Genomic DNA, 57,671 nt, shown 5'->3' on the forward strand with positions numbered 1-57,671 from the left:
CCCGATCCTCTACCCCGGTTGAACTAGCCCCGCGGGTAGTGGCGCTCTGTCTCACCGGTGTAGACCTGGCGCGGCCGCCCAATCTTGGTTTCTGGGTCCCCCATCAGCTCCCGCCACTGGGCAATCCAGCCGGGTAGCCGCCCCAGAGCAAACAGCACGGTAAACATCTTCTCGGGGAAACCCATCGCCTTATAGATAAGACCGGTGTAGAAATCAACGTTGGGGTACAGTTTGCGCTCAATAAAGTAGTCGTCGGCCAGGGCCTTCTCCTCAAGCCCGCGGGCAATATCCAGCAGCTCATCGCTACCACCCAGCCTCTCCAGCACCTCGTCGGCGGTTTTCTTAATAATCCGGGCCCGGGGATCATAGTTTTTATAGACCCGGTGGCCAAAGCCCATCAACCGTACACCGTCTTCTTTATTTTTGACCTTCTCCATAAAATCTTCGGGAGACAGCGACTCAGCCTGAATACGGCGGAGCATGTTCAGCACCGCCTCGTTGGCCCCACCGTGGAGCGGGCCGTACAGGGCGTTAATACCCGCAGAGACGGAGGCAAACATGTTAGCCTGAGCCGAACCCACCAGACGCACGGTCGAGGTGGAGCAGTTCTGCTCGTGATCGGCGTGAAGTAGCAGCAGGGTATCCAGCGCCTTAGCGATCATGGGATCAGCCTCATAGTCTTCGGTGGGGAACCCGAAACACATCTGCAAAAAATTCTCCGCATAGTTAAGCTTGTTCTTCGGGTACATGAGCGGCTCACCCCTGGACTTTTTGAAGGCGTAAGCTGCCAGCGTGGGCACCTTGCACAGCAGCCTAAAAGTAGAAACCTCCACCTGTACGGGGTCAAAGGGATCCAGTGAATCCTGGTAGAAGGTAGACATAGCCGAGACCGATGAGGCCAAGACCGCCATGGGGTGGGCATTAGACGGGAAACCCGAAAAGAACACTTTCATGTCCTCGTGAACCATGGTGTGCCTGCGGACCATGCCCTCAAACTCGACATATTGCTGGGGGGTGGGAAGCTCACCGTAGATCAGTAGATAGGCAGTTTCCAAAAAATTTGACTTTTCGGCCAGTTCCTCGATGGGGTAACCGCGGTAGCGCAGAATACCGCTGTCACCGTCGATATAGGTGATAGCCGATTTTGCGGTGGCGGTATTCATAAAGCCGGGATCGTAGGCAACATGCCCGGTTTCTTTTAAGAGACCGGCGGTGGAGAAGGCGCCATTGCCTACGGTTGAGTCAACGTGTTTCAGGGTGAGACGGGTGTCGTGGTGGGTCAGTACAGCATGAGTATTCTCAGACATTATTTCCTCCGTGTATATGGCAGCCCCGGCACTCTGCCCCGCACCTCGGCGCTCGGGCGATCCTACCCGGGGTTACCCTTACCACGATACCCCTAGTCATGCTCTCGGTCACATCGCTGTGCACGGTGTACAGCATATTAAGGGTATTTTTGACCTCTACGGGACCAAACGGTCGCAGACAGCGGCGATTTCGGTATCGCTACCTGTCAGCGATACCCGGATATGTTTCTTCCCCGCGTCCCCATAAAAAGCACCGGGGCCAACCAGGATTCCGCGGTCAGCAAATCTCTGCACGGTAACCCAGCAGTCTTCACCGGCGGTCGCCCACAGGTAAAGACCGGCCTCCGAGTGCTCCACGGTCAGGCCAAACTCTTTGAGAGCGGGAATAAGGCGGGCGCGACGGGCACGGTAGCGGTCCTTCTGCTCCTCCACGTGAGCGCTGTCGGTGAGTGCGGCAACCATTGCCGCCTGCACGGGAGCCGGCACAATCATGCCCGCCTGCTTCCGCGAATTGAGCAGGTTGGCCATAATCTCCGGGTCACCGGCCAGGAAAGCCGCCCGGTAGCCGGCCAGGTTCGACTGTTTGGACAGCGAATAGGTGGTCAGCAAAAGATCCTGCGAACCGCCACTTACCCGCGGGTCCAGCAGAGAGGGTACCGGCTCTCCCCCGCGCTGCCGATCCCATGCACCCCAGCCCAGCTCCGCGTAGCACTCGTCAGAGGCAACCACGGCTCCGATATCCCGGGCGCCGTCAACAAGTTTCTTCAGCTGATCCACCGACCGCACTATACCGGTGGGGTTGGCCGGCGAATTGACCCAGATAAGTTTTACCCGTGCCAGCGTATCGCTCTCAAGCCCCTCCAGGGTGTCAGCGGCACGGTGGTCAGCACCGGCTAGGATCGCCCCCATATCGTAGGTGGGGTAGGCGGCGGTAGGCCGTAACACAAGGTCGCCCTCCCCCAGCCCCAGCAGGAAAGGAAGCCAAGCCACCAGCTCTTTAGAACCCACGGTGGGCATTACCTGGGAGGGTGAAAGACCCGGTACCCCTCGGCGGCGAGCAAACCAGTCAACGATCGCCTCCCGCACCTGCCCGGTACCGGCCGTCGTGGGGTAACCGGGCGCATTCGCCGCCTTGATCAGCGCAGCCTGCACAGGCTGCGGGGTGGGGTCAACCGGAGTCCCAATCGAAAGATCCACGAGGCCGCCGGGATACTCCCGAGCAATCGCACGATAGGGGGTCAGCTGCTCCCAGGGGTACTCGGCCAGGCTAAGCCCAAACTGTGCCATACGTTTCCTCTTCCATCCTCACTTGAAGCAGACACCTCACCTACGGATGTAGGGAGGCCCCAGCACCTCAGAAAAATCTCAGATCAATAGCCGGCCCACATCTATTCCCCGTTTTGCGGGGGTAACTGCGCAATCCACGGCACATCTTTACCTGTGGGGCCCAGCCGGGCGGCACCACCGGGAGAACCCAAATCGTCAAAGAAATCGACGTTTGCCTGGGTGTATTCTTCCCACTCCTCGGGTACATCGTCCTCATAGTAGATAGCCTCAACGGGACACACAGGCTCGCATGCACCGCAGTCCACGCACTCATCGGGGTGAATGTAGAGTGTTCGCTCACCCTCATAAATGCAATCAACAGGGCATTCTTCAACGCATGCGCGGTCTTTGACATCAACGCAGGGCTGAGCAATAACGTAGGTCATGCAGGGAGACCTTTCTGCAACATAATTGACGGGTGCACCGCTGTCAGCGCGGTTTTCTAAAGTCTTCAACTATGGTAGTCCCCCGGCAGGCCCAGGGAAGACTTTAGTGGTGCAATTGACAGCGCACACCAATGTTCCGCCTCATTATTTTTCTCGACAGCAATGAGGACACACGGTCACGAATGTCGGCCAAGGTAGCGGTTCACGGTCACGTTGGAGACCACGGTTACCGCGAGAATTCCCAGAACCCAGATAGTTCCGGCAACACCGACAGGAACCTGAGGGTTAATCAGTACCAGCACCGAGCCGTCCCGGGCGAAGGCGAAGAAAAGAACCAGCAGAAAAGCAAGGCCGCCCGTCAGAGTCCCGGCCCAGTTTTTACCGGCCCGCAGCGAAACCCAGGTGGTAGCCACGTACATGAGAAGCAGCGCAAGCAGGGCGCCGACCGGTAGGTAGAAATCGGCCTGAAGGTACCAGATGTAGGCGTGGTACATGGTTCCGGCGAAACCGGCCAACAGGCCCACGCACACCGCGGTGATAGCGGAGTTGACGCTCCCCGGGTATTCTTCCGGCCGCTTATTCGCCGGCTGCACCGACTGATTCATGGGTTTTTTCTCCCCTGTCCGTGTACTGTGCCGTTTTCCCGCTCATCCGCCCAGAGCAGGCGGTAGGTTTCCCGCGCAGATATTTTTTGGGTTACCCGATTCGAGAACTGATAGGTGCTGTCAGAGGTGATGACCACCTGGGTGCGGTGGGCGGCCATGGCCGCCCGTTTGCGACTCAAAGAACCGTCGATCACCGCCTGCTGCCTCGTGTCCCCCCTATCAATATCGCCCTCAAGCCCCCAGAGCAGCGACGGCCTATAGGGTTTCGGGGGAGCTTCCACGTCCAGCGGGGGGCGTTCTTTTCCCCCGGCCACCAGCTGCACCGCCCGCAGGGTCACCCGGTGGGTGCGCACATGGTCGGGGTGTCCGTAACCGCCACCGCGATCGTAGGTAACCACCACCTGCGGCTGCCAGTGCCACAGCAGCCGGGCAACACTTCGAGCCTGAATCTCGCTGTCTGTTGCCGTCAAGCAGTCACCGGCAGCCTGCGGTGCGGCGATAGCGCGCCCATCGGCCCCCCAGGCCATACCCGAATCACGGTAACGGTCAGCGGCGCCGGTCACCGTCGCCGGTTGCTGACCCAAAAACAGGTGCCTGTTCACCCCGAGTTCGGTGATAGCCGTCTCAAGCTCCAGGGCCCGCAGCTCGCCCAGAGCCAGGCCCCCATCACCCTTTCGATCTGCCTCCAAATGCCTCAGATCGGCGGGTATAACCTCCCCCATTTCCCCGCGGGTGAGGGTCAGCAGCTGCACCTGCGCCCCACGTTCGGCATAGAACCCCATCGTGGCCCCGGTGACCGTTGATTCATCGTCGGGGTGGGCATGAACAAACAGGATCCTGGCCCGAGCCGGGTCAAGCCCCGCGGGAAGCAGGTCACCGGTAGCGGTAGCCGCCACAAACTCGCCCTGCCGCGGATAGTGGGGTGAAGACTCCCGACTCATGCTCGCTCCACAACCTAGTTCCGCTGCCGGCGGCGGAACTCTCGCACCCGCTCATTGGAATCGAGAATCACCTTGCGGATCCGGATAGCCTCGGGGGTGACCTCAACGCACTCGTCGTCGCGGGCCCACTCCAGAGACTCCTCAAGGGTCAGCTTCTTGGGAGGGGTCATATTCTCAAAATTATCCGCGGTTGACGAGCGCATATTGGTGAGCTTCTTTTCCTTCGTGATATTCACTTCCATGTCGTCTGCTCGCGCGTTCTCCCCCACAATCATGCCCTCGTACACCTCTGAGGTGGGCTCCACAAAGATGGTGCCCCTCTCCTGGAGGTTGATGATCGCGTAGGGGGTCACCACACCCGCCCGGTCAGAGATCATCGAACCGTTGGTGCGGTAGTCAATCTCCCCCGCCCAGAGTTCGTAGCCGGTGGCGTAGGAAGATGAAATGCCGGCGCCGCGGGTCTCGGTGAGAAACTGGGTGCGGAATCCGATCAGGCCGCGGGCCGGGATAGAAAATTCCATACGAACCCAGCCGGTACCGTGGTTAGCCATATTCTCCATACGGCCCTTGCGGGCCGCCATCAGCTGGGTGACCGCACCCAAGAATTCTTCGGGCACATCGATGATCATATGCTCCATCGGCTCGTGCAGTTTTCCGTCGATAGTCTTGGTCACCACCTGGGGTTTACCCACGGTCAGCTCGAATCCCTCACGGCGCATCTGCTCCACCAAAATAGCCAGGGCCAGCTCTCCGCGCCCCTGCACCTCCCAGGCATCGGGGCGCTCCGTGGGAAGAACCTTCAGTGAGACGTTACCGATGAGCTCCTTATCCAGGCGGTCTTTGACCTGCCGGGCGGTGACCTTTGCCCCCTTCACCTTCCCCGCAAGCGGCGAGGTGTTAATACCGATGGTCATGGAGATAGCGGGGGCATCCACAGTGATGAGCGGAAGAGGCTTTGGGTTTTCGGGGTCGGTGAGGGTCTCACCGATAGTGATGTCCTCGATACCGGCAACCGCCACAATCTCACCGGGGCCGGCAGACTCCGCCGGTACCCGCTCCAGTGCCTTGGTGGCCAGAAGCTCGGATATCCGCACGTTCTTGGTGCTGCCGTCCTGGCGGGCCCAGGCGACGGTTTGCCCCTTTTTGAGGGTGCCGTTGAAGATGCGCAGCAGTGCTAGACGACCCAGAAACGGCGACGAGTCGAGGTTGGTCACGTGCGCCTGCAAGACCTCGTGGGGATCATAGGTGGGTGCCGGGACGTGCTCTAAGATGGTGGCAAAAAGCGGCTCGAGGTCATCGTTATTGGGCAGGGAGCCGTCCGCCGGCTGCTCCAGTGATGCCGCCCCAGCCTTGCCCGATGCGTAGACCACCGGAACGTCGAGCAGGGCATCGACATCGAGGTCGGGCACCTCGTCGGCCAGGTCTGAGGCCAGACCCAGCAAAAGGTCCATGCTTTCGGAGACCACCTCGTCGATTCGGGCATCGGGACGGTCTACCTTGTTCACCACAAGGATCACCGGGAGTTTGGCGGCCAGCGCCTTACGGAGTACAAACCTGGTCTGCGGTAGGGGCCCCTCGGAGGCATCTACCAGTAGCACCACGCCGTCAACCATGGACAGTCCACGCTCGACCTCGCCGCCAAAGTCGGCGTGGCCGGGGGTGTCGATCACGTTAATGGTGACGGTTTCACCGTGGGCGGCCGGCCCCCGGTAGAACACGGTGGTGTTTTTAGCCAGGATGGTGATACCTTTTTCTTTTTCAAGGTCACCGGAGTCCATGACTCGGTCTTCAACGTTAGCGTGTGCCGAGAAGGCGTGGGTCTGTTTCAGCATTGCGTCAACAATGGTGGTTTTTCCGTGGTCAACATGGGCCACGATTGCCACGTTGCGCAGGTCGCTACGTGAAGCGGTGTTTTCAGACATGCGTATAGATCTCGCTTTAATCCTAGGAAATAGTGCCTACCCTCCTGTACCCGCAAAGAGAGAACCGGTGAGAGGCGGGGCGGACTTGCGCGGGCGGAGGCTCATGGTAATCATACCCGCCTATCCCGCAGGTGCCGGGAGTCTGGGTCCACAACCGCCGCAAAAATTCGGCGTGAAATGGTGCACTTAAAAGGTGGGTGCCGCCGGACTCAGCATGAGCCCGACGGCACCCTGTACCGTACGGGGTGTGAGGAGTTAGTCGGCTAATTCTCTTCGTAAACCAGCCGGCTGCCCCTAGTTATCTTTAACCTCCCAGGGTATGTCTCCCCCGCTCTGCCGGGGTTTCTCCCGGGCGGTGTTTTTAGACTGCCGGTCAGCCTCCACCTGTTCGGCGCTGACAGTTTGGATCCCCTGGGTGTCACTTATCTTCCGGATAGCCGCGGTGTTCGCCTCGACCTGCAAGGTAACATCGTCAACCGCGACTGCCACAGCCTCTTCGACGCGGGCCTCGACCGCTTCCCCGACTGCCTCGTCTACCGCGGCTTCGACGCGGGCGTCCACAGCCTCACCGACAGCCTGATCAACCGCATGGTCCACGGCAATGGCCAGGCGGCTGTCCACCCCGCTTGCCACGATGGTGTCAACTCGTTCGTCGATACGCTCATGCAGCTCTTCGGCGATTTCCTCGCGGGCGTTGCGACGCTGGGCGCGCACAAAGAGACGGTGCTCGTAGCTGAGCGCTTTATAGAGGGACACGCACATGAGGATAATGACCACCGAGAAGGGGACCGCCGTCAAGATCGCGACCGTCTGTATGGCTGACAGCGAATTCTCGCCCCCCACCCAGATCAGGGCGATAGCGGTGAGCGCGGCGACAACAACCCAAAAGACACGAACCCAGGTTTTAGGCTCGGGTGAACCGTTGGTGGAGATCATACCCAGCACCAGAGCACCCGAGTCTGCCGAGGTCACAAAGAAGATGGTCACCAAAAGTAGGGCACCAACGGTGAGCAGGGTCCCGGCGGGCAGGTTGTCAAACATCTGGAACAGGACGTCATTCGTTGAGACCGTGGCTTCTCCGTCTTCACCTATCTGGATAAGCTGGCGGCCCTCAAAAAGCTGCTGGTGCAGGGCTGTACCGCCGAGTACAGAGAACCAGAAGAAGGAGGTGAGGGCGGGGACCAGCAGCACGCCGATCACGAATTCGCGTACCGAACGCCCCTTCGAGACCCGGGCAATAAACATGCCGACGAAGGGCGACCAGGAGATCCACCAGCCCCAGTAGAAGGTGGTCCAGGCTGCCTGAAACTGTTCGCCCTCAACACCGTAGAGTGCCAGGGTTTCAAAGGTCATCTGAATAACGTTCTGCAGGTAGTTACCGATCGATCCCACAAAGTCGCGCAGCAGGAAGAGGGTGGGGCCGGCAATCAGCACAAAGACACAGACGATCGCGGCCAGAATGAGGTTGCCGTTAGAAAGCCACTTCATTCCCTTTTCAAGGCCGGTCACCACAGAAAACAGGGTGACACCCATGAGCACGACAATGAGCCCGGTCAGCCACCAGTTACCCGTGGCCGGGATATCCAGGTAGCCCAGGCCGGCGGCGATCTGCATAACGCCCAGGCCCAGCGAGGTGGTTACGCCGAAGAGCGTGCCCACCAGGGCAACAACGTCGATGGTGTCACCCCAGGCCCCTTTGATACGGTCACCGAGAAGGGGCTTGAGGGAATAGCGCATAGACAGCGGAAGCTTAAGACGGTGGGCGGAGTAGGCAATAGCCAGGCCAACAACCACGTAGAGTGCCCAGGGGTGAAGCCCCCAGTGCAGGAAGGACTGGCTCATGGCGGCCTGCGCCACTTCCTGCTCGGACCCGGAGACACCCGGGCGCGGGTCAGCGAAGTGGGTGAGCGGCTCGGTTGCCCCGTAAAAGACCAGCCCGATACCCATACCGGCGGCAAAGAGGAAGGCGAACCAGGTGCCGAAGGAGTAGGCCGGTTCGTCGTTGTCGTCGCCGAGCTTTACGTCTCCCATGCGGGAGAAGCCCAGGTAGAGGGCGAAGACTACCACCAGGGCGATGATTGCAACGTAGTACCATCCGAAGTAGGTGATGACGTCTGACTGCCAGGCGTCGATAATCTCTTTTACCTCGGTGGGGAAGGCCATGGTGAAGCCGATAAAGACAGCCATGATTACTGCCGCGGGCCAGAAAACGCGGGGGGCGATATTGCCCTCACGCATATTTTCTTTAGCCGATGTGCTGATGTCGCCCTTGCGAAGGTCGGGAGCGTCCTCGGGCAGGGCTTCTTGAGTTTCTCGCATAAAAATACCTGTATCTTCTAGCTTATAACCGCGTATCATCTAAGGTTTCTCGGTATATGTATACGCGGTGCGCCCGGTTTTCGCTGTGAAATAACCGGGAAAGCACCTCATAACCGTACCGAAAATCAGCCGTCTTATCAAGCGGAATTATAACCGTACTGATGATCTGCGGGTATCGTATTCCCCTCTCGGCTCCGTCCACCCCGCACGTGCTACCGGTCACTCCGGGATAAATATGTGGCCCAAAGACTGGTATCGACACCCCGCGGGGTGGACAATGAGAGGCATGGCTAAAAATAAGACTGTTGATCCCACACAGACCCGTGCATGGGCAGAACTTGCCCAGCTCAGCAAAGATTTCACCCCCAACCTGCGCGCATGGTTTAGCGAAGACCCGCAGCGGGCCGAAAAGCTCACCTTCACCGCCGCCGACCTCTACGCCGACCTCTCCAAGAACCTCGTGACCGACCCGGTGCTTGAAGCACTCAAAAAACTCGCCGCCGAGGTTCACCTGCATGAGCGGCGCGATGCCATGTTTGCCGGCGAGCACATCAACGTCACCGAAGACCGCGCCGTACTCCACACCGCCCTGCGGCGGCCTCGCGGTCTTGAACCGGAACTGGTGGTGGACGGCCAGAACGTTGACGCCGACGTTCACCGGGTTCTCGACAGGATCTACGCCTTTGCCGACCGGGTGCGCTCGGGCCAGTGGCGGGGCATAAGCGGGAAAAAGATTGAGACCGTAGTCAATATCGGTATTGGCGGCTCCGACCTGGGTCCGGTCATGGTCTACGAGGCCCTCAAACCCTACGCCCAGGACGGTCTCCAGGCCCGCTTTATCTCCAATATTGACCCCACCGATGCCGCCGAAACCGTGGCCGATCTCGACCCCGAAACCACCCTCTTTATTGTCGCATCAAAGACTTTTGGCACCCTGGAGACCCTCACCAACGCCCGCGTGTGCCGTGACTGGCTGCTCTCCTCCCTACGCAGATCTGGCGCCCTAGAGGGTAAAGAGGAGAAAGAGGCGGTTGCTGCCCACTTTATCGCTGTCTCCACCGCTCTCGATAAGGTCGCAGATTTTGGGATTGATCCCGAAAATGCCTTTGGTTTCTGGAGCTGGGTGGGAGGCCGCTACTCGGTGGACTCCGCTATTGGCACGTCACTAGCTATCGTGCTGGGGCCCCGGGTGTTTGAGGATTTCCTGGCCGGGTTCCACGCCATGGACGAGCATTTTCGCCTCACCCCCCTAGAGAGCAACCTCCCTATGCTGATGGGTCTCATCAACATCTGGAACGTCAATTTTCTGGGGGCTGAAACACATGCGGTACTCCCCTATGACCAATATCTGCACCGCTTTCCCGCCTACCTGCAACAGCTCACCATGGAGTCAAACGGTAAGGGTGTGACCGCTGACGGCAGGCCGGTCATCTACAACACCGGTGAGGTCTTCTGGGGCGAACCGGGCACCAACGGCCAACACGCCTTCTACCAGCTGATCCACCAGGGTACCCGCATTATCCCCGCAGATTTTATCGCCTTCGCCAACCCTGTTCATGCCACCCGTGACGGTGACCAGGATGTGCACGAGCTCTTCTTGGCTAACTTCTTTGCCCAGACCAAGGCGCTCGCCTTCGGTAAAACCGCAGATCAGGTGCGGCAGGAGGGTACCGCCGAGGAGATTGTTCCCGCGCGTATCTTCACCGGCAACCGCCCCACCACCTCTATCATGGCCAAGAGGCTCACCCCGGCCGTGCTGGGGCAGCTGATCGCTCTCTACGAGCACATCACCTTTGTCCAGGGCACCGTGTGGGGTATCGATTCGTTCGACCAGTGGGGTGTTGAGCTGGGTAAACAGCTGGCACTCGAACTGGCGCCCGCTGTTGCCGGTGACCGTCGGGTACTGGACCAGCAGGATTCCTCGACGGCAGCGCTGATTGATTTCTACCTGAAAAACCGCCGTTAGGGACTGGTTGCCGAAAGGCGGGGCGGAAAATCCGGTGATGTTTTTGTTTCCGCCCCGCTGCACACCTTCCAGCTTACAGTGCTGCCCCCCCTTACCCGATGGTTTCGGCCAGAATAAGGGCGAGCGCTTTACACGCGGTCTCCATATCTAGGCGGGGAATATCTGCGGTTTCTCTTCCGCCGGTCTCTGCGAGAGACCCGGGGCGAAAGCTACCGTATTCCGGGGCCTCGTCGGTTTGAAGGTCGACCGCGGGAATGTGGACAAAGCCGGCGGGAATATTCTGTTCCGCCAGAAGATGCATTAAACGGTAGAAAACGTGGTTACACACGTAGGTTCCGGCGCTATACGATATGTCGATAGCAAGGTTTTCTTTCTGTGCCCGCCCCACAATATTCTCCAGGGGAAGACTGCTGACGTAGGTTGCCGGACCGTCCGGCTCAATACTCCGGTTACGGGCGATCACTCCGCTGTTATCGGGAATTGATGCCTCGTTGAGATTGACAGCAATTTTCTCCAGACTGACCCTGCGACGGCCCACTGCCACCCCCGTAGCGACCACGGCATCCGGCCGGACGCGTGACAGCGTCTTTTCCAGGCAGCGGCTCGACTCCGCGTAGGAGACCGGCAGGGTATAAATTACGGGGTCGGCCTCGGGCACCATTTTTGCCAGGCGAAGGCAGGCTCCGTGCGCTACCGGCCCTGTGGGGTTCACGGTGAGTCCGGCAAAGGGTTCAAAGGTGGTCACCAAGAGTTTTTTCTTCACCGTAGGTCCTCAAGTTTGTGTACAGTTGAAACATGCCTGCCGCACCTTTTTCCGGTTCACGTTCACAGCGTCTCCCTGACGACTATACCGCGCCCACCGAAGATACTCCCGAGGCCCTCAACCTAGACGGTGATGACGATGAGGCGCTTGGGGCGGAAAATAGGGTGGCTCGGGCTCTACCGGGAGCCGGGTTTTTTACCGCTGTGCAGCGGTTTTACGGCCAGTACTGGGTATCGCGGGGCACAGCCAGCGGCAGTGAATTTGCCTGGGGCATGCTCTGGGCCCTGGGCAGTACCGGAGCCTGCTGTGCCCTCACCCTCTGGATGGGCGGGGTGGTCACCGGCGGCGGGGACTCGGTGAGTTCCCTCTTTCGAGTGCTCTACATGCTCATGGTGTACCTCTGTCCCGCCTGGCTCATCGTTCACCTGGGGCCCACGTTCTCCCTCATCCGCCGTTTTGTCAACGGTGCGAGGGACAGGGCTCCGGGGCATCCGTGAGTCCCGGCCGCTAGCCTGCGGGGTTGAGAAGCAGGGTATTGTTCCAGGGGTCGTTGACCCGCAGAGACTCCCCGTAGAAGTCGCTCTTGATACCGTGGAAGCGGAGCCGGTCTGCGGCCTCCTCCACCGTCTCGCTGTTGGGCAGCTGCACGTTGACCGTGCTCAGTCCCAGAGTTTTGGTGCGCGGTGCCGCGCCCCGGGAATTCCACACGTTCACGGCCATATGGTGGTGGTAGCCTCCGGCCGACACGAAGAGAGCCTGGGTGCCCACCGACGCGGTCTGGTCAAATCCCAGCGCCCCCACATAGAATTTGTGGGCCGTAGCGGTGTCCCCCACCTGTAGGTGGACGTGCCCCACCCGGGTCGTCAGCGGGTACCTGTTACCGTCAATTGCTGCGTGCACAATTTCTTCGTTGCTGATGTTCTCACGGATAAACTCGGTGGCATCGATGTAGAGGGTATCCATCAGCACCTGCCCGTTCTGCCACGTCCACTGGTCCCTGGGGCGGTCCCAGTAGAGTTCCACACCGTTGCCTTCGGGGTCTGAAAAGTAGAATGCCTGGCTGACCAGGTGGTCGCCGGGGCCCTGGTAACGCTCCTGGTATTTACTGAGAGTACTCACCAGCGAGAGGGCAAGGTCGTGTTTGGTGTCAAAGAGGATAGCAACGTGGAAGAGGCCCGCTTCGGTGCGGGCGGGGTGGCGCAGGTCGGGATCGTGCTCGAGGGTGAGCACGGTACGGCTACCCAGCTCCGCGCCGGCCACGGTTTTGCTGCCTAGCTCGATTTCGCCGGGTTTTTCTGCCAGAACGTCGAGCCCCACACCCTTGGTGTAGAAGTCGAGCATGGACTGCATATCTTTGACACGCAGGCGTACCGCTCCCATGTGAGTGATGGCGGGGAGTCTGGTGTTGCGGTTCCGCGCAGCGGGGCGTAGTTTTGTGCCAAACATTGGATTCTCCGGGGGATGAGATTTTTATTAACCAAGAAAACTTTACGCCCCGCATGTGTGCATGGCAATATTTGCCCTTTTCAGAGCCTTATTTTCTGTGTTTTCCTCCCGTTTGGTCCTCCCCGCGGCCTGTTGCCCTATTCTTTGACCGCGATGATTGATACGCCGGCGAGGTTTTTGCGGTGCCGCCTCAGGGCCTTTCTCATACCCAATATCCGCGTGCGAGCCTCGGGGTTCCTGCACATGTTGGTGAAAAAGGTCAGAGCACCTGCCGGGCCCTCATCGGCAACAATCCGCACGGGGTCAAGAAGTTTCATGGGTGCCAGCCGGTAGGCTTCAACGCGGAATCCCTGCCCTTTGAGCAGGTTACTCCACTCGGTGATGGTCAGCGGCCGCACATTCACCCGAATACTGCGGGCAAGGTCTTGCCGTATGGTGGCCACCTGCTCTTCGGTAATATCTTCGGGGGCATGGGCCATTTCGTGTATGCAGTATCTACCCCCGGGAGCCAGAACCCTGTATGCCTCGGCAATAATCTTTGTCTTGGCCTGCTCACCCTGCATGGTGAGCATGGCTTCACCGATCACGATATCTGCACATTCCCCGTCGAGCCCGGTGTTCTCAGCGGAGGCGTTAATCACCTGAGCCCGACCGGAGTATCCCGACTCAGCAACAACCTTGCCTACCAGATCCACCGCCCGCGGGTCAAGGTCCACCCCGGTGTAGGTACCGGGGTGCTGGGCCAGAATAAGGCGGGCGGTTGTGCCCAGGCCCGGAGCAAATTCAAGCACTCTCCTCCCTCGCAGGTGAGCCCGCTCCAGCATGGACCGGGTGAGGGAGGCCCCTCCGGGGCGCAGCACCTTCTTCCCCATACGAGCAAGCAGCCAGTGCCCCTGAACCTGCTCGACCGGACGATCATTCTCTGGCAGTACCGCGGCCACGGTGAACACCTTTCACTCTGAAGTAAGTCAAACCTAAATTTAGTATATTAAATACCATAATAAAAGGCGGGTACCGCACCGTAACCCCCGGGACCCTAGACGCTTGACGGGTTCGTGATCGACGATTGAGGCAGATGCTCGTGAAGGTAGTCCAGCAGCACCGTCGCGTGATTGTATTCTTTATCTTTTGCCGCATAGAGCAGAGTGATCCGCCAAGGATTCTCCTCCGCTAGCTTCTCGATAAGATCCTGGGCGGCCTGTCGGTGGTCAAGCTCATCGATATAGCGATGCTTGAAAATCTCAAAGTTTTCCGGCCGGTGGCCGAATTCCTTACGCGCCTGAGAGGAGGGAGCCAGGTCTTTGGCCCACAGGTCAATATCGGCTCTCTCCTTGGTAAGACCGCGGGGCCACAACCTATCGACCAGCACCCGCTGACCGTCGTCCGGCGAGCCTTCACTGTAGATCCTCTTTATCCGCAGCTCCACGGGTACCCCTCTCAACTTCAGCCCTCAACGGTAGGTGCGCCGCAGCTGTGTCAGCTTTCGTTCGGACTCACTACCGGCTTTCGAGCTTACCGCATACACCATACAGGTCGGGCACTCTGCGAGGTTAAACCCCTGATAAAAAAGATCAAGTCTCCCCAGCTGCGGGTGGTTGATACGCTTGTTCCCTTCGCGGTGATGGGCAACAGAAAAAGCTCCCACCACCGGCTAAACTGGCCGCTCTGCTCCTTAAGCTCACCAATAATTTCTCGGAGTCTTCTATGCTGGGGGAACTGACCCGTGTAGCTTCGCATCGTGGCTACAACCCCGCGGGCAGCCGCCTCCCAGTCAATGAAAAACTCTCGTGATACAGGGTCAAGGAAGATAAATTTTGCGGTGTTTGCTTCTGCTACCTTGCTGTTCATCACCTCGGAATAAAGGTATTTTCCCGACTCGGTCCCGGCAAGAATATCTAAACAGATATTACGCACAAGAATCGGTGCGGCGGGGTTCTCTTCCAGAAACCTCAGCAGCGTAGCGGGGAGCTCGGCATCGGCCGTCTGCTCGGTAGCCAGCCGATCCTTCTGCCGCCTAAATATGTCTAGCAGGTAGCGGGTCTCCTCCTCGGTAAACAGCAGTGCCCCGGCGATCGAAAGTAAGATATCCTCCGATACATTCTGAAGGGTTCCCCGTTCAATTTTTGCGTAATACTCCCTACTAATATTTGCCAGCTCCGCCACTTCTTCCCGACGTAGCCCGGGCACATGGCGTCGGCCCACAGCCGACAGCCCCACATCTTCGGGCGCAACTCTATTTCTGGCGTTCCGCAGAAAAAGCGATATATCCGTTTCTATCGACACAGCATCTTCCTAGATTTCACGAAAAGATAACCGCAACAGCACCGTCGGGGCGGGGTAATCAAAGATACCCCGCCCCGATATATCCGGTGCAGTCTAGCTATCGGTTCTCAAGCGTAGGTGTTAGAGATTCGCGTTGAAAAATGAGATAACTTTCTCTGCCTCTTCGGTCACGTAGGGCTCTTTCCAGTAGGTCTGAATATGGGTAGCGCCCTCGATCATGTGAAGCTCCTTCTTCTGCGTCCCCGTCGCCCGGTTAAAAACTTCCTCGGTCATATAGAAGGTGTCCGCTTCGCTCCCCGCGATCATCAGCAGAGGCTGGTCAATAAGCTCCACGCGGTCTTCGGCATCAAAATTAGTGAGGTAGGTCAAGCTCATAGCCGTGTAGTAGCTCTGCGCATTCGGGTGGTAGTGGGTATCACCGTAGTACTCGGTACCCTCACGGTAGAGACCCGCTGGAATTGCTTCGAGCTGCTCGGGGGTCAGGTGTACTCTACCTTCAATCCTGTTGCCAACATAGTCAACTTCTCCGGTCTGAATATACGTGGTCCGCGCCTCTGAACCCTGCCGGATACGGTCCTGTACCGTGTCAAGCTGGCTATCCGCAAAGCCGTTACGGCGCACCCTCCCCGAGTTAAACATGCTGATAGTCGCCACCGCTTTAAAACGCTTATCAGTCTTAGCCACATCGATGGTGTAGCCGCCACCGCCACAAATTCCCAGCACACCTAAACGCTGCGGGTCAACGCCGGGAAAGGTCAACAGAAAATCCGCCATCGCCCGGATATCTTCGGTCCGGTAGGCGGGATAATCCGTGTTGCGGGGCTCTCCCCCGCTTGCCCCCTGGTAGGCGGCATCCGCGGCAATAGCAATATAGCCCTGCTCCGCGAGCTTCTGGGCAAACAGACCCGACACCTGTTCCTTCACTCCACCGTTAGGGTGGGCAACAGCTACTGCCGGGTAGTTCTTCTCTGCACTGTAACCGGCAGGGGTGTAGATATTGGCAGCAATCTCAACCCCGTTAGCCGCATAGCTCACCGGCTGAAGGTTCACTTCGCCCTCACGGTTTTCATCAATCGCACCGCGATAGACCAGACCAAACCTGTTTTCACTCATTATCTGTTTTCTTTCATCACGGGGAAACCCCCACATCAGTACTGACTCAACCAGTTTAAACAGGGTGGGCACGGCAAACCACACCCTGTCAATACACACTTTTTACCGCCCCCCGGCATCAATCGATGAGGGAGCACCGCACCCACTCAAGCCCACCACAGGCTGAACATTCTGTGGTAAAGGGCACTTTCACGATATTCTAAAAACAGCATCGTAAGTAATACATGTAATACATGAGGAGAGTCGCCCCATGGCAAAGATCGTTTACACCCACACCGACGAGGCGCCCCTGCTGGCCACCTACTCTTTCAAACCCATTGTTGAGGCTTTTGCCGCGAGCGCCGGTATCGACATTGAAACCCGAGATATCTCGCTATCGGGCAGGATCCTTGCGCAATTTCCCGACTTTCTTACCGAGGAGCAGCGCGTACCCGATGCTCTGGGTCAGTTGGGTGAGCTGGCGCAGAAACCGGAAGCTAACATCATTAAACTGCCCAATATTTCGGCGTCGCTACCGCAGCTGAAAGCGGCTATCGCTGAACTTCAGGCAGCGGGTTTTTCGATTCCCGACTACCCCGAAGAGGCGATCACCGAGGCTGAGAAAGAGATTCGTAACCGCTACGACCGCGTTAAGGGGTCGGCGGTTAACCCGGTTTTGCGTGAGGGAAACTCGGATCGGCGGGCCCCTCTCTCGGTCAAGAACTATGCGCGTCAGAACCCGCACAGTATGGGTGTCTGGGAGGCGACCTCCCGCACCGAGGTTGCCACCATGGCCTCCGGTGATTTTCGCGCCAACGAAAAATCAGTGGTGATCGGGGCAGATGACACCCTCACGATCCGCCATGTGTCCAACGATGGTACCGTGACCGTGCTCAAAGAATCGCTGCCCGTGCTTGCCGGCGAGATTGTTGATGCCACGTTCATGAGTGCTCACACCCTGAACAGGTTCTTGGCGGACCAGATTGACCGTGCCAGGGTTGAGGGCGTGCTTTTCTCCGTGCACCTGAAAGCAACCATGATGAAGGTGTCCGACCCCATTATTTTTGGCCATGTGGTGCGTGCTTTCTTTTCCGATCTCTTTGAGAGATACGGTCGGGAGCTTTCTGCTGCCGGGCTGGATGGGAGCAATGGGCTGGGGGCTATCCTCTCCGGTCTCGATGCTCTGCCCGCCGATATTGCCGAGGGCGCCCGCAGAGAGATTGAGCACGGATTTGAGAAGGGCCCCGAGCTGGCGATGGTCAATTCTGACCGGGGTATCACCAACCTGCACGTGCCCTCGGATGTGATTGTTGATGCCTCAATGCCCGCCATGATTCGCGCCTCCGGGCATATGTGGAATAGGTACGGCAAAGAGCAGGATACCCTGGCGGTTATCCCCGACTCCTCCTATGCCGGGGTGTATCGGGCCGTTATCGCCGATTGCAAGAAGCACGGTGCCTTTGACCCCACCCGTATGGGCAGTGTGTCCAATGTCGGCCTGATGGCGCAGAAAGCCGAGGAGTACGGCTCCCACGATAAAACATTTGAGATCCCCGCCGACGGTAAGGTCCAGGTGCTTGCCTCAGACGGCAGCCCGCTCATGGAACACACGGTGGAGGCCGGAGATATTTGGCGCTCCTGCCAGACCAAGGATATTCCGGTCAAAGACTGGGTTAAGCTGGCCGTGGCGCGTGCCCGAGAATCGCGAAGCCCCGCTGTTTTCTGGCTGGATCCCTCGCGGGCCCACGACCGCAACCTGATGGATAAGGTCAACCGTTACCTGGCCGAACACGATACCGAAGGTCTGGATATTCGGATTCTGTCCCCGGACGAGGCCACCCGGTTCTCTCTTGACCGTATCCGTCGGGGGGAGGACACCGTATCGGTGACCGGAAACGTCTTACGCGACTACCTGACCGATCTCTTTCCCATTCTTGAGCTGGGCACCTCGGCAAAAATGCTCTCGATCGTTCCTCTCATTCACGGTGGTGGCCTGTTTGAAACCGGTGCCGGCGGTTCCGCCCCCAAACATGTGCAGCAGCTACTTGAAGAAAATCACCTGCGCTGGGATTCGCTGGGTGAGTTCTTGGCCCTGGCCGCCTCCTTCGAGCATCTTGCCCACAGGGAGGGCAACACCGCCGCAGGAGTACTCGCCAATACTCTCGACCGGGCTACCGGCACCCTGCTCAACGAGAATAAATCTCCTTCACGGACAGTGGGAGAGATCGATAACCGCGGCTCACACTTCTACCTGGCCAAGTACTGGGCGGAGGAGTTGGCGCGTCAGACCGATGACCCCGATCTAGCGGCCCGGTTCGCCCCGGTAGCCACCGCCCTGGGTGAGAATGAGGAAAAAATCGTGGGAGAGCTCTCAGCGGTGCAGGGGGCGCCGGTGGACCTGGGCGGCTACTACCGACCCTCCGAGCACCTGGCAGCGGCTACCATGCGTCCCTCTAAAACTCTCAACGCGATCATAGATTCGGTGAAGGTCTAGAGCCGTCCGGGTCGCAAACCGACCATCGGTAGGTGGCCGGGCAGCTCAGAGAAGATTCCCTCTCTGAGGGCCCGGTCCGGGTGCACCCGGCCCTCAGGCCCGGTGGAAGAGGAGACCGCCGGATTCTTGCAGGTAGCAGCTAGCGCACAGCGACTCGTAACCTACACTGGTTCCGTCGATAGCCACCTGCGAGCCGGAGAATACAAAGACGCCGTCTACCGTGCGCCCGTTAAAGAGCGCCTTTTTGCCGCAGCGGCAAATAGTTTTGAGCTCCTCCAGCGTGTGGGCGATCTCCAGCAGTCTCGCTGAGCCGGGGAAGGCCCGTGTTCTGAAGTCGGTGCGGATACCGTAGCACATGACCGGTACACCATCGAGTACGGCGATGCGCATGAGATCGTCCACCTGTTCGCCGGTCAAAAACTGTGCCTCGTCAATGAGCAGGCAGGAGACCGGCAGTTTACGGTGGAGAGCATCGGGGTGGCCCGCCCGCGCTGCCCGGTGAAAGAGGTCCCGCACCTGCTGCTGCGCGCCCACCGTAAAGTCAACGCGACGGCGCACGCCCAGGCGCGACAGCACATCGTGATCGCCCTTGGTGTCTACCTCCGGTTTGGCAATCAGTACACGCTGTCCGCGTTCCTCATAGTTGTATGCGGCCTGCAGCAGCGCGGTTGATTTGCCCGAGTTCATGGCGCCGTAGCGGAAATAAAGTTTAGCCACCTCGTGTCCTCACCCGACTGGAATAAAACTATTGCAATTGTAACGGTCCCACCTGACCGGTGGAACCGACGCAGGGTGGCGGTTGCCTCCACCGGTGCGGCACACTTTATACTTGTGGTGGTAGCACATCACTGACCGATAGGTTGCAGCTCATGATTCCCCGCTCGGATATTGAGGCGCTCATGGCGCCGCCGGCCCGCGAGATTGATCCTCTTGACATTATTATCGAGCAGAATAAGACCCGTCTGCCCGAGCTGGTTCCGGTCCGTTTTGGGCGCATGTCGGAGTCCCCCTTCACCTACTATCGCGGCACCGCCGGCCCGATGGCGGCCGACCTCGCCACCCGCCCCAACTCCGGTGTTATGCCCCTCATCTGCGGTGACGCTCATATCGGTAACTTTGGTTACTTTGCCTCTCCCGAGCGCGACCTGCTCTTTGACCTCAATGATTTTGATGAGGCCGGCCGGGGCCCCTTTGAGTGGGACCTCAAGCGGCTTGCAGCCAGCGTCTACCTGGCGGCCATTGATAACGGCGAGTCAGAGGATACCGCCACGCTTCTGGCCGAGAAAACATCTAAGTACTATCGCCGCACTATTTTGCGTATGAACGAAGAAAGCGCGCTGGACCGCTACTACGCCAGGGTCAACACCGACACGTTTGAAGAACTGGTGAAAAAGAAATACCAGCCCCTCTTCACCAAATTCGAGAAGAAGGCCCGCACCCGCAACTCTGAGCAGGCCCTGCACAAGTTCACCGTAACCGACGAGTCGGGGAAGACCCGCATTGTCGACCAGCCTCCGCTGACCATGCACAGCGAAGAGTTTACCGCCGACGCTATCGAGCAGATCTGGCAGCAGTACCTCTACTCTGCCCGCCCCGATATTCGCTACCTGTTACGGAATTTTACCCTGAAAGATCATGTGCTTCGCGTGGTGGGGGTGGGGTCTGTGGGTACCCGCTGTTTCATTACCCTGCTTGAAGACCGGCTAAAAAACCCGCTCTTTCTACAGATGAAAGAGGCCCAGGATACCGTCTTGCACAGCTACGGGAAGATTGAGCAGACATCGGATTCTTTGGGTTTTCCCGACCGGCCCATGGGCAACGGCTTTCGGGTGGTTGCCGGTCAGCGGGTGATGCAGTCCCAGTCGGATCCTTTTTTGGGCTGGGTCGAGGGTGTGCCTACCCGACAGGGGACCACCGCCGACTACTATGTGCGCCAGTTTAGGGACATGAAAGGGTCCATCAACCTCTCTGCCCTTGACCGTGACGGTCTCAAACAGACGGCCAAAGTGTGTGCGGCCCTGCTGGCCAGGGCCCACGCCCAGTCCCGGCACATCGACGATATCGCTGTTTTCTGCGAAGCAGACAGCATCTTTGACCGGCTGCTGGGACAGTGGGCTCACTCCTATGCACAGACATGCACCGAAGATTTTTATGCCATGCAGGAGGCCATTAGCACGGGGAAACTGCCGGTACAGTACGCCCTCTAAACGTCCTTCTCAAGATCGCCGGCGGTCAGTACCCAGGAATACGACAGGACCGCCGGTGCCTCACAGAGTAGCCGGTGCACGCTCATGATCTTCTACTGTTTCACCTCGAGGCCGGAAACATCGATATCCTGAAGCGGAATTTTTTTGTCACCGGTCACCAGCTTATGGACACCCCACACGGCAAGAAATACCGGTAGACCAATATAGGCGCTCGCCACCTGAACAAACTGCCCCGCAAAAACCGCCTCATAGTTTTGACCCAGGATCACCAGCACACACATGCACAGCGCCACAATCGGCCCCAGGGGGAAGAAGGGAGCGGTATAGGGCAGGTCCGCCAAAGATTTTCCCTGGGCAAGGTAGGCCCGCCGGAAACGATAGTGGCAGATAGCTATTCCCAGCCAAGCAATAAAACCGGAAAGACCCGAGACACTGACCAGCCAAGTATAGGCCTCTCCCTGGCCCATGATCGCGGTGAGAAAACCGAAGAGGCCCACCGCGGAGGTAGCTACCAGGGCGGGCATGGGGATCCCGTGCCTGTTCACCCGTTTAAAAATCTTTGGTGCCCGTCCGTTGACCGCCAGTGAGTAAAGCATCCGAGACGACACGTAGAGACCCGAGTTACCGGCGGAGAGGATTGCCGTAAGAATCACCGCGTTCATCACCGAGGCGGCAAACGCGATACCGGCCCGCTCAAACACCAGTGTGAAGGGCGAGTAGGCGATATCGGTCTCCTGGGCGCGCAGTAGGTTGGGGTCGGTGTAGGGAATGAGGAAACCGATCACGATAAAAGCACCGATATAGAAAAGCAGAATCCTCCAGAAAACCGAATGGATAGCCCTGGGGACATCGCGGCGGGGATTCTCTGATTCTCCGGCGGCAACCCCCACCATCTCAGTGCCCTGAAAAGAGAAACCGGCAATCATAAAGATAGCGATAATTGACATGGGCCCGCCCACAAAGGGGGCCTCCCCCACAGTCCAGTTAGCAAAGCCCGGTGAGTTACCGCCCAGGATACCGAAGATCATGGCGACCCCGGCGACAAGAAAAACAATAACGGCCACCACCTTGATAGTGGCCAACCAGAACTCGCTCTCACCGTAGGCGCGGGCAGAAAGAGCATTAATACCGAAAAGCAGGAGCAGGAATACTGCGGCCCACACCCAGCCGGGAACCCCTGGCAGCCAGAAGTTCATGACGATACCGGCCGCAACCAGCTCGGTGGCCACAGTGATAGCCCAGTTGAACCAGTAGTTCCAGCCCATGGCAAAACCAAAAGACTGCGAGACATAGCGGCTGGCGAAAGTTTGGAAGGAACCCGGTACCGGCAGGTGAGATGACATCTCGCCCAGGGACTGCATAAGAAGCAGCACCATGAGACCGATCAGCGAGTAAGCGAGCAGGGCCCCGCCGGGTCCGGCGGTGGCGACCGTGGAGCCCGAGGCCACAAAGAGGCCGGTGCCGATAGCGCCGCCGATTGCGATCATCTGCATGTGGCGGCTTTTCAGACCGCGCTTGAGCTGCTGTTCCGATTGGTTTAGCTCTGGGGTGTGGGAGGTTTCAGCCATGAACTCGGCCTTCCGGTCTGAAATTTATCTAATGCTAGGTAAGACAAACTTCAGACTACCATCTTTACCCCGGATACAGGGCACCGGCCAGCCGGTGAGCACCTCGAATCACACCCTAGCTCTCGCCGGTGTTCTCATTGATAAAATTCACCTCGGTGGCGTGCTCCACGGTACGCGACACCGTACAGTCCTTGTCATGCGACAGTTTCAACAGCCGGTCAACCATGCGGCTCGCCTGCTCACCCGCGGCATCGGCGGGGAAGGTGACATTAAAACTCACCTGTACGTCGTCAAGCCGCACCGCGCCGTCCTCGTTCACCTTCATCGCCGACGACACCACCTCAAATTTTTCTGGCTCAGACCGCCGGGAGGTCACCACGTCCAGGTCTATTGAGGAACAGCCAGCAACCGCGGCAAGCAGCAGATCCACCGGGGTAAGCAGACCCTCACCCCGCCCAAACTCAAGGGAGGCACCGCTATCTGCGGTAGCCCGGTAGCGGGTCTGCCCGACCCTCTCCACCCGAACAGAACGGTAACGAGGATCTTCAGATCGTGCACTCATACTTCTCCAATCACCTAAAATTTTGTGCTACCCATCCTAACGTGCACGAGGCCCCCGCTATTTCCCCGGGTCCGCATATTTTCTCGGGTAGTCCAGCCGGTCTACTATTACGGTATGGTACATCCTTCAGATAGCGCTGATTCTCGGCAGCACGGTGGGGGCCGATCCGACAGCGACTCCCCAGAGAGCTTCTACGAACCGAGCCTCCCCGGCGAATCGGGGCTGCACGAGGCTTTTCGTGCAGCCGGTGTGGTGTTCGGCGGTTTTATTGTGCTGGGAGTCGGGCTGGGAATCCTCATTGCCTCGCTAGGACTACCCTGGTGGGTTGCCCCGGTGATTTCCCTGGTTGTCTACGCCGGATCTGTAGAGTTTCTGCTGGTGGTGCTGATAGCATCGGGGGCGCCCCTCACCACCATTGCAGCCACCACCTTTTTGGTCAATTCACGGCACCTGGTATACGGGCTGTCCTTTCCCCTGCACCGGGTACAGGGGTTCTGGGGCAAACTGTATTCTATTTACACTCTGAGCGATGAAAACTTTGCCCTCAACGTGGGTGGCGGCTCCGACCGATTGAGGTCATCAAGAATACTGTGGATCAGCTTTATCCTGCACGTCTGCTGGGCGGCAGGCTCCACCCTGGGTGTACTGGTGGGTGCGGGTTTTCTCTCGCACATTAAGGGGATTGATTTTGTGATGACCGCCCTCTTCATCATCCTTGCGCTTGATGCGTACCGCGCTCAAAAAGATAACCGCACCACCCTGCTAGCCCTGCTCTCGGCCGCCATTTCCATGATTTTCTTCCCCACCTCCATGCTCACCGTCGCTCTGCTACTCTTTGTGGCGCTCCTCATTCTTCGCTACGCGGGCGAACGCAAAAAACTCTTGGGAGCTGCGGCAACAAGCGGCCACAGTATTCAGGAGGATCGACAATGACCGGCAACAGCTATATCCTGGCAGCGATCTTCCTCTCGGCAGCCATCACCTTTGCGCTGCGGTTACTTCCTTTTGGGTTGAAATCGATCCTCAAAGAATCCGCCCTCATGCAGAAGCTGGCGGCGTGGGTTCCCCTGGGTGCCATGATCCTGCTTGCGGCCTATGCCCTTTTTGAAATTGATTATTCGTCGGCATCCACCGCTCTGCCCTACCTGCTTGCCGTAGCGGTCACCGTCGCGGTGCACCTGTGGCGAAAAAATATGGTTCTTTCCATGGTGGTGGGCACCCTGGTGTGCGTGGTACTTGCCACCTGGGTTTTTGTCACCGACTAATGCAGCGGGCGGGGTGAGGGAACAGGTGTTTTGCTCCCCTCACCCTGCCCGCTGCCTACGCCGCCGGGATTCTTAGTATCCCTGTACGGCCTAGGTCAGAGCGGCCAGCGCTGACTCGTAGTCGGGTTCCTCGGTGATTTCGGGGACAAGCTGGGTGTAGATCACGGTACCGGAGGCGTCGAGAACCACTACCGCCCGGGCCAGCAGACCTGCCAGGGGGCCATCGGTCTGGGTCACACCGTAGTCTTTACCAAAGCTGGAGCGGAAGGCGGAGGCGCTGACCACGTTGTCGATTCCCTCGGCCGCACAAAAGCGGTCAAGGGCGAAAGGGAGGTCATGTGATACGCAGATGACCGCGGTGTTTTCTAGTCCCGCGGCATCTTTATTGAAGGTGCGCACCGACTGGGCGCACACACCGGTGTCTACCGAGGGAAAGATGTTAAGCACAATATTTTTGCCTGCGTAGTCGGAAAGCTTCACATCTGACAGGTCGGTAGCTGTCAGCGTGAACCCGGGAGCCTGGGTACCCACGGTGGGTAGCTCGCCGCTGGTAGAGACAGGGTTACCTTGGAATTTAGTTTCAGCCATGTCTCTATTCTGGTGCAGAATCCGGTGAACGGGCAAGACACCGGTATGTTTCCTCCCCGCTCTTCGGGACCGCAGATTCCTGTGTGAGGTAAAGCAGGCTAGAATCTGAAACGTATCTTTTCACTCTCGCCCCTGGAGCTCATAGTGCCCGACAATACCCAAACCGGCGGTTCTGCCGCAGACAGCCACACCGCGATTCGCGTGTGGGGTGCCCATCAGAACAACCTCAAGAATGTTAGTGTCGAGGTTCCCAAGCGCAGGCTCACCATGTTCACCGGGGTATCCGGTTCAGGCAAATCATCTTTGGTTTTTGGCACCGTAGCCGCCGAATCCCAGAGGCTGCTCAACGAGACCTACCCCGCTTTTGTCCAGGGCTTTATGTCCCATCTGCCCCGGGCCGATGTTGATCTTCTTGAGGGACTCACCGCAGCAATTGTGGTTGACCAGGAGCGGCTGGGGGGCAACCCCCGCTCAACCGTGGGTACGGCAACCGATACCACCGCCCTCCTCCGGGTGCTCTTCTCCCGCCTGGCAGAACCGCGCATCGGTGGGCCCAACGCCTATTCTTTTAACGTGGCAACGGTCAGCGCCCAGGGTGCCCGTACGGTAGAGAAGGCCGGAGCCACCAAAGAGGTAGTGAGGTTCAGCAGGCAGGGCGGCATGTGCCCCGTCTGCAACGGCTTAGGCAGGATTAACGATATTGATCTCACCCAGCTCTACGATGAAAACCTCACTCTTGAAGATGACCTCTTTAAAATCCCCGGCTTCGGAAAAGACAGCTGGAATGCCCGCCTCTACCGCGAATCCGGTTTCTTCCCCGCCAACCGGCCCATACGCACCTTTACCGAGCAGCAGCTCAACGATTTTCTCTATAGAGAGCCGGTGCGCACCAAGATTGCCGGCATTAACATGACCTATGAGGGGCTGGTTCCCCGTATCGAGAAATCTATGCTGGCCAAGGAGCGGGAATCCATGCAGGCGCATGTGCGCGCCTTTGTTGACCGGGCCATTACCTTTGTTACCTGCCCCGGCTGCGGTGGAACCCGCCTCAACGAACAGGCACTGAGTTCGATGATTCGGGGAAAAAACATTGCCGATCTCACCGCCATGCAGGTGGCTGATTTGCTGAAGTGGGTGAGTGAGCTCGACGAACCGGGCGTGGCTCCCCTACTGGAGAGCATACAGAAAACTCTTGAGGCTTTTGTTCAGATCGGGCTGGGCTACATTTCCCTAGACCGCCCGGCAGCCAGTCTCTCCGGTGGCGAAGCCCAGCGGGCCAAAATGATTAGACACCTGGGTTCTGCCCTCACCGATATCACCTACATTTTTGATGAGCCCAGTGTGGGCCTGCACCCCCACGATGTGACCAGCATGAACTCGCTGCTGCTCTCCCTGCGCGATAAGGGCAATACGGTGCTGGTGGTTGAGCACAAGCCGGAGACCATTGCCCTGGCCGACCACGTGGTGGATTTGGGGCCCGGTGCCGGTTCCGCCGGCGGGGAAATAGTCTTTGAGGGAAGCTATGCCGGGTTGAAGGAGTCAGACACTCTCACCGGCCGCTACCTGAGCTACCGGGCAGAACTCAAAGGTAGTCTGCGGCAGCCGAGCGGCTTCTTCGAGATTCGCGGGGCCGCACAGAATAACCTTCGGTCGGTGGATGTTGATATTCCGCTGGGTGTGCTCACCGTGGTCACCGGGGTGGCCGGCTCCGGGAAGTCGTCACTGATCCACGGCAACCTGGTGGGTGCCGAGGTCGAGGGGCAGCCGGTCATTGCTATCGACCAGACACCCATTCGCGGTTCTCGCCGCTCTAACCCCGCCACCTATACCGGTATGCTCGACGGTATTCGTAAGGCTTTTGCCAAGGCTAACGGGGTAAAGCCCGGTCTTTTTTCGGCTAATTCTGACGGGGCCTGCCCGGTGTGTAAGGGCACCGGCACGGTGGAGATTGAAATCGGCGTGATGAACAGGGTCTCCCAGCTGTGCGACACCTGCGAGGGTAAACGGTTCAAGGACGAGGTTTTGGGCTACACCTTTGGTGGGCTTAATATCTCCGAAGTATTGGAACTACCGGCGCAGAGGGCACTGGAATTTTTTAGCGCAAAAGAGACCCGGGTTGCCGCGGTGGCTAAGGTCCTTACCCGCATGGTTGACGTGGGTCTGGGCTATATCAGCCTGGGCCAGCAGCTATCCACCCTATCCGGCGGCGAGCGTCAGCGGCTCAAGCTGGTCACCCACATGGGCGAGAAAGGCAGTGTTTTTGTGCTGGACGAGCCCACGGCCGGCCTGCACCTTGCCGATATTAGCCAACTGCTGGAACTTCTTGACCGCCTGGTCGACTCGGGTAAAACCGTGGTGGTGATAGAGCACCACCAGGCGGTGATGGCCCATGCCGACCACATCATTGACCTGGGCCCGGGGGCCGGCAGCAACGGCGGGCAGCTAGTTTTTGCCGGCACACCCGCCCAGCTGGTGAAAGAGGGCAAGACCCTCACCGGCAAACACCTGGCGACCTACCTAGAGGGGTAGCGGGCCGTCGGGCTGCACATAGGCTACCCAGGTCACCGCCAATCGGCAAGGAGGTTTACCCGACCTACACGTTGAAGCGGAACTCCACTCTGAAGAAGTTAACCGTCATGGCTTGCGAAATATCAAGACAATTTTGAACACCACACCCGGCGAACGCCCACCATCACCAAACTATAACCGGACAGATATTCCTCAGACGTTTCTGCGTTGCTTCCTAATACGAGCTTTATCAGCCTTATAGTCAGTGACAGCCTTCTCAACAAGATCTGAGTCGTCTTTGATAGCTTTTCTGGCCCTCTCCAGCGCAACGACTGATAAGCCTTGGAATCGGATATTCCCCATACTCGTTCGTATCACCTTATAGCACGCGGGATCGTCCCGTAGCTTCAGAGCTTGGATCACTGCATATCCTTGATATGTACTCAAGCCAAGCTTGGGTCCGAACTCACTCACCTTGATGGAATACCGATCGAAAGTATCTACTTCACGGTAGGCAACAGCATCCTCTCCCTCACGTGCCAGCCGCACAGCAAGTTCACCATGCTTTGGGTCGATCTTCAGACTTATCTCTTGCACCTGATCCGACGATCGGAGCCCAGCTGTAACACGTAGACCCACGACACCAGGAAAGACCACTTCCCACTTCTTCTGTGCTTTAAGATCAGCTGTCACTGCCTTGATATCAGCTTCGGTCGGCGACACATCAAGTCCGCGAGCCGCACGATCCAAGGCCATCAACGGAAGAAGGCGGGCTCGGGCCTCTGCTCCGTTGCGTTTCCCTGGCCTCAACAATTTGGCGATCTGCTCAGCTTCCTTGCCCACAACGAGCGCTACATCCGTTGGCGGCGTTGCCGAGACGGGTAAGACTCGTCCAGGTATGACATCAACAAGGTCCTGCCCTGTCAAGCTCAGTAGGATTTTCCGGAAAATTGTGACGGCGGAACGTAGTTGCAACCAGAGTACATCGTCACTGAGCTTGATGACGTCATGGGTCGCATTATCACGCTCCTCTTTCAGGGTTCTCAAGACTACACGATCGTCCGAGTCAATTACACCTAGTCCAGACATGGCAACATCAATGCATTTGCCGAGATCAAACGAGCGATCACCACTCTTGAAGTTGACCTTCTTCCGTCTCTCATAGATAACCGCTTTGAATAGCATTTCGAAGGCATGCGCAGCCATCATCACAGTCGCATGCTCCCGCCCGACCGGGCTTGGACGGTTGAAAAGCTCGATTGCAAGCGTCAATGACTCAATAGCAGTGTTGATATACTGCCTCGTTCTCTGCGAAGTCATCTTGTTCCTTTTAGTGAGTCAGTGTCGTCTAGCTACGCAATTTTGATTCGCATAGCTAGACAACAATTGCTAATAGCGACGACGTTGGTCACCACTTCTTATCACCAGACATATGCCCTGTGCAAAACTCGACATTCCGCCTGCCTGATCTGGATTGTCAGCTATATGGACCGAGGAACCGTTCACCGTTCAAATGGATCATGTGCGTCGGATCCGATGCGCACCACGCTTCAGTCTCCCATGCCAGATCAGCGAGGAATTTCCGCATCGTTGCCCGATCAGGAAAGCAGGACACGTAGACTAGACCAGCAGCAGAACTTGCGAACAGGGTCCGGAGCTCCCCGTGGCGCTTCGCATCTACAGGCCCGTGGGTTGACGCCGCTTCCATGAGAAACAGCCAGTTCTTGTTCTCTTGGTAGACAACGAGGTCAGGAAGCTTGCCATGGGTATCAACCATCACGCCGAGATCAGCTAACTTCGCCTCATCAAAGTGCATGAGTTTTTCATCAGCGTCACCGATGTAGAGCACCTCCCCATCAGGGATGAAATAGGCACAGAAGTCATCGATCATCTGCTTGATAAGTACGTTCTGACCACCACCTCCAAGCGTTAACTCTTGACCTCCGGGGAGTCTCACTGGAATGCGGGTCAAGTCTCGTGCCGCTTGGTACTTTTCGAGTAATCCTGGGACAACGGAGAGATAGCCACTGAGTGCCTCATCGAAACTCGGTGTGCCGTAGAGCCTGATCACTTTGAGTGCTTCAGGGTTGATTCGGTAGTTGTTCGCGCTCGAATTCGTGGGGCGGGCTGGATCGTCATCGTTGTATATGACGAACCCCGCGTCACGGAACTGATGCAGGGTCTGGCGGCGGTAAGTCTCTCTCGTGTTCTCTGCAACCTCGACACCGAGGCGTTCTCGAATCCAGTCGAGAATCGCCCGTACACCGAGCATCGGATTGGATGCATCCGCCCACTGGGACTGCTCATCGAGCTGCGCCAAAGCCAGCAGGGTGCGAGCCGCTCTTGCATTAGTCCTGGCTTTGTCAAATCCAAATGCTTCAAGGATCTTCCGCGCCTCGTCGAGACGTGTCACACGCACACCTCCTCACGAGCAACAACATGTTCAACCGCACTGTCGATGTCCTGTTGGTCAGCCACAGCATGTTTGGCCAGTGCACGAAGTTGCTCGAGAGACGGGAATCGCATCATTCGCAGGTCCGTGGCATTGACCTGTGTGTGCCCGGAGAACACCCGGAAGTACTCATCGACCCTGGTGGAATTTAGGAATATCGCCAAACCTGCGGCAATTTCCGGGTCTAGGCCATGGCCGTCTTGGTGGATGTAGTTGAGCTTATTATCGAAGGCCACACAGCTTTCGGAACGCCATACGGCACTGACGATGCGACGTCTCTCCTCCTTCGCAGAGAAGCGCTTGATCAGTACATAGGACCCACCCGGTACGACGAGTTTAGCCATGGTTACCGGGTCAGAGTGGAACCACTCGGGCTTCTTCGCCCCGATTGGATGATGGACGATACCACCACGCAGGTGCGATGCATTGACCATAGGCACCGCCCCTTCGATACGTTCACTATGAAGCATTTCACGCGACCGGAAGTCCACCACGCGACCGGTTGAAACAGTCAACCCGAGGTCAGCCAGCGTCAAGTCAACGAGCGCGATCATCCACGCGACCGCCCCAGAATCTTTCTCTGTCGCAGGGACATGAATGAAGTCAGGTGTCACTACCTCCGAATAGTCCACATTGCGCGAAGATGGCTCGGTGTCGTGGTCGAACGATGCTTGCACAAGTACTTTGTCCGGGAATGCCCCTAGAGTTGCAGCAACGATGATGGACTCCTGAAGCACACCCAAGTCACCAAATACCCGAGATCGACTCTCAAAGGTGTAGATCGCATCGATCCCCGCTTTACGAACGAACGTATGTCGGAAGTCAGAGTAGTAGGTTCCATTCATCCATGAGCGGGGCGTGATTGCTACTTGCTGCCCGCCAGGAACGAGCAGATGCAGACCGAGGGCAAGGAAGGCTGCGTATACGTTGGGCACGTGAATGCCATTATCACGCAGGAGCCGTTGGGCCTCACTACCTGATCGAAGCTTCGTGTATGGCGGATTCTGGACGACAAGGTCAAATCGCTGGTCAGTTACGAGCGCCCAGGACAAGAAGTCTGAATCGACAAGCTCTGTTGAGACTCCATTGACACTTTCAAGTTCTGAGAGAGTCTCGGCCAATCCAGGACGCAGGAGAGGGTCATTCTCAACGGCAACGATGTGCACCTCAGCATCTGGGCGCTCGATACGAAGTCTTTCGATGAGCGCTGCTGAAAGGATGCCGCTACCAGCACCAGGGTCGAGCACACGTATTGAACGACTCTCAGGCACTCGGAAGAGCCCCGCGATGATGCGTGCCACCGAAAGTGGAGTAAAGTACTGGCCCCGCTGAGCTTGTTTCTCGGTATCAAGATGAGCCAGAGCCGTTGTCCGACGCTGGTCCGCGGAATCTAGTAGGTTCAAGCTCATGGCCGTTACTTCTTACTTCCAGACGTAAGCCCGCTACGGAACTCTACCACGTCTCCGTCGGCCATGATGTAGTCTTTACCCTCCATGCGTACCTTACCGGCTGCTTTGGCCGCGTTCATGGAACCGGCGGCGTCGAGATCGGCGAAAGAAACAACCTCAGCTTTAATAAAGCCTCGCTCAAAATCGGTGTGGATGACCCCGGCTGCCTGCGGGGCGGTATCGCCCCGAGAGATGGTCCAGGCCCGGGCCTCCTTGGGGCCGGCCGTCAGGTAGGTTTGTAGCCCCAGGGTTGAGAAGCCCACCCTGGCCAGCTGATCCAGCCCGGATTCTTCTTGCCCGCTCATCTCCAGCATCTCGCGGGCCTCTTCCTCGGAGAGTTCCACCATGTCGGCCTCCAGCTTTGCGTCCAAGAAAACTGCCTCGGCAGGGGCTACCAGGTCGCGCAGCTGCTTCTGTTTCTGTTCGGAGGCCAGCACGCCGTCGTCAGCATTAAAAACGTAGATAAAAGGCTTAGCGGTCAGCAGGTTCAGCTCACGCAACTGGGTCAGGTCAATATCGGCTTCGTCTACCCGAGATGCCAGGGTCGCCCCCTCCTCCAGCACCTTCTGCGCCTTCCTGTATTCGGCCAGCTGCGAGGCGTCACCCTTCTTAATTTTTACCGCTTTCTCCAGGCGGGGAATCGCATTCTCCAGGGTCTGAAGATCGGCAAGAATCAGCTCGGTGTTAATGGTCTCCATATCGGAGGCCGGATCAACCTTACCGTCCACATGCACCACATCGGGGTCGTCAAAAGCCCGCACCACCTGCGCAATCGCCTGCGCCTCCCGAATGTTAGCGAGGAACTGGTTGCCCAGCCCTTCCCCCTCCGAGGCCCCGCGCACAATACCGGCAATATCAACAAAAGACACGGTCGCCGGTATTATCCGCTCCGACGAAAAAATCTCCGCCAACCGCCCCAGCCGCTCATCGGGCAGGTTCACCACACCGACATTGGGCTCAATGGTGGCGAAGGGATAGTTAGCCGCCAGCACCGTGTTTTTGGTCAGCGCGTTAAAGAGGGTTGACTTGCCCACGTTGGGCAGACCCACAATTCCAATAGTTAGAGCCACAAAAATCCTTACCTGGTTTCTTCAATACCTTGCACAAAACCACCGCACCGAATATCTCGCGCACCGCAGCCAATCGCTACATATCATACGCGCTCAAGAGCCACTACCGCTGCTAGCTACCCTGCCGGGTCTGTCCCTTCCCAAGTTCACTCAGCATCGTGTTAAAGTAGGGCAGCGACCCCCACTTACCGATATTACCCAGCACATAGAGCCGCCGCTTAGCCCGGCTGGCAGCAACGTTAACCAGGTGAGGGGTACTCGCCGCCCACTGCCGAGACCCATCGGCACTCTCAGCCGTACCCAGAACTAGCACCACAACCGGAGCCTCCCGGCCCTGGGCAGTGTGTACCGTTCCGGCTCTCAGCCCCGGATATTTCCCCCGCAGTTTTTTGAGCCTCGCAGAAATATCCCGGAAAGGACTAATAGCAATCACCTCCGAGGGACTCACACCCACCTTCTCAAGATATGTCATGAGATCGGCAAATACCTGAAAGTCGCTCTCCTGAACTTTGCTATCGGGGTTACTGAACTCGGTGTTCCGCCAAAGGCTCCGGTACACCTGCGCACCCGGGCTATGCCAGCCCTCCGACGGAACCGTGGCGGAGATCATCATGCCGTCATAGGCCACCCGGTTGCTGATCTCAAACATGGGTGACTCACAGCGGCGGTGCACCCGCAGCGGAGCACTGACCCAGCGACGGTCGTCGTCCTGCCCCAGGTAGGCTCCGTAGCGGGCAACCCGGTCAACTACCGTCTGCAGAGAAGCCGGCAGCGGCATCCAATCTTCGGGAAGGCGGTAGTAGTCAGCCATATATTTCCGCGCCTTATCCGGCACATTTGTAATGGGTTGAAGCTGGAGCGGGTCCCCCCACCGCGAGCATATTTTGAGTGCGCCAGAGGGCGCCCACTACCTCCTGCGGGTTAGATTGCCCGGCCTCATCAACCAGCAGCCAGCCCAGGCTCTCTCGCCCCAGTCCGGTAAACATGTTGGACACCGACGCGAAGGTGCTGGATATGGTGGGTACCACCATAAAAAATACCTGCCAGGCTGCCCGCCTCAGCTGGGGAGAGGGTGACTCTGCCGAATTCGTCACCACTGAATTCGCACATAAAATTTTGGGCCGCATATGGGTTCGGCTGTCATAGATAAAGGCCCGGTGCAGGTCAAGGGCCGCCAAAAACAGATCGGAGCGGGCCCTGTTAAAATCTTCTGTTAACCAGGGCGCAAACAGTTCGCGCTGACGCTCATCGTCCTGATCGGGGTAAAAATCCCCAAAAACGCGTCGATCCTCTTTGACAGCAGACCGGTATTGATCTACCCGCTGCCGAAGGTCAACCAGCTTGACCTGCTGCTGCTCCACCAGTTTTTCAAGCTTCTGGCAACGTTCCTCCCACTGCCGAAGACCTTCCCTGGCTTTCCTGTGCAACTGTTGGGTAGCGTCCACCACCGTGGAGAGCCGCTGCAGTTCCTCACGCCACTGTGTCCTCAGCGCCCCAAAACTGCGTAGGTTCTCCCACCAGCCGGGTTTCAATTCCCGCTGACGGTCATGGCGGTCCCGGGCCTCGCTGTAGTGCTCTTCGCTGGCTGATACCTCCCGGATAGACAGCTGATAGCTATCCCGAACGAGGTCCAGTTCCCGCCTATCGCCCCTGTCTTTTTCTTCAAGCAGGCCTAGCCTCCTGATAGTATCGGCTAGTTTTTCCCGCCGCTGGTTAGCTCTCACGCACTCCTGGCGTATCTGCTCGACTCTCTGCCGGGCCCGGATAAAAGCCTGTCTCGCCTGCTGCCACTCCTCGGGCCCGGCTGGATCTTTCAGCAGGTCGCCCAGTCCCTCGAGTTTTTCTGTATGCCGTCTCCCCGCCTCATCTTTCAACCGTAGGGTACCGCCATAGAGCAGGTGCCGCATATATGTGAACCTGTTTTTCGATGCTCCGAAACGGGCCGACACGGCACCCCAGGCATCAAAGAATTCCCCGGTCTTTCCGTACGGGTCCTTGGTCTCCTGTAGCAGGAGACTGGCCAGGTCCGAAAAATAGTCGGCATCGAGCCAGCTACCACTATCAGTCGAGGCCTGCCTGTCCGGTATCTCTGTAGAAATATTCTCTACCGCGCTGTTATTGCTGGAGACAAGCACCATCTCATAGCCGGTGAGGGCATCAATCAGCGGGTTAAATATTTTTTGCTCTCCCCGGTAGGTGTACGGAATACCTTCTTTTTTAAAGGCCTCTGCTGGGTTATCCAGCTGGCTCAGCTTATCGGCCCTCTCCGTGACCAGGGCGGCAATAATATCTCGCAGCATCGTGGTTTTACCGGTGCCCGGCGGCCCGTTCACACCGAGCACCTGCCCCCGTTCCCGGTGGTGCTTGAGCAGGCGATTGACCGTAAACTGTTGAGCACGAGCCAACGAATAAGCAGGATTCGAGGGCCAGCGGCCGGCCGGAATATAGCGGGGGTCAAGCAGGTCATCTGCCCGATGCGGGTTAGCTAAAAGATCGACCCGATCCCCCTGACTAGGCTCTGCTTTTTCAGCAAGGTAGGTTTTCAGGGCCGGGGTTATTTCGCCCGAGCTCACCCTGAGAAAAATACTACCCAGGTCGTGCAAGTGAAAACTGTTTATAAAATTATCGATGTCGGTATCGGAGCTCTCGCTGTTCTCCTGCGTGGCCTTGGGCACCTGGTAGGAGGTGATGCGCACCCTATCGCTATAGAGACCCTTGCTGTCTTTCCCGCGGCCACCGGTCTGCGGCTGCCAGTAGGGACCCGTTCCGAGCACCCCCGCGATAATAGCCAAAATATCGTTAAAAGTATTTCTGGTGACCGGCAGTTGGTGGGCTAGCAGCTCGTTATCGTTCTGGAATTCGCCACCGGTTCGGTCTATTTTCAGACAACTGCGTATCCGGCTCAGCTCGTAGGCCCGTATCTCTTCATTGACCCGTTTTTGTGCCTCGGCGAAATCCCGGGGAGAACCAAAATTATCCGGGGAGGACGGGCTCACTCTGGCCGCCGCCCATATCATGGACGACAGAACAACCTTGCCCAGTCGTATCTTGCCATTGCTACTCACCGGTATCAGCGCCACCGCGCCTTCGCCCTGTCCCTTGCGTTCACCGGGCTCCCAGTCCTCCCCGAAAAGCTCTGACAGCATACTGTAGGCCCGTGAATTGTCATAGATGCCCAGGTAGACCCGGTGGGCCCACACATACTCCGTCACCTTCATACCGTTTTTGCGCGGGTGCGGCCTGGGAAGCACCGTGGTACTTTCCCAGGGAAAGGAATCATCCGCCTGGCTCCAGTCGCTGGTGCGTTGTTTTCCCGCGCGCGCCAGCTCAGTATAGGGGGCAGATTCAAGCTTGGGAATCTCACGCGAGATGAACATCTCCAAAGCCCACCAATAGTTAAGCACCCGGGCGGCGTGAGCGTTCATGGGGATCCTCCGGCTAGGCTTTTTACTCAGAATACACTGTCTGAGACAGCGATAACGGGGTTTATCATCACGCCGTGTGCTCCGCCCACCGATCGCCTGCCCATGACAACTGTCAGCGTCTCATCGTGACTTTTGCACCTTCCCGCAGATTTCTAACGGTGAAAATATCGGGGTATGAACACAGATCGGGCAGTCGAAATACGGCAGGTCAGCAAGATTTTTAGGGTACGCGGGAAACCGCTCACCGCCGTTAACGGTGTAAGTCTCTCCGTTCGAGTCGGTGAGATCCTTGCCCTGCTGGGTAAAAACGGGGCCGGGAAAACCACCCTCCTCGATATGGTGCTCGGTCTCTCCCAGCCCACCGCAGGACATATACGGGTCATGGGCATGGAACCCGGGGAGGCTGTCACTGCCGGGAAATTGGGCGCCACCCTACAGTCCGGTGGGCTCCTTAAAGATCTCAGCGTTAAAGACCAGGTAGCCATGGTTGCGGCCACCTACCCCAAGCCCGTGGCCTCGCTTGAAACCGTACTTGAAACCGCCGGTATAGCGCACATCGCCCACCGTAAAATTTCCCGCTGCTCGGGCGGACAGCAACAAAGCGTCCGCCTGGCCCTAGCTCTCCTGGGCAACCCTGATATTTTGGTCCTCGATGAGCCCACCGCCGGTATGGACGTCAACGCTCGTACGCGCTTTTGGGAAACCATGCACCGGGCAGCTGTGAGGGGAAAGACCATCATCTTTGCCACCCACCACCTCGACGAAGCGCAAAACTTTGCCCAACGTATCGTGATCCTGGACCGGGGAGCTGTCCTCACCAACGATTCGGTAGATCATCTCCGCGCAGCCACCGCATCCCGCCTGATCACCTTTGACCTCCCCGAAACCAGCGCGCTCAACCCAGAGCACCTTACCAACTTAGAGGTTAGCGCCTTCACAAAAATGGGAAACTCTTACCGGCTAAGAACCCCCAGGGCGGAGGACCTGCTGCGTTTTCTGCTCACCCACTACCGGGTGAAGAACCTCGAAGTCTCCGCACCCAGCCTCACCGACGAATTTACCCGCCTCACCGCGGGCAACCACCCATAAGATTCTCCAGGAGCTAGCACCGTGCACCCGCTCACCTTCACCTACTACGACCTCAAACAGTCACTCTGCAATGTTTCCACCCTCTTCTACCTTCTCGTCTTCCCGGTCGGCATGTACCTTCTGTTTGGAGTGATGCAGGACTACGGGGACTACCCCGTTCGGTCCGGTAACGCCACCGCCTACGTCATGGTGGGTATGGCGGTCTACGGCGCGGTCAGCGGCACCGTCTCCGCCTCGGGATCAGTGGTGGTTGAGCTCACCGATGGCTGGGGTCGTCAGCTTGCCCTGACCCCGGCTACCGCCGGCCTTCTCGCCTTCACCAGGGCTGCCAGAGCTCTGGTGACCGGGCTTTTACCGGTGTTGGCCGTCAACCTTGCCGCGCTGTTATCCTCAGCCAGTATTCCGGTAGAGCAGCAGCTGCTGTGCGCGCTGGTCACCGTGGCCGGGGCCGGCATATTCTCTTTTTACGGTGCCGCCATAGCCCTGGTGGTCAAGAATGCTCGGGCGGTATCGGTGGCTGCGGGTCTCGTGGTGTTCTTCAGCTTTTTTGGAACCACCTTCAGCCCGCTGCCCAGCTCTCTTCTCCCCTACGCCCGTCTGACTCCCCTGTACGGCCTCACCCAGCTCTCCCGCTACCCTTTTACCGGTGGAGATACCATTGTTATGGGTGCAGATAACTGGTATGTGACCGAACCCGTCAACTATGCGGTGGTTAATTTTGTGTGCTGGGGTGCTGTCTTTATTCTTTCTGCCCTGCTCGTGAGGCGCAGGAGCACCTCTCGCTAGGAGTTGTTATGAAAAAAATAGCCGCTTTTCTTTCCCCTTTTGACTGGGTCACGGCGGGGTTTGCCGGGGTCTGGCTGGTTTTCCTCTTTTTCCCCGCAGCTTTCCTCCTGAATTCATCCCAGCACGGGCCGGTGGGTAAGGCCGCGGGGGTAGCCCTGCTGATTGGTTTTGCCGTCATCTATCTGCTCTCCTACGGGGCTAACGGGCTGGTGTCCGCCGCACGCTCCTGGCAGAGGGCTATCGTCTGGTCTCTGCTTCTGGCTATCCCTACCCTGCTGCTTATCCCGTTGATCGGCCCCTGGGCGCTGTACCTGGGCACCTATTTTGTTGCTCTCTGGTGTTTTCAGGTCGGCCAGCCTATCGGGGTTCTCACGGGTGTAGGGCTTGCCAGTCTCATTATCGTTGCGATGATTTGGGTGTATTTTGATACTTTTCAGTACAGCGTTATCGGTTTCTTCTTCGCAACACTTTTTATCGTAATATTCTCCCTCTTTTCCTCGATCGAGGAGAAGAGGGAGAGGATAAAACTTCAGCTAGCACGGACTCAAAACTCCGAAAAGATTGCCCGCGATGTTCACGATATTCTCGGTCACACCCTCACCGTCATCAACCTTAAAGCGGAGCTGGCGGCCACCCTGATCGATACCGCGCCCGACAGGGCACAGCGCGAGATGAAACAGGTTGTCGATCTCTCGCGCACCGCTCTCGCCGAGGTGAGAGCCACCGTCACCCGCATCAAATCCCCCGACCTGGCCGGTGAAGTTCAGGCAGCCCGCCGGGGCCTTGAAACCGCCAGGATCACCGCCCACCTCCCGGAACAAACTCCGCCGGTGTCCGCCAGTAACGCCGCTCTGTTTAGCTGGGTGTTGAGGGAATCGGTGACCAACGTTATCCGTCATTCCCGGGCGGCAAACTGCTGGGTACGTATCAGCGCAAACCGTATCGAGATCATCGATGACGGTGGCAGTCAGCATATGGTTCCGGGAAACGGCCTCACCGGCCTAGAACAGCGGGTCAAAGAAGCCGGCGGAGACCTAATCATTGAAACCGGTGCCCGCACACGGGTTCTTGTTACCATGAACGGGGATACATCGCCGTTGACGGGACAGAGACCATGAGCACCATTAAACTTGTGATCGCCGATGACCAGCAGCTGGTGCTGGAGGCTCTTTCCGCCCTGCTCTCGTTGCAACCTGATCTTGAAGTGGTGGGGAGCTGCTCCCGCGGCGATACGGTGCTAGAAACCGTGAGGGAGTGCTCTCCGGATGTGGTCTTACTCGATATAGAGATGCCCGGCATGACCGGTATCGAGGTTGCCCGTCAGCTGACAGACCTGGGTCTTAGCTGTAAAACAATTATGGTGACCACCTTTGGCAGGCCCGGTTACCTGGCTCGTGCCCTGGATGCCGGGGCCAGCGGGTTCGTGGTCAAGGATACCCCGGCTGCTCAGTTTGCCGAGATTGTGCGTAAAGTTCATGCGGGGCTGAGGGTGATTGACCCGGCCCTGGCGGTTGAAAGTTTTTCGGTAGGATCATCGCCGCTGACCGAGCGCGAGCGCGAGGTTTTATTGGCGGCTCAAGACGGTGCGTCGGTGCGAGCTATTTCTTCGCACCTTTATCTCTCGCAGGGAACAGTGCGTAATCATCTTTCCAGCGCGATTGCCAAGCTGGGGACCGAAAACCGGTTTGAGGCGGTACACCGTGCCACAGAGAACGGGTGGCTGTGAGGGTGGGCGCGCCTATTTTGTCAGACCTCTCTGGCACAGTTAAGGCATGGCTTTTTCTACCTTCATTTTTGCGGTACTTTTGGCGCTGGTGCTCGGCGCCCTGGCCGGCTGGTACGGGGCCCGACGCACCGGCGGTAGCCCCGAGGCCCTCCAGCAGCAGAATGCCCGGCTCAGTGCCGAACTGGCCGCAGCGGTATCAGCTCGTGACCTTCTTTCCAGCCAGCTTGCGGACCTGGAGGAGCGCAATCGCAGTGACTCTGATCTGCTCCGGATACTCACCCCGGTCAAAGATCGGCTGGCCACCATGGAAAATTCTGTGCGCGATATGGAGCACCAGCGTGCCCAGCAGTACGGTGCGGTGGCCGAGGCGCTGAGGTCCTCCGCCCACGCCCAGGAGCAGCTACGCAACCTCACGGAGTCGCTCTCCGGTGCTCTGAGGTCTTCATCTGCGCGCGGCACCTGGGGTGAGGCCCAGCTGAGGCGGGTGGTTGAGGCGGCAGGGATGACCCCGCACGTCTCCTACGCGGAGCAGGTTTCGGCAGGTGCCACCAGCTCTCGTGATCAAGACCGCACCGTGCGTCCCGACATGGTGGTGTATCTTCCGGGTGACAAAACTCTGGTCATTGATGCCAAGGCACCGCTGAGCGCCTATCTTTCTGCGCAGGAGGCAGAGGGTGGGCAGGTTCAAGAGGCGCTGGCCAAGCACGTCAAAGCCGTCCGGGCGCACGTTGATACCCTGGCCCATAAGAAATACTGGGACGGTTTTGACTCTTCACCGGAGCTGGTACTCTGTTTTATCCCTGTGGAGTCGGCGCTCTCCGCCGCTCTGCGGGCAGACCCGGGTCTTCTCGACTATGCTGCGGCTAAGAAGGTCGCTCTGGTCTCCCCCATTTCTTTGTTGGCTACCTTGAAAGCTATCTCGTTTTCGTGGCGGCAGGATACCCTGACCGATAATGCCCGCGAGCTCTTTAGGCTCTCGCAGCAGCTGTATGAGCGCCTGGGGACGGCCGGGGCCCATCTTACCTCGATGGGAAAGCGGCTCAATAGCACGGTAGAATCCTATAATAGCCTGGTGGGTTCCCTGGAAACCCGCGTGTTTGTGACCGCCCGCAAGATAGCTGAGCTCGATTCTGCCTCGCTGGGCACCAAGCTTTCTCCTCAGCCCCTGGACTCAGTGACCAAGCCGCTGACCGCCCCAGAATTTTTGACCGGCGACGACAGGTGAGCGCCGCCGGGACCTTGGGTGCCCGCACCCTAGCGAGTGGGTTTAGCACCCCGTCCGCCCAGTTGCCTACCCGCGTTGGAATCATTTTTGAGGGCGGCGCGCAGTTCTTTGGGGAGTGAAAATAGAATATCCTCGGTGGCCGTCTCTACTTCCTCTACCCGGCAGTAGCCGTAGTCTTCGAGGAGGGCCAGCACCTGTCTCACCAGCACCTCGGGCACGGAGGCGCCGGAGGTCAGCCCCACGGTCGCTACTTCCTCAAACCAGGTTTCATCGACCTGGTCGGCAAAATCGACACGCTCAGCGCGTTTGGCCCCGTACTCCAGGGCGACTTCTTTTAAACGCACCGAATTAGAGGAATTGGCAGAGCCCACCACAATCACCAGGTCAGCCCGCGGGGCAATCTCTTTAATAGCTCCCTGACGGTTAGAGGTGGCATAGCAGATATCGTCTGAGGGCGGGTCTTGGAGGGAGGGAAAACGCTCGCGGAGTCTGGCAACCGTTTCCAGGGTCTCGTCAACAGAGAGGGTGGTTTGTGAAAGCCACACCACTTTCTCGGGGTCCCGCACCGTGACCGAGTCAACCTCGTCCGGGGAATTCACTATCTGAATATGGTCGGGAGCCTCACCGGCGGTGCCTTCCACCTCTTCGTGGCCGGTGTGTCCGATGAGCAGAATATCGTAGTCCTGCTTGGCAAAACGAACCGCCTCCCGGTGTACCTTATTGACCAGCGGGCAGGTGGCGTCAATCGTGTTGAGGGAGCGCTCCTCTGCCGCCTCCACTACAGCGGGCGATACCCCGTGGGCTGAGAAAACCGTCACAGAGCCTTCGGGGACCTCATCCACATCGTCAACAAAGATTGCTCCCTGTGATTCGAGGGTTTCTACCACGTGTCGGTTGTGCACAATTTGCTTGCGCACGTAGACCGGGGCCCCGTAGTGGTCCAGTGCCTTTTCAACGGCGATCACGGCACGGTCTACGCCAGCGCAGTAGCCGCGGGGGGCTGCGAGAAGAACTTTTTTTTCACCGGTCACGGGGCCGGCGGCTTCCACCTCCTGGCGGGTGCGGCGTGTGCGAGGCACCCTGGGGAGGCCCAGCGGAATTGAGGATTCGACCTGTGTTGTTGGCATAGCCTCTATCCTACGTGGTTGTTGCGGTTTCGGGTTCTGGCTGTGGCAGCTCTCGCAGTGAGCCGGGTTATCTGGAGAGCAATTCCCGTCAGAAAGAGTAGCAGGGCGAAAACCAGTAGGGGCAGAACCAGTGAGCCGGCGAATTGCGTCAGTGATTCTGCTGCGCTTGTGGCAAGACCGCGAACAAATACCCGGCCAATTTCTGTGGAAGCGTTGAGGGAGGAAACCGCTGATGCGGGGTACCCGGTGAGGCCGCTGATGATCCAGGTACCGGCAGCAGCGATGAGCACTACCGCCGAGGCGAAGTAGAAGCGGCCGGCGGGCCAGAGGAGGAAGGCTATGAGTAGGGCGAGCAGGGATGCCCCCAGCTGGAGGGCCCAGCTGCCGGCGTAGTTTTTTGCCGCCATAATACTGCGGTGAACCGGGTTGCCGGCGGTGGGAGAATCGAAGCTCAGTATTGGGTTGCCGGCGGCGGCAATATCGGGGTCGTAGCCCAGGATACTGCCCACCTGTGTGTCAACCGCGCTGTAGACGGCGGAGATATCGAGGGCTGCGGGCTGATCGGTGTTGTCGAGGTTGTAGGTGTGGGTGTCTGCCATCACCTGCTGCCAGATCTGCGGGTATGATTCTGACCGGACCACGGTATCTGCCGCGGTTGAGACAGCTGATTGCACCTGGTTATAAACGAAGTTCTGCGCCCCACCCAGCAGGCCGCTTTCATTGCCGTTACCCAGAGATGAGGTGATAGCCTCTGAGGTCATGATATCCGTGGTGACCGCCTCGGCCATCTGTTTCTGAAAGTCACTGTCCCGGGCTAGGTTGTTACTCACGGTGGAAAAGCCCTGCGGGTCAACCAGGGTTGTTTGTGTCCACCAGGCCAGTGCCCCCGATGCTGCAAGGGCCAGGGATAGCGGGGCCAGGAAGAGGCAGATGAGTATTCGCAGGCCGGCCAGTCGCGCACGTGAGGGGCCTGTGGCCGTATCGTCTGCGGGCCGGGGGCTGTATCCGGAATTGGTTCGGTTATGTTCGATAACGGCTCGATTGTGCCAGCTACCGCTTACAGGAATCCTCTGGGTTGGGTCTGTCATGGCTCTAAGGTACCGCGAAAAGTAGGTACAGAAAACAACCATACCTTTGCGTCAACACGTGTCAAATGATCTCACACTTTACAGCTCTTGGTCTTCCGCCCATTTTACCCTCTGAAAGATGAATCCTAGTCCCACAAATACAATCAGAGTAATTATGCCAATGAGGGTTATTGTACTTTTCGTCGATATTACCGACGACAAGACTCCGGCCACCGCAGCCCCCACAGGTAAAGATACCATGATTAGACTTTTAGAAACAGAGTTTGACCGCGCTAAAAAATTTAAAGGTATGGTTACCTGTCGATACGATATCATTCGTATATTAAAAATTATATTTGAAGAATAAACAGCACCCAATAAAAGACCTGATGTGATTACACCAAGTATTCCAGAGAATACAATATGACTGAATACTACCGTCGATATTATTATCACAAGAACCGATATATACATTACAGAAAAAGCGTTTCCCCTACCGGCTATCTTTCGTGAAAATAAGGCAATAATTATTGATAAACATCCAGAAATAGAAGCTACATAACCTATCTGAACAGCAGTGTAATGAAATTCCGACTTTAGATAGAAAAATGCTAGAGCACTTAGTGCAGAGCTAGAAATATTACCCACGCACCCCATCATGACTGCCGCCATTATATCCCTGCGACCCACGAGGTAATCCACCCCTTCAGCCATATCTCTAAGTATTCGAGATAGCTTCCCCCTATTCTGTTTCTGAACCATTTTCGCATCTTTACCCCCTAGGCTTTTCAGCCCTAGCAGCCCCAGTATATAGGTGAGGTTTAGGAATATAAAACCCAAGCCAGCCCCTCCGGCTGCGACAAGGAATGAAGCCAGCGTTGGTCCCACAGTATTTCCCACAGATCTCCCCAACTCAAACTGTGAATTTATCCTTGGAATATCACCCTTCTTATAGATTGTGGGAATAATGCTCTGCACACTAATATCGTAGCTAGCTGACGCAGTTGACAGCAAAAAAGAAAAAATGAATAATAATTTCATATCACCGTACCCGGTTATAAAAATTATAGACAGCAAGACGATCAACAGAATTCTAAAAATACTTGATCGTATGGCAATCCTAATGGGCTTACCAGAATCTATAATTGATCCAAAGAGTATACCTAATATTACCACCGGAACATAGTTGATTGCGGTCAGTAAACCCACCTCTACGGATGTAGCACTCAGCGTATACAGGGCAATGAGCGACGTTAACATGTAGCTTATTTGTGTCCCAAAAATTGATACGGACTCCAGAGGAGGGAACAGCTTATTTTCGTGCATAAAATTCTTCTTCAAAATTTCCAACCCATTCTAAACGAAAATGCATTATTTTACAGATCGAATCAAACAACAAAATTTTTGGAGCGACGCAGGTTAAAAATGTTAACGATGGCCAGCTAAACCTTTATAAGAAGATATAATATAAAATTTCAACACATACCTAAATATGAGACTAGTATAGTATAGGTTTATAACCGTAGATAGTTCAAACCTTCTTGTTTTTCTGACGAGTCGAACAGGCAGGGTAGCCCGGGGTGGGAAGGAATCTCACCGATTCCTCTCGCTAGCGGCAAAATCCCCTTATCTTGTCAGTCTCCCGTGCGAGGATATGTGTATGAGAAATTCACCGGAAGCCGGTTTTCACCCCGATCAGCAACGCTTACCGGCGGCCCTGGCCCGTGACACCAGCCCCGAGAACCCCTGGCCCCTGCACCTGCTATCCGATAAGCTGCACCAGCATATCGGTAAATGCCCCGAGACCTGGGTTGAGGGGCAGATCATCGAGCTCAACAGGCGAGCCCGGGTCACCTACCTGACCCTTCGCGATGTTCACGAGGAGGTCTCTGTTCCGGTCACCCTTTTCGCCAACGAGACCGCACGGCTCACCGAAGAACTGGAACGCGGGCAGCGGGTGGTTGTCCGGCTCAAACCGGATTTCTGGGTCAAGACCGGCCGGCTCTCCATGCTGGGGCACGGAATTCGACCCGTAGGGTTGGGCACCATGCTGGAGCGGATAGAAAAGCTGCGTAAAAAACTTGCTGCCGAAGGGGTCTTTGATAGCTCGCACAAGCAAGCCCTGCCTCTGCTCCCCCACCGGGTAGGTTTGATCACCGGCCGTGATTCCGATGCTATGAAAGACGTGATCCGCAATGCCAGCCTGCGCTGGCCCTCGGTCGATTTTGAGGTCCGCGAGGTTGCGGTTCAGGGTGTCCACGCGCTTGCCGAGGTGACCGGTGCCCTCCGGGAGCTTGACGCAGATCCCGAGGTTGACGTGATTGTGATTGCCCGTGGCGGCGGCTCCCTCGAAGATCTGCTTCCCTTCTCCGAGGAGGCCCTGGTACGAGCCGTCTACGCGGCGCACACCCCCGTGGTATCTGCGATCGGACATGAGGCGGATTCGCCCCTGCTCGACCACGTCGCTGACCTGCGAGCCTCCACCCCCACGGACGCCGGTAAACGGATTGTTCCCGATGTTGACGACGAAAAACTGCGCATCGCATCGGCACGCGAATCCCTCAAACGGCTACTCACCTTCATGATCGACAGGGAGGCACAAAACATAGCCCAGTTGCATTCCCGCCCGGCGCTGCTGGCACCGGAGAGTACACTGCTTCAACGGGAAGAAGATATTGACCGGCTCAGAGCACGCTCCGCTACCTCAGCGCGTGCACAGCTGGCACGGGACACCGAGATGGTGACCCAACTAGCCGCCCGGGTTCAGGCTCTGTCCCCCCAGCAAACCCTTGAACGCGGGTACACGCTGACCCAGACCGAAGACGGGGGGCTGGTCACCGACATGGCCGGCCTCGCTCATGGCACCGGACTAAAGATCCGTGCAGCCCGCGGTACCGCCCATGCCACTGTCACGGCGACAGAGTTACCAGAAACCGAACACTAAGGAGAAAAGATGGCCGACGGAATTGAATTTAGGGAAGACACCGCGGGAGTACCCGTAGAAGAGCTCTCCTACGAGCAGGCACGGGCCGAGCTCATGCAGGTGGTGACCCGCATGGAATCGGGGGCATCCAACCTTGAAGAGACCGTGGCCCTGTGGGAGCGCGGCGAAAAACTGGTGGCCCGCTGTGAGGCATGGCTCGACGGCGCCCGGGCCCGGCTGGCAGCAGCACAGCACCGCGACGATGAGAAAGAAGACCGCGACTAGGCTGCCCGACCGCTACCCCGGCGCCCACACCCTAGCTCTGCCTGTAATCGCTCAAAAAATTGCCCAGCCGCTCCAGCGCATCTTTGAGGGTGCGGGTATCTGGGAGAAAAACCAGACGGAAATGGTCGGGCTTGCCCCAGTTAAAGGCTGACCCGTGACTGAGCAGAATCTTCTGCTCCCTCAAAAGGTCAAGAATAAACTGTTCGTCAGAGACAATATTAAATTTCTCGGTATCGATCCTGGGAAAAAGGTAGAGCGCACCCTGGGCCTGCTCACAGGTGACACCCTCCATCGAGTTGAGCATCCGGTAAGAAAGATCCCGCTGCTCTCTCAGCCGGCCACCGGGCAGGATAAAATCTTGAATCGACTGGTAGCCACCCAGCGCTGTCTGCACCGCGTGCTGGGCCGGCACATTAGCGCACAGGCGCATATTAGCCAGCAGATTAATACCCTCGATATAAGAAGCCGCCGCGTGCTTGGGGCCAGAGATAGCCACCCAACCAGACCGGTAACCGGCCACCCGGTATGCCTTAGACAGCCCCGAGAAGGTCAGGCACAGCACGTCATCGCCGGCCAGTGCGGCCAGGTGGGTCATGGTCGCACCGTCGTAGATAATTTTCTCGTAGATTTCGTCGGCAAAAATCACCAGCTCGTGCTCGCGGGCAAGGTCAACGATCTGCTGTAGCACCTGCCGCGAATACACCGCCCCCGTGGGGTTATTAGGGTTGATCACCACGATTGCGCGGGTGTTCTCGCTAATTTTTGCCCGCATATCGTCAATATCGGGGTACCAGTGTTTCTCCTCATCACACAGGTAGGATACTGCCCTACCCCCGGAAAGCTGCGTTGAAGCAGTCCACAGCGGGTAGTCGGGAGAGGGAATGAGCACCTCGTCGTCGGGGTTGAGCAACGCCTGTAAGGTCATGGGAATAAGCTCAGAAACCCCGTTGCCCAGATACACATCATCGGTGGTGATATTCATGATGCCCTCGTTCTGGTAGTACTGCACGATGGCGGTACGAGCCGAGTAAAGTCCTCGGGAATCCGAATACCCCTGGGTGACGTTGAGGTGCTCAATAATATCCATCATGATAGTCTCGGGTGCTTCAAAGCCGAAGGGTGCCGGATTACCAATATTGAGCTTGAGAATACGGTGGCCGCGGGACTCCATGAGGTGGGCCTCCTCAAGGATGGGGCCGCGAATATCGTAGAGAACATTATTGAGCTTCGTGGACTGTTTGAAAACCATGAGATATAGATTACCCTTTTTAGCCTCGGGTCTGGTTAATCCAGAATGCTGCTATCTCATCCCTGCCCAGCGCGCCGTCGCCGCTGGCGAGACGGCTAAATGTTTCAAGGTCGTCCGAGGTCAACCGGGCAGACACACCGTTGATAGCGTCACGGGCTGAAGAGGGAAGCTCCTCTGTTTTCATCACCGGAACTATCTGCTGGGGAATAAACAGGGAATCTGTACCCTCAATAACCCGGTAGGCGTTGTCGTCGATATCGGCGCTGGCCGAGAAAATGTCGGCTACCTGCACCCGGTTGCTCGCCAGCATATCGGAGAGTTCGCCCTGGTCGTTTTCTTCGACAAAGGCTTCGGGTGTGCACCCGTATCGCTGTTCGAGGGCGGGTAGACCATAGGAGCGGGTTTTAAAACTGGTGGGCCCGCCAAAGGTGAGCTCCCCGCAGTGACTGGCCAGGTCATCAATGGTCTGAATACTGTACCGGGTGGCCGTTGCCCTGGTAATCACCAGGGCGTCACGATTTTGTGCCTCTGAGGCGTTGAGCAGTGACAGCGAGCTGGGTAGCACCCTCGCAATGGTATCGGTGATACCGCTGGAGCTCAGCGCGTTAATGTTGAACCCGGTGGGGCTTGCCGAGGCATCGGCGGTACTGCTTTCTGGCGACGGCTGCCCGGTCTGGGCCGCCGGGCTGGGTTCGGCGCTTTCGGTGCGGGCCTCATCGGCCGCTTCCTCGCCGGCCGCCTGCCTGTTATCACCCCACCCATAGGAGTAGGACGCACTGGGCGAAGAACTGGCCATGGCCTGCCGCTGCTGCTCAATATGGGTGGGGCTCAGTGTACCGTCCTGGGTGAGGTAGAGCAGCAGATTACCGGAGTAGTCGGCTACCAGGTCAACGGTGTCGGGGTTATTTGTTATAGCTGACGAGGGGCTTGCACTGCCCCCGCCATCCCGGGTTTCGCCCTCCATCGCGGTGAGATAACCCGCGCGATCGCTACCGGTATCAACCAGCTCCACCCGGTAGCCCACCTCTTCCAGGGCCTTGCCGTAGATGGCCGCGATAATAGCGGTCTCTTCAGAGATCCCGGTCGAGATGCGAATCGTTCCGTAAGCTGAGGCCGACGGGTCGGTATTGACCTGGCTCTCCTGCCCGCACCCTGCCAGAAGCAGGGTGGCTACCCCCAGCACAGCACCGATTTTTTGTAGCTTTATCAACTTCTATGCCCGTCCCTCTCGTGCCGTGTTCGCCCAGTCTCGGGCGTTCCCGTAGCCCAGCATGTCTGCCGCTGTATCCAGTAGCGACGGCGCCGCCCGGTGACGGTCCGATACCGGCAACCTGTCATCGAGCCGATCCAGCGGAACCCACTCCACCCTATCGGTGCTGCCCTGCCGCTCACAGACAAGTTCACCCGAAACAATGTGTGAGCGGTAAACACTGCGCAGGGCGCAGAAGACCGAGCCGCCGTTGCCGGGAAAATATGCTGCCTGCACCCCCAACAGATTTTCTACCGCCACCGTATAGCCCGTTTCTTCCCGGGCCTCACGCCGGGCGGCTTCGCTCGGCTGTTCCCCTATCTCAAGACCACCGCCGGGTAGAGTCCAGCCCTGAATAAGCTGCCCGGAGGCGGCATAGGTGCGGTAGTGGCACAGCAGAATCTGCCCGCGCTCAATAATAACCGAGTAGGCCGCCGGGCGAGTTTCCATCACAAGAGCCATAGTCCCCATCTTAACCGTTTCTGCGAAGACTACACCAGGCTTATTCACGGTAGCGTGCTCTACACTGGTGGCTATGGGTTTACCGCTGAACGATATACCACCCCTTTTTGCCGCTGACGCCACCGGTCAGGTTTTGGATACCGTGTTCAGTCTAGACTTCTGGCTCAATCACCCCCTGCGCATTGTTGTGATTCTGACCGTCGCCTTTGTGGTCCGGGCCCTGCTGAGCGTGATTATCCGTAAAATCACCAACTCGGTGGCGCGGGGTACTTCAGCGCGGATCGTGCAAAACGGTACCCGCTGGACCGCCGATAGTGCTGCCTCCACATCGCGACAGGCTCAGCGGGCCAAAACGGTGGGCTCGGTACTGCGCTCGGTAGCCTCGATCACGGTGTGGACCGTGGCTATCCTCATGATCATCTCTGAGCTGGGTTTCAATATCGCCCCCGTCATTGCCTCGGCCGGTATTGCCGGTGTGGCGCTGTCTTTCGGTGCCCAGTCGCTGGTGAAAGACTACCTGTCAGGGATTTTTATTGTTGCCGAAGACCAGCTGGGGATCGGTGATTTTGTTGACCTGGGTGAGGCAACCGGAACCGTGGAATCGGTGGGGCTGCGGGTAACCCAGGTTCGCGATGCCGACGGCACCCTGTGGCACGTGCGCAACGGTGAAATTCTGCGCGTGGGCAACTTTTCTCAGGGCTGGTCAAAAACCAATATTGACCTCCCTATCCCCTATGACTCCGATATTGAGCAGATCTCTCAGCTGCTCCTTCGCGCCGCCAACGATGCGCTCTCCGCCCCCGAACTCGCCAAGAATATATACGGTAAGCCGGAGGTTTTGGGGGTCGAGTCGGTGTCCGGTGAGTCGCTAACCCTGCGTCTTTCGGTGAAAACCGCCCCCAGCGAGCAGTGGGCGGTGGCGCGGGTCCTGCGGGTGGCACTCAAAAATGCTCTCGACCGCTCGGGCAACCGGATACCGCTGCTCAACCAGTCGGTGATCCGCCAGTACACCGGCCCCAAGACGCAGTCGTTCCCGATCGTCTCCGATACCGGGGCCGGACAGGATACGCAAACCCACGGTGGAGAGGCCAACCGGTAGCGTATACCGGGAACAGCACCTGAGACTGCTACACCCGGTACGGCCGGCTGTCAGCGCCGCCTAGTCCGCGACCGGACACCTACCCGCTTCCGTTGTCGGCCTGATACCCTTCGCTTCTGCGCCGGTGGGGACAGCTTACCCTGGGGTCGAGTATTTTTGGCTTCCGTCACCGGACTACTCCCCCGCCCGGACGCGCTAGTGCGCCCCCGGCAGATGCCAACAAAATCTTGAATGATACTCTCTTCCGCCTCACTTCGCTCCCGGCGTTCCCAGACCAGGGCGAGCGGGCTCTCTTCCAGACCATCCACCGCACGGTAGGTGAGGTCTTTACGGTGGTAGAGACGGGCGAGAGACATGGGCGTGATGAGCAGGCCCAGCCCGGCGGCTACCAGCTCGATTGCGTCTTCGGTGGTGCGCATCTGCGGTAGAGGCTGCGGTTTCTGCCGCCGGTGCTCGGCTGATATTTCTGCCCAGCGGGGCACACTCTGCGGTGGCTGTAGCATGGTTTCTTGGGCGAGTTCGCGAAGAGGAACCGCCTCGTCATAGAGGCTCAGCAGGTGGTCTTTGGGGAGCACCAGTACCATTTTTTCGCGGTAGAGCTCTACCGCGTGGTATCTCTCTTTATCCCGAGAATCTGGCTCCCGCTCCGGTCTGAGGAAGACCATATCTGTCAGACGGTGGGACCCGAAATCATCTGTGTGCGCGGCCAAGCTGGCAAGCCCACAGTCTTCTGCCAGGGCCAGCTCGTGCAGCTTGCAGCGCGAGTCATAGCGTCCGTGCCAGCGGCTAAACCATTTCCCGGGCATCACTCCGGGGACATACCCGACCCGCAGCCCCGGCTGCTGGCTATCGGGGAGGGCGGAGGGAAAAAGCAGAAGCTCGCTACTCTGCCGGTGACGCATGCTATTCATAGCCTAAAAGTAGCACGGCAAAGCTAGGGTTTACGCATACTGTGACGCCGATAGAGGTGAACGGCACCCACAGTGACCAGCAGAAGGAACAGGAGCGTAACGATGAGACCCGGTTGCAGTAACCATGCCTGTACCACCGCCATACCGACCGTGCCGTAGATACAGCCCCAAATGAGGGTGCCCGCGAGCATGGCGGGGAACCAGCGCAGTAGCGGCATCCGGGTAAAACCCGTGGTGATAATTACCGCGGTTTGAAAGCCGAGGGTGAGAAAACACAGGGGTACGGCTAGCACGCCCCAGCGGTGGATGAATGCCTGCGCTCGCAGATAGACGGGGGTGCCCATCGCCCCCCGGATATAGCTGAATCGAGACCCGCCGGCTGCGGCGAGCCACCCCAGCAGGTAGATCACCGAGGTTCGCACAATACCTACCGCCCAAAAGAAGCCGATGGCCCACGCCCAATGGAGGCTTTCGATCCATTCAATCACGGCTCTAAGTCTAGCCTCCCCTCCGTATGCGGAAACCGCCCCGATGTATTTATGAGCCTGCAAGCGGATCTCAGAACACGGTAGCTTCCTTCCTCTGGAGTCTCATAATTCTAGCCAAAGCCCGGAAACTCGCGGGAACAGATAGAAATTTAGGCTGACCTACGTAGACTTTTAGGTGATCTTAAATTTTTTCTTGTCGGGGCTAGCCAAGGAGCAGTCGAATTAGGTAATATTTTTATTACCAAATGGTTCGTAACGCTTGTGGGAAGCAAGAACCGGATGGTTTCGAAGACTTTTCTTCCTGTGTGTGATGCAGGTGCCCGGCCGAAACCCCGTTTCGGCCGGGCACCTTTTTATACCCGCACCCTAGCGAAAACTCAGCCCTTCAAGAGCGGCAAGCTCTCCGGCAACAAAACTGTGCTCACTCATGCGCAACCCCACAGCATAGTAGCTACTGCGCCCCATCAGATAACCGACCCCCAGGCGGTCAAGCCGCCGGTACCGGGCACGCCGAGCAACCGACTCGAGCCAGACCAGGGTCACCTGCTCATCGGAGAGCACAGAAATTTCCCGGTGCAAACCCGCACAGGTCTCCAGCAGCTTCTGTTGATCCTCACTCAAACCCGCACCCGCCTGCACCAGAGCACTCAAGCAGTAACTTCCCGCCTGTGCTGCACGCCGTATCCTAAAGAGGGGGTCGTTATTGAACTCGTTATAGGCAAAATCATTGGGGTCAGTCTTCCACAGCTGTCCCAGGTCTCCCCGACCAAAATCCCTCACGCACTCGCCGATACGGTGCGCCACCTCGCCCACGTAGGAAGCCACGGTAGCGGGTAAAACAACGGTATCCTCCAGGTGGGACACAATACCCAACAGTGCCTTACGCAACCGCAGATACTCCTCGGTATCCAGGGCACGCAACACAGCGGTCTGGGTTTCGACACGGTCCTCGTCCAAAAACTCATCAAGCACCCGGCGACTGTCCTCGCTCACCGCCCCCGGACGGATCGCCGCCCCGGTAAGATAGTCGTCCACAATGTCAATATCCCGCGCGGGAGACAGCTTCTTCACCAGGTGCTTGAGCGCCCCGGCACAGGCGTCAAACTCCAGCCTGTCAGCCTCAGCCCGCGCATAGGGGCGCGCGGCAAACCTCAACACCGACTCCAACTTGCGGGTGGTCCGCCGCAGACCGTGCACAGCATCGGGAGCACCGGCACGAAATTTCAGCTCCCACAGCATAAGATCCGTGGTGAGCCCACCCAGCGATACCCTCAGCAAATCCGCAGCTGCCGCCGGACGACGCCGGGTAGACCCAGCCGGTTCTGTCTCGGACTCCCGCTCATCACGAACAGGATCCTGCCCCAGCCTCCGAGCCTCAAATTCGGGGTCCTTACCCAGCGCACGGGCAATCTTAGCCGGCGACCCAGACAGTCTCACCCCCAGAGGAAAAAGCACCTCTTCACAGAGAGAAAAAATATCGGAGGCAGACACCAGGCCCCGGTCCAGCAGCTCAATCTCCCACTCATGCCAGCGCCGCTCAAGCCCCGTCGAATAGTCCGTGGCCACCACCGTGTCATCACAAATCTCAGCCACCTGGGTGCCGGCCCTATCCTGCAAAACGGTGCGCTCGCGCTCTGTCACCAACGAGACGGACTCCACGAGTTCCTCCCCCTGGGTCACCGTACGCACAAACCGCTGCACAGCGGCGGGGACCTGCTTGGGACTGGACACCAGGTCATAGTGGATTTCGTGGCGGGCCCCCGCCCTATCGTCAAACTTAATGTGCCAGCCCTGATCGTAACCCCCCAAACGACGCCGCAAAGCAACCATGTTCCTCCCCAGCGCGCCGGTTGCGGTGTCATAGTAGGTTGCCTCAAGGTGTTCACCCACCACCTCGCCAACACTGAGCTGATCAAGCCCGGACCAGTCAATTTTTGTGACCGGAGTATCGGGGTCAATCATTTCGTATTTACGTTCAACTTCAAGATGGTGAGTTGCCATGAATACCGCAGGCTCCTTGGTCGTTACGGGTGGTAGAAATAATCAGCCTACATTCAAGATACTGCGAAAACGCCCGTCTTTGAAGGGGCCAGAAACGCTCTATTTGATTAGGAGGCCCGACGGCGCTTGAGGATTTCATCAAGTTTGAGCTTTCCCGGCTCCTCCGCCACCCGCCGCGCCTGCGCCAGAGTCCTCACCTGAGATTCCTCATAGACGGGTGGCTGAAGAGGCTGCTGTGGCACTTCGTCAAACTCCAGGTAGGTGGGTTGGGGGACCTCTGTGGGCTGCCAAGGCACTATCGCGGACTCAAACCGCGGTTCAATCTTTACTCGCAGCCCAAGCTCCTCCGCACCGGACGTTCCCTCAAGGTGCGGACGCACGCCGCCCCGGTGGGTCCGTGCCTGCCGCAGCGACTTGGCAGCCTGGCTGACGGGCCTCTGCCCCGCTCGCTGCCGGGATTTGTCTCGTGCCCCGCGGTCAGTATCCGACACCGGTACAGCGATAGAAGCCGAGCCTGTATCCGAGGCAACCGCACCGCGGACACGCGCGTCGCGGATCGCTAAAAAGCGCAGGAACACCACCGAGGCCAGGGCCAGGCTACCGGCAGCTAGCGGCCACAACCAACTCAGTAAACCCAGAGCAGAGACAAATACCAGAATAAAACTGCTAAGTAGCGCGACTAGTCCCAGTAAAAAAAGTACTAAGCGATCATACTTGATACGCAGAGAGGGCGCGCTGTCCCCCGCATGGCCTACACTATCAACCGGCTCTCCGCCATCCGGATCGGGCCCAGAAACCGGCCTACCGCCTTCGGCGGATTCCGCGCTCACAATGTCTTCGGCAGGTCTTTCAGCGTGAATCTGCCCATAATTTCGCCGGCGGTAAAGGCGGGGTAGTGCAACAACAACCGCCACCGCAATAAGCAGAAGAACACTCGTTGCACCCAACCACACCATGCGCGCCACCACCGTATGCCATCACAAAAGTTTTTTATTAGTACCTCAATAGTTTAGCTGAGAAAAAATATATTTTCCTAGGACTCTCGCACCGCGCACACGTTCTATTCCACCCTCATAATTTATTTTTCCTGTTTGCGCGACCACCGCTACCCCGCACACCCCCGCCCAGACCCGACCGGTGGGCCTCAACCACAGACAACATACGCCGCAAACACATAGGGGCCGTAGCCTACCGAGGTAGGCTACGGCCCGGTCACATATCTCACTGTAGAAAAACCCCGCAATCCAGGCATAGCAGCCCGGCATCACGGTGTGAAACCCTAATCGGCCACAAACTCCCGAAGCCAAGACCTCAACTCATCGCCCAGGTCATCACGCTCCGCGGCAAGAATCACGTTTGCCTTCAAGTAGCTCAGCTTATCTCCGGTATCAAAACGGCGGCCCCTAAAGACCACACCGTAGACCCCTTCGCCCTCGCCGTCTCCCTTGGCCAGGGCTTGCAGGGCATCGGTGAGCTGAATTTCACTGCCGCGGCCGGGTTCAGTATTCTCAAGAACCTCAAACACCTTGGGCGAGAGCACATAGCGGCCAATCACCGCATAGTTTGAGGGCGCCTCGTCAACGGCAGGTTTCTCCACCAGCTCGGTCACCCTAAAGAAGTCTTCACCATCGGTGGCTTCAATCGCCGCACAACCGTAGGCAGAAATTTGTTCGCGGGGAACCTCCATCAGGGCAATAACGGAGCCACCGGTCTGCTGCTGAACCCGCACCATCTCGGCTAGCAGTTCTTCTCTTTCATCAATGAGATCATCGCCCAAAAGCACGGCAAAAGGCTCATCGCCAACGTGCACTTTACCGCGAAGCACCGCATGACCCAGGCCCCTGGGATCACCCTGACGCACAAAATGGATCTCCCCCAGATGGTTCGAATCAAGCACGGTCTGCAAAAGGGCATCTTTACCCTGAGACTCAAGTTGATCTTCCAGCGTGGGCACACGGTCAAAATGGTCTTCAAGAGCTCGCTTATTCCGGCCGGTGATCATCAAAATGTCTTCAAGGCCCGCCCGCACGGCCTCCTCCACAACATACTGAATTGCCGGTCGGTCAACCACGGGAAGCATCTCTTTAGGAGTAGCCTTGGTAGCGGGCAGAAAACGGGTTCCCAAACCCGCCGCGGGAATCACCGCTTTGGTCACAGGCTTTTGATTCTGGTCAGTCATAGCTTCAACAATACCCGACCACGCATTTATTTTTGGGTATGACATTTCCACCGATAAGACACGGATACAAAAAGCAGGAAAGGTTGCGGTCCATGGAAAACCTGACGCCAAATATTTCCCTCCATAAAAAACTGCTGCGATACGCGCTGCGGCAGGCACGGGCAGCACGCGCACAGCACAACGCAAGCTACGCCACCAACTACACCCACCATATGCTGGACCTCACGGCCCACACAGAGCAGCGGGTTCAACGCCGGCTCACCATCGCCGCCTACCTCCCCGTCAGCATCGAGCCTCCCATCATGCCCGGTCTCGAAAAACTGGCCGATGCCGGTCACCGCATCATCGTGCCCCGGGTCCTCTCCCGGGGTCGACTTGACTGGGTACCGTGGTCCCGGCAGGGTAGATTCACCACCAACAGCATGGGTATTCGTGAGCCTCTCGGTGAGTCCCTGGGACAGGACGTCTTCCACACCGCCGATATTCGCCTGATACCCGCACTCGCCTACGACAGCCGCGGCACACGGCTGGGCCAGGGTGGAGGCTACTATGACAGATTGCTAGCCGGCTCTCCTGCCGCCACCGATTCCGGCCCGGGACCCATCACCATCGGGGTAGTCTTTGACCGCGAAATCCTTGACCGACTACCGGCCCAGGAACACGACGCCCGTATTTTCAGTGTGCTGACAGAGTCCGGCATCAAACCTCTGGGCCCGACAGAAAAAGGAAAGGGGCGGACAGAGTAGAATAGACTACCGATAACAGCCCACAGACACAGTATCTTGAGGAGCCTCTTTGCCCATCTACGTTTACCAGTGCAAAAACTGCGGCCATATTCTTGAAAAACAGCAGTCCTTTTCTGACCGGCCGCTCACCGTCTGCCCCAACTGTCACCAAAACCAACTCCGCAAAAAAATTGGTAATGTGGGCGTGGTCTTTAGGGGCTCCGGTTTTTACAGCACCGACAAGTCAAGCTCCACTTCCTCGAACTCCTAGCCCCGCTCAAACCGGCATCTCAGATAAGTCATAGATAGTGGTGGGGCGGGCGCTGCTCGCGAAGCCAGCGGTCCCTCCTCTCACGCTCAGATAGCTCCGCGGGGTCAGCCGGTTGGCTAACCCCGGCGGCCCCCACCTCCGGCAACCGGGGCTCACTACCGGAAAAACCCGACCCCGAAGTAACCCTTCTGTGACCGCGCCGCTTCCGCGGATGCGGCGAGTATTCCGGCACCTTCTCGTTCCCGCTCACCGGTTATCCTCCGCCGCAACTCCCAGGTAGCGGCACACCCTCTCGGCCACCGACTGCGGATCCGAAAACATCTCGGTGGACCACAGGGTCATATAGTTCCAACCGGTGCGCTCCAGGGCATCGGGAATCAAGCGGCTACGCTCCCTCACGCTCAAGGAGGCGTAGTCGTCAGAGCCGTCCGAGCAGGTGGCCAACGGAAAATTAAAGCTGAGCTGGTCGGCAGCCGTGCCCATCCTGCGGAGTCGAGGACTGAGGGTCGAACCTGCCATCAGGGATTCTCGTGACGAGAGCGCCAGCAGAGAAACAGGCCCGCTCCCGGCCAGCAGCTGCACCCCCTGCCCGGACAGACGCCGCACAATATCGCTGAGCAGCCAGCCTTCCGTACCGGTCTCAGCATCGGTCTCCCGCAGCGGTGACTGCCGGCAGTTTTCATACTCGGCCAGTACCCGGTAGAGATCTGCGGCCCCGTAATCCAGCAGGTGCGGATCAAGATCACCGTATTCAAGGCAGGAGACAAAACGGGTCAGGTGCCGGGCACGGGTCATACCCAGCACAAAATATTCTCGGCCGTGCACCTGGGACAGCTGGCCCAGCGTATGGTTGACCGTCCCCTGCC

The 57,671-nt window shown here is 57.9% G+C and carries 51 protein-coding genes and 1 pseudogene (1 of these 52 running past the window's edge); 17 read left to right on the forward strand and 35 right to left on the reverse strand.

Going from position 1 to position 57,671, the window contains the following annotated elements:
* Positions 1-23 precede the first annotated feature (23 nt).
* From ACS1BR_RS02935 to ACS1BR_RS02965, 7 genes are all read right to left on the reverse strand, one after another.
* Positions 24-1,307 (reverse strand): citrate synthase, encoded by a 1,284-nt coding sequence (locus tag ACS1BR_RS02935; RefSeq protein WP_463559984.1) that lies wholly within the window; start codon positions 1,305-1,307, stop codon positions 24-26.
* 156 nt (positions 1,308-1,463) lie between these two features.
* Positions 1,464-2,594 (reverse strand): succinyldiaminopimelate transaminase, encoded by a 1,131-nt coding sequence (gene dapC, locus ACS1BR_RS02940; RefSeq protein WP_463559985.1) that lies wholly within the window; start codon positions 2,592-2,594, stop codon positions 1,464-1,466.
* Between the two features lie 101 nt (positions 2,595-2,695).
* On the reverse strand, positions 2,696-3,019 hold the full coding sequence (gene fdxA, locus ACS1BR_RS02945; RefSeq protein WP_463559986.1) for a ferredoxin: 324 nt from the start codon (positions 3,017-3,019) through the stop codon (positions 2,696-2,698).
* A gap of 176 nt (positions 3,020-3,195) precedes the next feature.
* Positions 3,196-3,624, reverse strand: a complete 429-nt coding sequence (locus ACS1BR_RS02950; RefSeq protein ID WP_463559987.1) for a hypothetical protein — start codon at positions 3,622-3,624, stop codon at positions 3,196-3,198.
* A complete protein-coding gene (locus tag ACS1BR_RS02955; protein WP_463559988.1) occupies positions 3,621-4,565 on the reverse strand; it encodes a PIG-L family deacetylase in 945 nt (314 codons plus the stop codon). Before ACS1BR_RS02955 ends, ACS1BR_RS02950 begins: the two co-directional genes overlap by 4 nt.
* A gap of 14 nt (positions 4,566-4,579) precedes the next feature.
* A complete protein-coding gene (typA, locus tag ACS1BR_RS02960) occupies positions 4,580-6,487 on the reverse strand; it encodes a translational GTPase TypA (RefSeq protein WP_463559989.1) in 1,908 nt (635 codons plus the stop codon).
* Positions 6,488-6,781: 294 nt separating this feature from the next.
* On the reverse strand, positions 6,782-8,806 hold the full coding sequence (locus ACS1BR_RS02965; RefSeq protein WP_463559990.1) for a BCCT family transporter: 2,025 nt from the start codon (positions 8,804-8,806) through the stop codon (positions 6,782-6,784).
* A 286-nt stretch (positions 8,807-9,092) separates the two neighbouring features.
* On the opposite strand from ACS1BR_RS02965, the gene pgi reads away from it, so the two are divergent.
* Positions 9,093-10,772 (forward strand): glucose-6-phosphate isomerase, encoded by a 1,680-nt coding sequence (gene pgi / locus ACS1BR_RS02970; RefSeq protein ID WP_463559991.1) that lies wholly within the window; start codon positions 9,093-9,095, stop codon positions 10,770-10,772.
* Between the two features lie 91 nt (positions 10,773-10,863).
* On the opposite strand, the gene ACS1BR_RS02975 is transcribed toward pgi, so the two are convergent.
* Positions 10,864-11,535, reverse strand: a complete 672-nt coding sequence (locus tag ACS1BR_RS02975; protein WP_463559992.1) for a pyroglutamyl-peptidase I — start codon at positions 11,533-11,535, stop codon at positions 10,864-10,866.
* Positions 11,536-11,567: 32 nt separating this feature from the next.
* Between ACS1BR_RS02975 and ACS1BR_RS02980 the strand changes: the two genes are divergently transcribed.
* Complete coding sequence (locus ACS1BR_RS02980; RefSeq protein ID WP_463559993.1) at positions 11,568-12,032, forward strand: hypothetical protein; 465 nt, start codon at positions 11,568-11,570, stop codon at positions 12,030-12,032.
* 10 nt (positions 12,033-12,042) lie between these two features.
* Here ACS1BR_RS02980 and ACS1BR_RS02985 read toward each other — a convergent pair whose 3' ends face one another.
* The 5 genes and pseudogenes from ACS1BR_RS02985 to ACS1BR_RS03005 form a co-directional block, all read right to left on the reverse strand.
* Entirely contained in the window at positions 12,043-12,981 is a 939-nt protein-coding gene (locus ACS1BR_RS02985; RefSeq protein WP_463559994.1) for a VOC family protein, read from the reverse strand.
* 137 nt (positions 12,982-13,118) lie between these two features.
* The gene (locus tag ACS1BR_RS02990; RefSeq protein WP_463559995.1) at positions 13,119-13,922 is read right to left on the reverse strand and encodes a class I SAM-dependent methyltransferase; all 804 of its coding nucleotides are present in this window, start codon (positions 13,920-13,922) and stop codon (positions 13,119-13,121) included.
* A gap of 95 nt (positions 13,923-14,017) precedes the next feature.
* Entirely contained in the window at positions 14,018-14,407 is a 390-nt protein-coding gene (locus tag ACS1BR_RS02995) for a DUF488 domain-containing protein (protein WP_463559996.1), read from the reverse strand.
* Between the two features lie 24 nt (positions 14,408-14,431).
* A pseudogene (locus tag ACS1BR_RS03000) lies at positions 14,432-15,264 on the reverse strand (helix-turn-helix domain-containing protein).
* 120 nt (positions 15,265-15,384) lie between these two features.
* Positions 15,385-16,377, reverse strand: a complete 993-nt coding sequence (locus ACS1BR_RS03005) for an alpha/beta hydrolase (protein WP_463559997.1) — start codon at positions 16,375-16,377, stop codon at positions 15,385-15,387.
* A gap of 250 nt (positions 16,378-16,627) precedes the next feature.
* Between ACS1BR_RS03005 and ACS1BR_RS03010 the strand changes: the two genes are divergently transcribed.
* On the forward strand, positions 16,628-18,850 hold the full coding sequence (locus ACS1BR_RS03010; RefSeq protein WP_463559998.1) for an NADP-dependent isocitrate dehydrogenase: 2,223 nt from the start codon (positions 16,628-16,630) through the stop codon (positions 18,848-18,850).
* Between the two features lie 93 nt (positions 18,851-18,943).
* Here the strand turns inward: ACS1BR_RS03010 and ACS1BR_RS03015 are convergent, their stop codons facing one another.
* A complete protein-coding gene (locus ACS1BR_RS03015) occupies positions 18,944-19,567 on the reverse strand; it encodes a thymidine kinase (RefSeq protein ID WP_463559999.1) in 624 nt (207 codons plus the stop codon).
* Between the two features lie 152 nt (positions 19,568-19,719).
* Between ACS1BR_RS03015 and ACS1BR_RS03020 the strand changes: the two genes are divergently transcribed.
* The gene (locus ACS1BR_RS03020; protein WP_463560000.1) at positions 19,720-21,057 is read left to right on the forward strand and encodes a DUF2252 domain-containing protein; all 1,338 of its coding nucleotides are present in this window, start codon (positions 19,720-19,722) and stop codon (positions 21,055-21,057) included.
* Between the two features lie 92 nt (positions 21,058-21,149).
* Here the strand turns inward: ACS1BR_RS03020 and ACS1BR_RS03025 are convergent, their stop codons facing one another.
* Together ACS1BR_RS03025 and ACS1BR_RS03030 are read right to left on the reverse strand one after the other, a co-directional pair.
* Positions 21,150-22,625 (reverse strand): amino acid permease, encoded by a 1,476-nt coding sequence (locus ACS1BR_RS03025; RefSeq protein ID WP_463560001.1) that lies wholly within the window; start codon positions 22,623-22,625, stop codon positions 21,150-21,152.
* 115 nt (positions 22,626-22,740) lie between these two features.
* Positions 22,741-23,187 carry an OsmC family protein gene (locus tag ACS1BR_RS03030; protein WP_463560002.1) on the reverse strand — a complete coding sequence of 149 codons (447 nt, stop codon included), beginning with the start codon at positions 23,185-23,187 and terminating at the stop codon, positions 22,741-22,743.
* A gap of 114 nt (positions 23,188-23,301) precedes the next feature.
* Here ACS1BR_RS03030 and ACS1BR_RS03035 point away from each other — a divergent pair, with 114 nt between their 5' ends.
* Together ACS1BR_RS03035 and ACS1BR_RS03040 are read left to right on the forward strand one after the other, a co-directional pair.
* Positions 23,302-24,120: an AzlC family ABC transporter permease gene (locus ACS1BR_RS03035; RefSeq protein WP_463560003.1), complete on the forward strand. Its 819-nt coding sequence runs from the start codon at positions 23,302-23,304 to the stop codon at positions 24,118-24,120.
* On the forward strand, positions 24,117-24,452 hold the full coding sequence (locus ACS1BR_RS03040) for a branched-chain amino acid transporter permease (RefSeq protein ID WP_463560004.1): 336 nt from the start codon (positions 24,117-24,119) through the stop codon (positions 24,450-24,452). Before ACS1BR_RS03035 ends, ACS1BR_RS03040 begins: the two co-directional genes overlap by 4 nt.
* Before the next feature lie 90 nt (positions 24,453-24,542).
* On the opposite strand, the gene tpx is transcribed toward ACS1BR_RS03040, so the two are convergent.
* Complete coding sequence (gene tpx, locus ACS1BR_RS03045) at positions 24,543-25,040, reverse strand: thiol peroxidase (RefSeq protein ID WP_463560005.1); 498 nt, start codon at positions 25,038-25,040, stop codon at positions 24,543-24,545.
* A 141-nt stretch (positions 25,041-25,181) separates the two neighbouring features.
* Between tpx and ACS1BR_RS03050 the strand changes: the two genes are divergently transcribed.
* Positions 25,182-27,569: an ATP-binding cassette domain-containing protein gene (locus ACS1BR_RS03050; protein WP_463560318.1), complete on the forward strand. Its 2,388-nt coding sequence runs from the start codon at positions 25,182-25,184 to the stop codon at positions 27,567-27,569.
* Positions 27,570-27,761: 192 nt separating this feature from the next.
* Here the strand turns inward: ACS1BR_RS03050 and ACS1BR_RS03055 are convergent, their stop codons facing one another.
* The 6 genes from ACS1BR_RS03055 to ACS1BR_RS03080 form a co-directional block, all read right to left on the reverse strand.
* Positions 27,762-28,868 (reverse strand): DUF3644 domain-containing protein, encoded by a 1,107-nt coding sequence (locus ACS1BR_RS03055; RefSeq protein ID WP_463560006.1) that lies wholly within the window; start codon positions 28,866-28,868, stop codon positions 27,762-27,764.
* A gap of 157 nt (positions 28,869-29,025) precedes the next feature.
* A complete protein-coding gene (locus ACS1BR_RS03060) occupies positions 29,026-29,961 on the reverse strand; it encodes a BsuBI/PstI family type II restriction endonuclease (RefSeq protein ID WP_463560007.1) in 936 nt (311 codons plus the stop codon).
* Positions 29,958-31,409 (reverse strand): Eco57I restriction-modification methylase domain-containing protein, encoded by a 1,452-nt coding sequence (locus ACS1BR_RS03065; protein ID WP_463560008.1) that lies wholly within the window; start codon positions 31,407-31,409, stop codon positions 29,958-29,960. Before ACS1BR_RS03065 ends, ACS1BR_RS03060 begins: the two co-directional genes overlap by 4 nt.
* Positions 31,410-31,414: 5 nt before the next feature.
* Positions 31,415-32,518: a redox-regulated ATPase YchF gene (gene ychF, locus ACS1BR_RS03070; protein WP_463560009.1), complete on the reverse strand. Its 1,104-nt coding sequence runs from the start codon at positions 32,516-32,518 to the stop codon at positions 31,415-31,417.
* 112 nt (positions 32,519-32,630) lie between these two features.
* Positions 32,631-33,329, reverse strand: coding sequence for an AAA domain-containing protein (locus ACS1BR_RS03075; RefSeq protein ID WP_463560010.1), 699 nt, complete (start codon positions 33,327-33,329; stop codon positions 32,631-32,633).
* Positions 33,330-33,342: 13 nt separating this feature from the next.
* Complete coding sequence (locus ACS1BR_RS03080; protein ID WP_463560011.1) at positions 33,343-35,943, reverse strand: hypothetical protein; 2,601 nt, start codon at positions 35,941-35,943, stop codon at positions 33,343-33,345.
* A 174-nt stretch (positions 35,944-36,117) separates the two neighbouring features.
* Between ACS1BR_RS03080 and ACS1BR_RS03085 the strand changes: the two genes are divergently transcribed.
* The 5 genes from ACS1BR_RS03085 to ACS1BR_RS03105 are packed head-to-tail and all read left to right on the forward strand — an operon-like array spanning position 36,118 to position 40,769.
* A complete protein-coding gene (locus tag ACS1BR_RS03085; RefSeq protein ID WP_463560012.1) occupies positions 36,118-37,032 on the forward strand; it encodes an ABC transporter ATP-binding protein in 915 nt (304 codons plus the stop codon).
* Positions 37,033-37,053: 21 nt separating this feature from the next.
* Complete coding sequence (locus ACS1BR_RS03090; RefSeq protein ID WP_463560013.1) at positions 37,054-37,818, forward strand: ABC transporter permease; 765 nt, start codon at positions 37,054-37,056, stop codon at positions 37,816-37,818.
* Between the two features lie 8 nt (positions 37,819-37,826).
* A complete protein-coding gene (locus ACS1BR_RS03095) occupies positions 37,827-38,936 on the forward strand; it encodes a sensor histidine kinase (RefSeq protein ID WP_463560014.1) in 1,110 nt (369 codons plus the stop codon).
* Positions 38,933-39,544, forward strand: coding sequence for a response regulator (locus tag ACS1BR_RS03100; RefSeq protein ID WP_463560015.1), 612 nt, complete (start codon positions 38,933-38,935; stop codon positions 39,542-39,544). Before ACS1BR_RS03095 ends, ACS1BR_RS03100 begins: the two co-directional genes overlap by 4 nt.
* Positions 39,545-39,590: 46 nt before the next feature.
* The gene (locus ACS1BR_RS03105; protein ID WP_463560016.1) at positions 39,591-40,769 is read left to right on the forward strand and encodes a DNA recombination protein RmuC; all 1,179 of its coding nucleotides are present in this window, start codon (positions 39,591-39,593) and stop codon (positions 40,767-40,769) included.
* Positions 40,770-40,798: 29 nt separating this feature from the next.
* On the opposite strand, the gene ACS1BR_RS03110 is transcribed toward ACS1BR_RS03105, so the two are convergent.
* The 3 genes from ACS1BR_RS03110 to ACS1BR_RS03120 all read right to left on the reverse strand — a co-directional run bounded on the left by ACS1BR_RS03110 (position 40,799) and on the right by ACS1BR_RS03120 (position 44,289).
* A complete protein-coding gene (locus ACS1BR_RS03110; RefSeq protein ID WP_463560017.1) occupies positions 40,799-41,896 on the reverse strand; it encodes a 4-hydroxy-3-methylbut-2-enyl diphosphate reductase in 1,098 nt (365 codons plus the stop codon).
* Between the two features lie 5 nt (positions 41,897-41,901).
* Positions 41,902-42,984 (reverse strand): hypothetical protein, encoded by a 1,083-nt coding sequence (locus tag ACS1BR_RS03115; protein ID WP_463560018.1) that lies wholly within the window; start codon positions 42,982-42,984, stop codon positions 41,902-41,904.
* 78 nt (positions 42,985-43,062) lie between these two features.
* A complete protein-coding gene (locus ACS1BR_RS03120; RefSeq protein WP_463560019.1) occupies positions 43,063-44,289 on the reverse strand; it encodes an MFS transporter in 1,227 nt (408 codons plus the stop codon).
* A 334-nt stretch (positions 44,290-44,623) separates the two neighbouring features.
* On the opposite strand from ACS1BR_RS03120, the gene xseA reads away from it, so the two are divergent.
* Together xseA and ACS1BR_RS03130 are read left to right on the forward strand one after the other, a co-directional pair.
* On the forward strand, positions 44,624-45,907 hold the full coding sequence (gene xseA, locus ACS1BR_RS03125) for an exodeoxyribonuclease VII large subunit (RefSeq protein WP_463560020.1): 1,284 nt from the start codon (positions 44,624-44,626) through the stop codon (positions 45,905-45,907).
* 9 nt (positions 45,908-45,916) lie between these two features.
* Positions 45,917-46,171: an exodeoxyribonuclease VII small subunit gene (locus ACS1BR_RS03130; RefSeq protein WP_463560021.1), complete on the forward strand. Its 255-nt coding sequence runs from the start codon at positions 45,917-45,919 to the stop codon at positions 46,169-46,171.
* Positions 46,172-46,202: 31 nt separating this feature from the next.
* Here ACS1BR_RS03130 and ACS1BR_RS03135 read toward each other — a convergent pair whose 3' ends face one another.
* The 3 genes from ACS1BR_RS03135 to ACS1BR_RS03145 are packed head-to-tail and all read right to left on the reverse strand — an operon-like array spanning position 46,203 to position 49,179.
* A complete protein-coding gene (locus tag ACS1BR_RS03135; RefSeq protein WP_463560022.1) occupies positions 46,203-47,420 on the reverse strand; it encodes a pyridoxal phosphate-dependent aminotransferase in 1,218 nt (405 codons plus the stop codon).
* 19 nt (positions 47,421-47,439) lie between these two features.
* Positions 47,440-48,603, reverse strand: a complete 1,164-nt coding sequence (locus ACS1BR_RS03140) for a glycine betaine ABC transporter substrate-binding protein (protein WP_463560023.1) — start codon at positions 48,601-48,603, stop codon at positions 47,440-47,442.
* Positions 48,604-48,633: 30 nt separating this feature from the next.
* Positions 48,634-49,179: an NUDIX hydrolase gene (locus ACS1BR_RS03145; protein WP_463560024.1), complete on the reverse strand. Its 546-nt coding sequence runs from the start codon at positions 49,177-49,179 to the stop codon at positions 48,634-48,636.
* 25 nt (positions 49,180-49,204) lie between these two features.
* Between ACS1BR_RS03145 and ACS1BR_RS03150 the strand changes: the two genes are divergently transcribed.
* The gene (locus ACS1BR_RS03150; RefSeq protein ID WP_463560025.1) at positions 49,205-50,230 is read left to right on the forward strand and encodes a mechanosensitive ion channel family protein; all 1,026 of its coding nucleotides are present in this window, start codon (positions 49,205-49,207) and stop codon (positions 50,228-50,230) included.
* Between the two features lie 50 nt (positions 50,231-50,280).
* On the opposite strand, the gene ACS1BR_RS03155 is transcribed toward ACS1BR_RS03150, so the two are convergent.
* The 5 genes from ACS1BR_RS03155 to galU form a co-directional block, all read right to left on the reverse strand.
* Positions 50,281-51,141: a LysR substrate-binding domain-containing protein gene (locus ACS1BR_RS03155; RefSeq protein ID WP_463560026.1), complete on the reverse strand. Its 861-nt coding sequence runs from the start codon at positions 51,139-51,141 to the stop codon at positions 50,281-50,283.
* A 23-nt stretch (positions 51,142-51,164) separates the two neighbouring features.
* The gene (locus tag ACS1BR_RS03160; protein ID WP_463560027.1) at positions 51,165-51,629 is read right to left on the reverse strand and encodes a DedA family protein; all 465 of its coding nucleotides are present in this window, start codon (positions 51,627-51,629) and stop codon (positions 51,165-51,167) included.
* Between the two features lie 366 nt (positions 51,630-51,995).
* On the reverse strand, positions 51,996-53,630 hold the full coding sequence (locus ACS1BR_RS03165) for a CYTH and CHAD domain-containing protein (RefSeq protein WP_463560028.1): 1,635 nt from the start codon (positions 53,628-53,630) through the stop codon (positions 51,996-51,998).
* Between the two features lie 107 nt (positions 53,631-53,737).
* A complete protein-coding gene (locus ACS1BR_RS03170; RefSeq protein ID WP_463560029.1) occupies positions 53,738-54,586 on the reverse strand; it encodes a hypothetical protein in 849 nt (282 codons plus the stop codon).
* 323 nt (positions 54,587-54,909) lie between these two features.
* On the reverse strand, positions 54,910-55,809 hold the full coding sequence (gene galU / locus ACS1BR_RS03175) for a UTP--glucose-1-phosphate uridylyltransferase GalU (RefSeq protein WP_463560030.1): 900 nt from the start codon (positions 55,807-55,809) through the stop codon (positions 54,910-54,912).
* Positions 55,810-55,901: 92 nt separating this feature from the next.
* On the opposite strand from galU, the gene ACS1BR_RS03180 reads away from it, so the two are divergent.
* Together ACS1BR_RS03180 and ACS1BR_RS03185 are read left to right on the forward strand one after the other, a co-directional pair.
* Positions 55,902-56,555: a 5-formyltetrahydrofolate cyclo-ligase gene (locus ACS1BR_RS03180; RefSeq protein WP_463560031.1), complete on the forward strand. Its 654-nt coding sequence runs from the start codon at positions 55,902-55,904 to the stop codon at positions 56,553-56,555.
* Positions 56,556-56,604: 49 nt separating this feature from the next.
* Positions 56,605-56,805 carry an FmdB family zinc ribbon protein gene (locus ACS1BR_RS03185; protein ID WP_463560032.1) on the forward strand — a complete coding sequence of 67 codons (201 nt, stop codon included), beginning with the start codon at positions 56,605-56,607 and terminating at the stop codon, positions 56,803-56,805.
* Between the two features lie 246 nt (positions 56,806-57,051).
* Here the strand turns inward: ACS1BR_RS03185 and ACS1BR_RS03190 are convergent, their stop codons facing one another.
* On the reverse strand, positions 57,052-57,671 hold the end of the coding sequence (locus ACS1BR_RS03190) for a DEAD/DEAH box helicase (protein ID WP_463560033.1). The gene runs 3,235 nt beyond the window's last position; only the last 620 of its 3,855 coding nucleotides appear in the window; its start codon lies off the right edge, out of view; it ends in the stop codon at positions 57,052-57,054.

Source organism: Rothia sp. 18CD1-1 (assembly GCF_055285355.1).

What these genes read in the sequence shown, in the direction of transcription:
- ACS1BR_RS02935 (WP_463559984.1), bottom strand. Translation starts at nt 1,307, where the DNA reads ATGTCTGAGAATACTCATGCTGTACTGACCCACCACGACACCCGTCTC.
- dapC (WP_463559985.1), bottom strand. Translation starts at nt 2,594, where the DNA reads ATGGCACAGTTTGGGCTTAGCCTGGCCGAGTACCCCTGGGAGCAGCTG.
- fdxA (WP_463559986.1), bottom strand. Translation starts at nt 3,019, where the DNA reads ATGACCTACGTTATTGCTCAGCCCTGCGTTGATGTCAAAGACCGCGCA.
- ACS1BR_RS02950 (WP_463559987.1), bottom strand. Translation starts at nt 3,624, where the DNA reads ATGAATCAGTCGGTGCAGCCGGCGAATAAGCGGCCGGAAGAATACCCG.
- ACS1BR_RS02955 (WP_463559988.1), bottom strand. Translation starts at nt 4,565, where the DNA reads ATGAGTCGGGAGTCTTCACCCCACTATCCGCGGCAGGGCGAGTTTGTG.
- typA (WP_463559989.1), bottom strand. Translation starts at nt 6,487, where the DNA reads ATGTCTGAAAACACCGCTTCACGTAGCGACCTGCGCAACGTGGCAATC.
- ACS1BR_RS02965 (WP_463559990.1), bottom strand. Translation starts at nt 8,806, where the DNA reads ATGCGAGAAACTCAAGAAGCCCTGCCCGAGGACGCTCCCGACCTTCGC.
- pgi (WP_463559991.1), top strand. Translation starts at nt 9,093, where the DNA reads ATGGCTAAAAATAAGACTGTTGATCCCACACAGACCCGTGCATGGGCA.
- ACS1BR_RS02980 (WP_463559993.1), top strand. Translation starts at nt 11,568, where the DNA reads ATGCCTGCCGCACCTTTTTCCGGTTCACGTTCACAGCGTCTCCCTGAC.
- ACS1BR_RS02985 (WP_463559994.1), bottom strand. Translation starts at nt 12,981, where the DNA reads ATGTTTGGCACAAAACTACGCCCCGCTGCGCGGAACCGCAACACCAGA.
- ACS1BR_RS03005 (WP_463559997.1), bottom strand. Translation starts at nt 16,377, where the DNA reads ATGAGTGAAAACAGGTTTGGTCTGGTCTATCGCGGTGCGATTGATGAA.
- ACS1BR_RS03010 (WP_463559998.1), top strand. Translation starts at nt 16,628, where the DNA reads ATGGCAAAGATCGTTTACACCCACACCGACGAGGCGCCCCTGCTGGCC.
- ACS1BR_RS03020 (WP_463560000.1), top strand. Translation starts at nt 19,720, where the DNA reads ATGATTCCCCGCTCGGATATTGAGGCGCTCATGGCGCCGCCGGCCCGC.
- ACS1BR_RS03025 (WP_463560001.1), bottom strand. Translation starts at nt 22,625, where the DNA reads ATGGCTGAAACCTCCCACACCCCAGAGCTAAACCAATCGGAACAGCAG.
- ACS1BR_RS03030 (WP_463560002.1), bottom strand. Translation starts at nt 23,187, where the DNA reads ATGAGTGCACGATCTGAAGATCCTCGTTACCGTTCTGTTCGGGTGGAG.
- ACS1BR_RS03035 (WP_463560003.1), top strand. Translation starts at nt 23,302, where the DNA reads ATGGTACATCCTTCAGATAGCGCTGATTCTCGGCAGCACGGTGGGGGC.
- ACS1BR_RS03040 (WP_463560004.1), top strand. Translation starts at nt 24,117, where the DNA reads ATGACCGGCAACAGCTATATCCTGGCAGCGATCTTCCTCTCGGCAGCC.
- tpx (WP_463560005.1), bottom strand. Translation starts at nt 25,040, where the DNA reads ATGGCTGAAACTAAATTCCAAGGTAACCCTGTCTCTACCAGCGGCGAG.
- ACS1BR_RS03055 (WP_463560006.1), bottom strand. Translation starts at nt 28,868, where the DNA reads ATGACTTCGCAGAGAACGAGGCAGTATATCAACACTGCTATTGAGTCA.
- ACS1BR_RS03065 (WP_463560008.1), bottom strand. Translation starts at nt 31,409, where the DNA reads ATGAGCTTGAACCTACTAGATTCCGCGGACCAGCGTCGGACAACGGCT.
- ACS1BR_RS03075 (WP_463560010.1), bottom strand. Translation starts at nt 33,329, where the DNA reads ATGGCTGACTACTACCGCCTTCCCGAAGATTGGATGCCGCTGCCGGCT.
- ACS1BR_RS03080 (WP_463560011.1), bottom strand. Translation starts at nt 35,943, where the DNA reads ATGAACGCTCACGCCGCCCGGGTGCTTAACTATTGGTGGGCTTTGGAG.
- ACS1BR_RS03085 (WP_463560012.1), top strand. Translation starts at nt 36,118, where the DNA reads ATGAACACAGATCGGGCAGTCGAAATACGGCAGGTCAGCAAGATTTTT.
- ACS1BR_RS03095 (WP_463560014.1), top strand. Translation starts at nt 37,827, where the DNA reads ATGAAAAAAATAGCCGCTTTTCTTTCCCCTTTTGACTGGGTCACGGCG.
- ACS1BR_RS03100 (WP_463560015.1), top strand. Translation starts at nt 38,933, where the DNA reads ATGAGCACCATTAAACTTGTGATCGCCGATGACCAGCAGCTGGTGCTG.
- ACS1BR_RS03105 (WP_463560016.1), top strand. Translation starts at nt 39,591, where the DNA reads ATGGCTTTTTCTACCTTCATTTTTGCGGTACTTTTGGCGCTGGTGCTC.
- ACS1BR_RS03110 (WP_463560017.1), bottom strand. Translation starts at nt 41,896, where the DNA reads ATGCCAACAACACAGGTCGAATCCTCAATTCCGCTGGGCCTCCCCAGG.
- ACS1BR_RS03115 (WP_463560018.1), bottom strand. Translation starts at nt 42,984, where the DNA reads ATGACAGACCCAACCCAGAGGATTCCTGTAAGCGGTAGCTGGCACAAT.
- ACS1BR_RS03120 (WP_463560019.1), bottom strand. Translation starts at nt 44,289, where the DNA reads ATGCACGAAAATAAGCTGTTCCCTCCTCTGGAGTCCGTATCAATTTTT.
- xseA (WP_463560020.1), top strand. Translation starts at nt 44,624, where the DNA reads ATGAGAAATTCACCGGAAGCCGGTTTTCACCCCGATCAGCAACGCTTA.
- ACS1BR_RS03130 (WP_463560021.1), top strand. Translation starts at nt 45,917, where the DNA reads ATGGCCGACGGAATTGAATTTAGGGAAGACACCGCGGGAGTACCCGTA.
- ACS1BR_RS03135 (WP_463560022.1), bottom strand. Translation starts at nt 47,420, where the DNA reads ATGGTTTTCAAACAGTCCACGAAGCTCAATAATGTTCTCTACGATATT.
- ACS1BR_RS03150 (WP_463560025.1), top strand. Translation starts at nt 49,205, where the DNA reads ATGGGTTTACCGCTGAACGATATACCACCCCTTTTTGCCGCTGACGCC.
- ACS1BR_RS03155 (WP_463560026.1), bottom strand. Translation starts at nt 51,141, where the DNA reads ATGAATAGCATGCGTCACCGGCAGAGTAGCGAGCTTCTGCTTTTTCCC.
- ACS1BR_RS03165 (WP_463560028.1), bottom strand. Translation starts at nt 53,630, where the DNA reads ATGGCAACTCACCATCTTGAAGTTGAACGTAAATACGAAATGATTGAC.
- ACS1BR_RS03170 (WP_463560029.1), bottom strand. Translation starts at nt 54,586, where the DNA reads ATGGTGTGGTTGGGTGCAACGAGTGTTCTTCTGCTTATTGCGGTGGCG.
- galU (WP_463560030.1), bottom strand. Translation starts at nt 55,809, where the DNA reads ATGACTGACCAGAATCAAAAGCCTGTGACCAAAGCGGTGATTCCCGCG.
- ACS1BR_RS03180 (WP_463560031.1), top strand. Translation starts at nt 55,902, where the DNA reads ATGGAAAACCTGACGCCAAATATTTCCCTCCATAAAAAACTGCTGCGA.